Annotated in this window: 35 protein-coding genes and 1 pseudogene (1 of these 36 running past the window's edge); 23 read left to right on the forward strand and 13 right to left on the reverse strand. The window is 64.4% G+C overall.

Annotated elements, in window-relative coordinates; genetic code table 11:
* Window positions 1-1,681: the 5' portion of an SMP-30/gluconolactonase/LRE family protein gene (locus Q0Q36_RS10370; protein ID WP_293797919.1), read on the reverse strand. 56 nt of this gene lie to the left of the window's left edge; 1,681 of the gene's 1,737 nt are visible here — the first part of the coding sequence; the start codon lies at window positions 1,679-1,681; its stop codon lies off the left edge, out of view.
* A gap of 88 nt (window positions 1,682-1,769) precedes the next feature.
* Between Q0Q36_RS10370 and Q0Q36_RS10375 the strand changes: the two genes are divergently transcribed.
* From Q0Q36_RS10375 to Q0Q36_RS10435, 13 genes are all read left to right on the forward strand, one after another.
* Window positions 1,770-3,029, forward strand: coding sequence for an ABC transporter substrate-binding protein (locus Q0Q36_RS10375; RefSeq protein WP_293797920.1), 1,260 nt, complete (start codon window positions 1,770-1,772; stop codon window positions 3,027-3,029).
* 14 nt (window positions 3,030-3,043) lie between these two features.
* Complete coding sequence (locus Q0Q36_RS10380) at window positions 3,044-3,955, forward strand: carbohydrate ABC transporter permease (protein WP_293797921.1); 912 nt, start codon at window positions 3,044-3,046, stop codon at window positions 3,953-3,955.
* Window positions 3,952-4,791 (forward strand): carbohydrate ABC transporter permease, encoded by an 840-nt coding sequence (locus Q0Q36_RS10385; protein WP_293797922.1) that lies wholly within the window; start codon window positions 3,952-3,954, stop codon window positions 4,789-4,791. The genes Q0Q36_RS10380 and Q0Q36_RS10385 overlap by 4 nt, the downstream gene beginning before the upstream one ends.
* A 17-nt stretch (window positions 4,792-4,808) precedes the next feature.
* Complete coding sequence (locus tag Q0Q36_RS10390) at window positions 4,809-5,549, forward strand: SDR family NAD(P)-dependent oxidoreductase (protein WP_293797923.1); 741 nt, start codon at window positions 4,809-4,811, stop codon at window positions 5,547-5,549.
* 8 nt (window positions 5,550-5,557) lie between these two features.
* Window positions 5,558-6,730 (forward strand): mandelate racemase/muconate lactonizing enzyme family protein, encoded by a 1,173-nt coding sequence (locus tag Q0Q36_RS10395; protein WP_293797924.1) that lies wholly within the window; start codon window positions 5,558-5,560, stop codon window positions 6,728-6,730.
* Between the two features lie 11 nt (window positions 6,731-6,741).
* Window positions 6,742-7,467 (forward strand): SDR family oxidoreductase, encoded by a 726-nt coding sequence (locus Q0Q36_RS10400; protein ID WP_293797925.1) that lies wholly within the window; start codon window positions 6,742-6,744, stop codon window positions 7,465-7,467.
* 153 nt (window positions 7,468-7,620) lie between these two features.
* Window positions 7,621-8,064, forward strand: coding sequence for a helix-turn-helix transcriptional regulator (locus Q0Q36_RS10405; protein WP_293797926.1), 444 nt, complete (start codon window positions 7,621-7,623; stop codon window positions 8,062-8,064).
* Between the two features lie 388 nt (window positions 8,065-8,452).
* Window positions 8,453-9,928, forward strand: coding sequence for a HAMP domain-containing sensor histidine kinase (locus Q0Q36_RS10410; protein WP_293797927.1), 1,476 nt, complete (start codon window positions 8,453-8,455; stop codon window positions 9,926-9,928).
* Window positions 9,907-11,325: a sigma-54 dependent transcriptional regulator gene (locus Q0Q36_RS10415; protein WP_293797928.1), complete on the forward strand. Its 1,419-nt coding sequence runs from the start codon at window positions 9,907-9,909 to the stop codon at window positions 11,323-11,325. The genes Q0Q36_RS10410 and Q0Q36_RS10415 overlap by 22 nt, the downstream gene beginning before the upstream one ends.
* Before the next feature lie 99 nt (window positions 11,326-11,424).
* Window positions 11,425-12,123 carry a hypothetical protein gene (locus Q0Q36_RS10420; protein ID WP_293797929.1) on the forward strand — a complete coding sequence of 233 codons (699 nt, stop codon included), beginning with the start codon at window positions 11,425-11,427 and terminating at the stop codon, window positions 12,121-12,123.
* A gap of 63 nt (window positions 12,124-12,186) precedes the next feature.
* Window positions 12,187-12,633, forward strand: coding sequence for a hypothetical protein (locus tag Q0Q36_RS10425; protein ID WP_293797930.1), 447 nt, complete (start codon window positions 12,187-12,189; stop codon window positions 12,631-12,633).
* 256 nt (window positions 12,634-12,889) lie between these two features.
* Entirely contained in the window at window positions 12,890-14,203 is a 1,314-nt protein-coding gene (locus tag Q0Q36_RS10430; RefSeq protein ID WP_293797931.1) for an MFS transporter, read from the forward strand.
* 6 nt (window positions 14,204-14,209) lie between these two features.
* Window positions 14,210-15,451: an anion transporter gene (locus tag Q0Q36_RS10435; RefSeq protein ID WP_293797932.1), complete on the forward strand. Its 1,242-nt coding sequence runs from the start codon at window positions 14,210-14,212 to the stop codon at window positions 15,449-15,451.
* Window positions 15,452-16,002: 551 nt separating this feature from the next.
* Here Q0Q36_RS10435 and Q0Q36_RS10440 read toward each other — a convergent pair.
* The 6 genes from Q0Q36_RS10440 to Q0Q36_RS10465 all read right to left on the reverse strand — a co-directional run bounded on the left by Q0Q36_RS10440 (window position 16,003) and on the right by Q0Q36_RS10465 (window position 22,714).
* The gene (locus Q0Q36_RS10440; protein ID WP_293797934.1) at window positions 16,003-17,757 is read right to left on the reverse strand and encodes a thiamine pyrophosphate-binding protein; all 1,755 of its coding nucleotides are present in this window, start codon (window positions 17,755-17,757) and stop codon (window positions 16,003-16,005) included.
* A 103-nt stretch (window positions 17,758-17,860) separates the two neighbouring features.
* Window positions 17,861-19,141, reverse strand: coding sequence for an FAD-binding oxidoreductase (locus Q0Q36_RS10445; protein WP_293797935.1), 1,281 nt, complete (start codon window positions 19,139-19,141; stop codon window positions 17,861-17,863).
* A gap of 99 nt (window positions 19,142-19,240) precedes the next feature.
* Window positions 19,241-20,362 carry an enolase C-terminal domain-like protein gene (locus Q0Q36_RS10450; RefSeq protein ID WP_293797936.1) on the reverse strand — a complete coding sequence of 374 codons (1,122 nt, stop codon included), beginning with the start codon at window positions 20,360-20,362 and terminating at the stop codon, window positions 19,241-19,243.
* 22 nt (window positions 20,363-20,384) lie between these two features.
* Window positions 20,385-21,158, reverse strand: coding sequence for an amino acid ABC transporter ATP-binding protein (locus Q0Q36_RS10455; protein WP_293797937.1), 774 nt, complete (start codon window positions 21,156-21,158; stop codon window positions 20,385-20,387).
* Window positions 21,155-21,817, reverse strand: a complete 663-nt coding sequence (locus Q0Q36_RS10460) for an amino acid ABC transporter permease (RefSeq protein WP_293797968.1) — start codon at window positions 21,815-21,817, stop codon at window positions 21,155-21,157. The genes Q0Q36_RS10455 and Q0Q36_RS10460 overlap by 4 nt, the downstream gene beginning before the upstream one ends.
* Window positions 21,818-21,880: 63 nt before the next feature.
* Entirely contained in the window at window positions 21,881-22,714 is an 834-nt protein-coding gene (locus Q0Q36_RS10465; RefSeq protein WP_293797938.1) for a transporter substrate-binding domain-containing protein, read from the reverse strand.
* Window positions 22,715-22,907: 193 nt separating this feature from the next.
* On the opposite strand from Q0Q36_RS10465, the gene Q0Q36_RS10470 reads away from it, so the two are divergent.
* Both Q0Q36_RS10470 and Q0Q36_RS10475 read left to right on the forward strand, forming a co-directional pair.
* Complete coding sequence (locus tag Q0Q36_RS10470; RefSeq protein WP_293797940.1) at window positions 22,908-23,813, forward strand: LysR substrate-binding domain-containing protein; 906 nt, start codon at window positions 22,908-22,910, stop codon at window positions 23,811-23,813.
* A 140-nt stretch (window positions 23,814-23,953) separates the two neighbouring features.
* A pseudogene (locus Q0Q36_RS10475) lies at window positions 23,954-24,193 on the forward strand (transposase); the annotation flags it as partial.
* A gap of 362 nt (window positions 24,194-24,555) precedes the next feature.
* On the opposite strand, the gene Q0Q36_RS10480 reads toward Q0Q36_RS10475, so the two are convergent.
* The 6 genes from Q0Q36_RS10480 to dapA form a co-directional block, all read right to left on the reverse strand.
* Window positions 24,556-25,728 (reverse strand): alpha-hydroxy acid oxidase, encoded by a 1,173-nt coding sequence (locus Q0Q36_RS10480; protein WP_293797941.1) that lies wholly within the window; start codon window positions 25,726-25,728, stop codon window positions 24,556-24,558.
* Window positions 25,729-25,761: 33 nt separating this feature from the next.
* The gene (locus tag Q0Q36_RS10485) at window positions 25,762-26,523 is read right to left on the reverse strand and encodes an amino acid ABC transporter ATP-binding protein (protein ID WP_293797970.1); all 762 of its coding nucleotides are present in this window, start codon (window positions 26,521-26,523) and stop codon (window positions 25,762-25,764) included.
* A 10-nt stretch (window positions 26,524-26,533) separates the two neighbouring features.
* Window positions 26,534-27,199, reverse strand: coding sequence for an amino acid ABC transporter permease (locus Q0Q36_RS10490; protein WP_293797942.1), 666 nt, complete (start codon window positions 27,197-27,199; stop codon window positions 26,534-26,536).
* Between the two features lie 94 nt (window positions 27,200-27,293).
* A complete protein-coding gene (locus tag Q0Q36_RS10495) occupies window positions 27,294-28,142 on the reverse strand; it encodes a transporter substrate-binding domain-containing protein (protein WP_293797945.1) in 849 nt (282 codons plus the stop codon).
* 125 nt (window positions 28,143-28,267) lie between these two features.
* Entirely contained in the window at window positions 28,268-29,695 is a 1,428-nt protein-coding gene (locus Q0Q36_RS10500; protein ID WP_293797947.1) for an FAD-binding oxidoreductase, read from the reverse strand.
* 11 nt (window positions 29,696-29,706) lie between these two features.
* Window positions 29,707-30,606: a 4-hydroxy-tetrahydrodipicolinate synthase gene (gene dapA / locus Q0Q36_RS10505; protein WP_293797949.1), complete on the reverse strand. Its 900-nt coding sequence runs from the start codon at window positions 30,604-30,606 to the stop codon at window positions 29,707-29,709.
* A 234-nt stretch (window positions 30,607-30,840) separates the two neighbouring features.
* On the opposite strand from dapA, the gene Q0Q36_RS10510 reads away from it, so the two are divergent.
* The 8 genes from Q0Q36_RS10510 to Q0Q36_RS10545 all read left to right on the forward strand — a co-directional run bounded on the left by Q0Q36_RS10510 (window position 30,841) and on the right by Q0Q36_RS10545 (window position 41,621).
* On the forward strand, window positions 30,841-31,479 hold the full coding sequence (locus tag Q0Q36_RS10510; RefSeq protein WP_293797952.1) for an XRE family transcriptional regulator: 639 nt from the start codon (window positions 30,841-30,843) through the stop codon (window positions 31,477-31,479).
* Window positions 31,480-31,606: 127 nt separating this feature from the next.
* On the forward strand, window positions 31,607-32,767 hold the full coding sequence (locus Q0Q36_RS10515; protein ID WP_293797953.1) for an ABC transporter ATP-binding protein: 1,161 nt from the start codon (window positions 31,607-31,609) through the stop codon (window positions 32,765-32,767).
* Window positions 32,764-33,642 (forward strand): ABC transporter permease, encoded by an 879-nt coding sequence (locus tag Q0Q36_RS10520; RefSeq protein WP_293797954.1) that lies wholly within the window; start codon window positions 32,764-32,766, stop codon window positions 33,640-33,642. The genes Q0Q36_RS10515 and Q0Q36_RS10520 overlap by 4 nt, the downstream gene beginning before the upstream one ends.
* Window positions 33,639-34,463 (forward strand): ABC transporter permease, encoded by an 825-nt coding sequence (locus Q0Q36_RS10525; protein WP_293797955.1) that lies wholly within the window; start codon window positions 33,639-33,641, stop codon window positions 34,461-34,463. The genes Q0Q36_RS10520 and Q0Q36_RS10525 overlap by 4 nt, the downstream gene beginning before the upstream one ends.
* 43 nt (window positions 34,464-34,506) lie before the next feature.
* The gene (locus Q0Q36_RS10530; RefSeq protein ID WP_293797957.1) at window positions 34,507-35,544 is read left to right on the forward strand and encodes an extracellular solute-binding protein; all 1,038 of its coding nucleotides are present in this window, start codon (window positions 34,507-34,509) and stop codon (window positions 35,542-35,544) included.
* Window positions 35,545-35,638: 94 nt separating this feature from the next.
* Complete coding sequence (locus Q0Q36_RS10535) at window positions 35,639-37,687, forward strand: hydantoinase/oxoprolinase family protein (protein ID WP_293797959.1); 2,049 nt, start codon at window positions 35,639-35,641, stop codon at window positions 37,685-37,687.
* Window positions 37,684-39,669: a hydantoinase B/oxoprolinase family protein gene (locus Q0Q36_RS10540; RefSeq protein ID WP_293797960.1), complete on the forward strand. Its 1,986-nt coding sequence runs from the start codon at window positions 37,684-37,686 to the stop codon at window positions 39,667-39,669. Before Q0Q36_RS10535 ends, Q0Q36_RS10540 begins: the two co-directional genes overlap by 4 nt.
* An 866-nt stretch (window positions 39,670-40,535) precedes the next feature.
* Complete coding sequence (locus Q0Q36_RS10545) at window positions 40,536-41,621, forward strand: acyltransferase (RefSeq protein ID WP_293797961.1); 1,086 nt, start codon at window positions 40,536-40,538, stop codon at window positions 41,619-41,621.
* Window positions 41,622-41,672: the final 51 nt, after the last annotated feature.

The raw sequence follows: 41,672 nt of genomic DNA on the forward strand, positions 1-41,672 counted from the left end.
TCTCAGCCAATCCACGGCCGCAGCCGTCAATGGCAAAGACACTGCCCGAGCGCGGCGCTTCCGCCAGTTGCTGGGCCGACAGGCGGATGCGTGCCGAGGTCACGTAGAGCGTCTCGCGATTCGGGCCACCGAAGGTGCAACTGGTCGGGCGCGGTACCGGCAGGCTGATCGTCTGGTCGATCCGCCCGTCCGGATCGAAGCGGATGAGCTGCCAACCGTCCCATTGCGCACTCCAGACGTAGCCCTCGGCATCGACGGTCAGACCGTCGGGAACGCCCATATGGTCGAGGGTCTGAGCGAAGACACGGCGGTTCGCGATCGTCCCGCTCTCGACGTCGAAATCGTAGACGAAGATCGTCCGGGCCAGCGAGTCGGTGAAATACATGCGGCGGTCGTCGGGACTCCAGCCCAAGCCGTTGGAGATGCCGATGCCGCGCTCCAGGCAATGCACCGAGCCGTCGCGGTCGAGCCGGTAGAGGCTACCGGCACCGGGCGCGACGCCCATATCCATGGTGCCAGCCCAGAAACGGCCGCGCGAGTCGCATTTGCCATCGTTGAAGCGGTTGTTCGGCTTGTCGGCTTCGGGGGCGATCAGCGGCGTGGACACGCCCGTTTGCGGGTCGAAGAGGGCGAAGCCCGATTGCGCGGCGAGGACCAAGCCACCGGTCGAGCAAGGAGCGAAGGCGCCGACCAGCTCGCCAAGCCCGACGACATGGTCCGCCCCACTTGCCGGGTCCGAGCGGTGCAGGGCCGGAGCGAGGATATCGACCCAGTCGAGCCGCTTCTCCGCCTCGTTCCAGACCGGGCCCTCGCCAAGGAAAGCCTGAGTCTCGACCACGCAGCGCGCTCTCGTCGTCGTCATCGCAGAACGTCTCGTTTCCGGTTGTGAGAAGGCGGCCTGGCCGGTGATGCGCGCCGCGGCCTTGAGCAGATCGGCCCCGATTTCGTGCAGTCGGTCGGTGGTCAGGCGGAAGGCGGGCGCGACAACCGCCAGTGCCCCGATCGCGCGACCGCCATGGTCGAGGATCGGCGCGGCGACGGAGCGCTGACCCATGGCGAACTCTTCATCCTCGACGGCGTAGCGACGCGCCTTGGCGATATCGAGCTGGGCATCGAGCAACGGCAGCTCGGTCAGGCTACGCGCAGTATACGGAACGAGCTTGAGCCGGGCCAGCATGGCAGGCCGCAGCGCTCGTTCGGCGAAGGCGAGGATCGCCTTGCCGGCGGCGGTGCAGGATGCCGGCAGGATGCTCCCCTCCGCGACGGCGATGCCACCGATCGCGCGCGTCTCCAGCACCTTCGAGCAGACGATGTCGGGGCCATGCGGCAGCGCGACGAAGACCGTCTCGCCGGTCTGGACCTGCAGGCGGACGAGTTCCGGCTCGATCAGCGTCGGCAGGTCGAGATCGGCCTGGGCAAAGCGCCCGAACTCGATCAGCTTCCAGCCGAAGCGGTAGCGGTCGTCGCGGCGCTCGAAACGGACGAGCCCGCGCTCCAGCAGGGCTGCCAGGATACGATGTGCGGTCGCCTTCGGGAGGCCCGAGGCGCGCACGAGCTCGCTGAAGCTGGCCGCCCCACCGGCCTCCGACAATGCTTCGAGCAGGCCGATGCCCTTCTGCAGCGCAGCGGTGCCGCGCGCGGGGTCAGCGTCCCGCGATACCTCGTCTGCAACGTCGATCATCGCTTGCTTGACCTCCTAGGATCGGGCTTCTACGATGTTCTACATAATAAAACAAGTTCTACATTGTAGAACAATTAGGGAGAGCGAGATGACGATGTTCGATCGCCGCGTCGTTCTGGCAGGACTGGCTGCCACGGCAGCAATGCCCGCGGCCGCAGACGCGCAGGCGCCTACCAAGATCACCTATTGGGCCTGGACCGAGCATGTCGCCGCCGCCAATGCGGTGAAGGGCGAGTTCGAGAAGCAGAACCCCGGCATCACGGTCGAGGTCGTCAACCTCAATCCCTTCGACCTGCAGGACAAGTTCCTGGTCGCGCTCGCGGCCGGGACCGGCGGCCCGGATGTCGCCCTGATCCTGCAGCGTCGCTTCGACGGCTATCTGCCGACGGGCGGGCTGCTCGACACGACATCGGCCATGGCACCGCTCAAGGAGAGTTTTCCGGCCAGCGTCTATGCCTCGCTCGGCACCGGCGGCAAGACCTTCGCCGTTCCTTACGACCAGAATCCCGCCGTCTATTTCTACCGGGCGGACATCTTCGAGGCGAACGGCATCAAGGCGCCGCTCGAGACTTGGGATGACGTGGTCGCTGCCGGACGCATCCTGGCCGCCAAGGGCATCTTCATCGGCCATGTCTCGAGCCCGAGCGGTGTGCCGGGCGTCGCCAATCTCGTGCAGTACCTGCAATCGCGCAATGCGCAGATCTTCACGGCGGACGGCAAGCTGATCCGCGACAACAAGCTCGCGCAGGAGACGCTGCAGTTCTATTTCGACCTCGCCCGCAAGGAAAAGATCGTCTTCGAGTCGCGCAACAACGCCCCCGAATTCTTCCAGGCGATCAAGGACAGCAGGATTGCCGGCTATGCCGTGCCCGCCTGGGCGGTCTTCCGCCTGCAGAAGGAGGCGCCGGAGCACGCCGGCAAGTGGCGCGTCATGCCCTGGCCGAAATGGGGCAAGGACCAGCCCCCGACGACCGGGGCCTGGGGCGGCAACGTCCTCGCCATTCCGAAATCCTCCCGCAACAAGGAGGCGGCGCTGAAATGGGCGATGTTCATCGGCGCCAATGAGCTGACTCAGGTGAAAATCTGGCAAGAGGGCCATCTCGTCCCGGCCTTCGCACCGGCGCTGCGCTCGCCCGAACTGCTCAAGGGCGAGGCCTATCTCGGCGGCCAGTCGATCTATGAGGCCGGCCTCAAGGATCGGACGCTCAACGGCTTCAATTATTTCGACTGGGCCAAGGCCGAGGTGATCATCGGCAACCAGCTCGACCTGATGTTCGGTGGCAAGGCATCGCCGGCAGAGACCTGGGCCGAGATCGAGAAGCAGCTCGCCAGCCAGCTCGGCCGCTGACCGGTGAGCCGCCGATGAGCACGCCGACGGCGATAGGAACGGGAAGAGCGGGCTTCGGACCGCGGCTGCGCCGCGGGCTCACGCCCTATCTTTTCCTAGCGCCTTTCTTCCTGACCTTCATCGCCTTCTGGCTCGGACCGATCATCGCCTCGCTGATCTATTCCTTCACCGACTGGAGGGGCTTCGCCTCGCCGCGTTTCATCGGCCTCGGCAACTACAGCAAGCTGTTTTCCGACCCGCGCTTCTGGGTGGCGCTGAAGAACACGCTGTTCTACGGGTTCGCCTATGTGACGATCCTGAACGTCTCGGCCCTGGCGCTGGCGCTCTGCCTCGACAGCGCGTGGCTGCGCTTCAAGAATGCCGTCAAGGTCGGCTTCTTCCTGCCGGTGACGATCAGCCTCGTCGTCGCGGCCGTGATCTTCGAGATGATCTTCGCCAAGGGCGTCGGCCTCCTGAACATCGTGCAGAAGGGTCTCGGGCTGGGCGAGATCGACTGGCTCGGCGACCCACGTTTCTCCATTTGGGCGATCATCATCCTGCGTGTCTGGCGGGCGCTCGGCTATTACGCCGTGATCTATTTCGCCGGCCTCCAGGGCATTCCCGAGGATGTCAAGGAAGCGGCACGCCTCGATGGCTGCAGCCCCTGGCAGGTGACGCGCTACGTCACCTTGCCGCTGCTCAAGCCGGTCATCCTCTTCAGCGTGATCATGTCGACGATCTGGGCGCTCGAGCTCTTCGACGAACCCTGGGTGCTGACCAAGGGCGGACCGGCCGACAGCACGCTGACCATCGTGATCTACCTCTACCAGGCCGGCTTCCAATATGTCGAACTCGGCTATGCGGCTGCAGTCTCCTATGTGCTGACGCTGATGATCGTCGCGATCGCGATCGTCCAGAAGCTCCTTTCCGGGCGGGAGGTCGCATGAGCGAGCCATCCCGGGCGGACGCTCCCACGCCGGGGCTTGCCGCCTATCTCGGCACGCTGATCGTTCTGGCCCTGCTCGCGCTGGTGCTGACGCCAGTGCTGTGGGCGGTGCTCTCGGCCTTCAAGTCGCGCGCCGATATCTTCGCCGGCGATGTCTGGCCGCGCCGCTGGTCGCTGGAGAATTTCGACGAGCTCCTGGCGAAGACCTTCTACCTGCGCTGGATGGTGAACAGCCTCGTTGTGGCGCTCGCCAGCACGGTGCTCGGTTTGCTGTTCTGTTCGCTCGGCGGCTATGCCTTCGCCAAGTTCGACTTCCCCGGCAAGACGGTGATGTTCTGGGTGGTGATCGCCTCGGTCTCGATCCCCGCCTTCACCACGGTGATCCCGCTCTTCGGCTGGCTTGCGAAACTCGGCCTGCTCGACACCTATATCGTGCTGATCCTGCCCTTCGCCGCCAATGCCTTCGGCATCTTCCTGATGCGGCAATATGCGATGGCGGTCCCGAACGAACTGCTCGATGCCGGCCGCATGGACGGGGCCGGCGAGTTCCGCCTCTACTGGAGCGTCGTCTTGCCCTTGCTGCGCCCGGCGCTCGGCACGGTCGGCGTGCTGATCTTCATCGCTTCCTGGAACAGCTACATCTGGCCGCTGGTGATGATGCGCAGCGACGAGATGCTGACCCTGCCGGTCGGCGTCGCGACGCTGAAAGGCGACCAGCTGCCCGAATACGGGATGCTGATGGCTGCATCGGTCCTGTCGAGCGTGCCGATCATCATCGCCTTCCTGATCATGCAGCGCCAGTTCATCGCCGGCCTGACCCAGGGCGCGGTCAAGTAGCCAAGGAGCGCAAGCCGATGGATCTCGGATTGAGCGGCAAGGTCGTGCTGGTGACGGGAGCGGCACGCGGCATCGGGCTGACCAGCGCGCGCCGCTTCGCCGCCGAGGGCGCGCTGGTGATGCTTGCCGACCGCGACGCCGGCACGCTGGCCGAGGCGGCGGCTTCCGTGCCGGGCTCTCGAATGATCGCGGTTGATCTCACCGCGGACGGCACTGCCGATCTGGTACTGGACGCGACGCTCTCCGCCTTCGGTCGCCTCGACGCGCTCGTCAACAATGCCGGCATCAGCGAGCCCGCTCCGATCGCCACGACCACCCCGGAATCCTGGCGCCGGGTGCTCGCGGTCAATCTCGACGCCGTCTACCTGTTGTCTCGGGCAGCCATGCCGGCTCTCGCCGAGAGCAGGGGCGCGATCGTCTCGCTCGCTTCCTTCGCCGGCAAGCGCGGCACGCTGTTCGGCGACAACACCTCCTATTCGACCTCCAAGGCCGGCGTCATCGGCTTTACCCGGGCGCTGGCCATCGAGGCGGCCAAGGTCGGCGTGCGCGTCAATGCCGTCGCGCCCGGCCCCGTCGCGACAGAGCTGATCAAGGCGCTCACGCCCGATCAGCTCAAGCGCGTCACCGATTTCGTGCCGCTCGGCCGCATGGCCGAAACCGACGAGATCGCCGATCTCCTGCTTTTCCTGTCGTCATCGCGTTCGAGCTACATCACCGGCGAGGTGGTGAACGTGAACGGCGGGCTCTACATGGATTGAAGGCCACCATGGCGCTCCCCGACGATCCGCTCACCATCATCGCGACCCGCCACTGGCTGGTCTACATCCCCTTCGACAGCCCGATCGTCTGGGGCTCGGGTAAGCGCACCGGCTCGACCCGGCTGATCGTCGAGGTGACCACCGCCTCCGGCATCAAGGGCTATGGCGAGACGATCGCCTTGCTCGACTTCGTTCCGGTCGTGCTGGAGAAGGTCGTGCTGCCGCTGGCACTCGGTCGCAGCGTCGCCGATGTCGAGCGATTGCACCGCCATGTGCTCGGCGCCGGCTATTACCATCATGAGCGGGCCGTGGTGATGGCACTCGCCGCTGTCGAGATGGCGATGTGGGACGCGTTGGGCAAGCACGCCCGCCTGCCGCTGCATGCGCTGCTCGGCGGTGCCTATCGCCGGAAGATCGAGCTCGCCGCCTATCTCTTCGTCGCCGATCCCAAGCCCTGCGCCGAGACGGCAGCCCGCTTCCGCGACGAGGGTTACACCACCTTCAAGGTCAAGATCGGCCATGACGAAAAGAGCGACATCGCCCTGATGGAGGCTGTGCGCCAAGTCGTCGGCGCCGCGCCGCTGCGGGCCGACGTCAACGGCGCCTGGTCGCCCGGCACCGCACGGCGCCAGCTCGAGAAGCTGAAGGGACTCGATCTCGCTTATGTCGAACAGCCGCTCGTCCTGCACGATATCGCCGGCCATGCCGAATTGCGCCAGGTGCAGACGGTCCCGATCGCGATCGACGAAGGCGCCTACACGCTCGGCGATGTCGGCAATGTCGTGCGCGCCGCTGCCGCCGACGTGATCCTGCTCGATCCCCATGAGGAAGGCGGCATCTGGCAATGCGTCAAGGCCGCAGGCGTGGCCGAGGCTGTCGGCATCCCGGTGACGCTGCATTCGGGCGGCGAGCTCGGCCTGTCGCAGGCCGCCTATCTGCATCTGGCCGCCTCGATCCCGAATATGAACATCGCGATCGACACCGAATATTACTATCACAGCGTCGACATCGTCACCGAAGCCTTCGCGATCCGCGACGGGCGTCTCGACGTCCCGCAGGAGCCCGGCCTCGGTGTGCTGCCTGATCTCGACGCACTCGAACGCTTCCGCTCCAGCAAGGTGATCGGCGCCTATCTCGACCCCGACCGGCCCGGCTGGTTTGCCGAGAAGCCGAAATACTGAAAGAAGCCACCATGCGCTTCCGTGATCGCGAGGTCGTCGTCACCGGCGCCGGGCGTGGCATCGGGCAGGCCATCGTCGAGCGCTTCCTTGCAGAAGGCGCCCGCGTCGCCGCGATTGACCTGGAGCCGCCGGCCGGCCGCGTCGATAGCCGGCACCTCTCCTGGCACGCCTTCGACATCACCGACGAAGGCGCCATCGCAGCCTTCTTCACAGGACGCAACCGCTGCGACGTGCTGGTCAACAATGCCGGCATCCCCGGCGAAGGCGCACTCGCCGCATTGACCACGGACCATTGGAACCGCGTCTTCGCCGTGAACGTCACGGCGCAGATGCTGATGGCACAGGCGGCCATGCCGCTGATGCCGGCGGGATCCAGCATCGTCAATCTGTCGTCGGTCGCTGCCCATCTCGGCTTTGCCGAACGCGCGGCCTATTGCGCCTCGAAGGCGGCCGTGCTCGGCCTGACGCGCGCGTTGGCCATCGAGTTTGCGGGGACGGTGCGTGTCAATTGCCTCTGCCCCGGCACGGTCGACACGCCCTGGATCGCCCGCCTTGCCGGCGAAGGAGACGATCGCGACGAACGCCTGGCCGCGATGGCGGGGCGCCAGCCGATGGACCGCCTCGGCACGCCCAGCGAAATCGCCGCAACCGTTGCCTTCCTCGCTTCGCATGACGCCAGCTTCATCACGGGAGCGGTCATCATGGCGGATGGCGGCATGACGATCGCTGCGAGATGACGCGATGATATCGACACGTCATCTTCGCGAGCTTTGCGCGATCTGTGAGCGGCTAGCCTGGCCTTGCTGACGGTGCCACGCTCTGGACGATGCCCCCGCCCCGTTGCAGCATATTGGATCATATTCTTCCTTAGGGCGCAGCGGAAGTTTCCGATGGAACCGGAAATGGATGACATAAACCGGCACATCGGAGCTCGACTGCGGCTCCTGCGCGGCAAATTGCACCTCTCTCGGGAGAAGGTTGGCAAATGGCTCGATGTCAGCCATCAGCAGATCCGCAATTACGAGAAAGGCACGAACCGGCTGACTGCCGACGCCCTGTTCGTTCTATCGCGGGAAATGAAGGTCGATCCAGGCTTCTTTTTCGAAGGCCTGTTCTTTGGACCTCATTCGGAAAGCAGTCTCACCGACCAAGCCGCAGCGAGTTACATTGCCGAGTCCTCATCGTTCCCAGAAAGTTCGCGACTGGATGAGGCATTCGCCCGGATCCGTTCGCGACAGCAACGCCTGCTTGCCGTCCGGCTCGTCGAAGCGGTGGCTGAGACCGAAGCTGACGGCATGCGCCGGGGATATGGGAGTAGCGCCCCACCTGTTTGATACGGCACTCATTCGAGAAAGTTTCAAAGAGCAAGAAGCCCCGCGTCGTTACCGGCGCGGAGCCTTTTTCGATAGTGCGGTTTGATGGCGAGGGCCTGAAACCACCGACGGCAGCTCTTCATAATCCCGTACCTGGTTGCGCCACTTGCGGACGTTCTACGGCTGCCGACAAGCTGACATTCAGGACAGCTCATTCACATAATCTGCTCATGGCTCGTAGAGAACATTCTCTGCTGGCCATTATCTGCGTCGAGAGCGCACGCCGCTCTTGCGGCTCGCGCCATTGCGCAGCACTTATCGTCACGCGGCTGCCCGCTTCGGCCGGCTGCCGTCCAACAATGTCGAGGCTCGACCATGCTCACCACGGCGCTAACCGCAAGCCGATGAGATGCTGACGTCCCTGCGCTCCCTGTTGATCGGGCTTTGGCTCCTTATCGTCCTCTCCGCGGGCGCGACCGGCTTTCTTTTTGTCTCGTTCTATCGCGAGACGGCGAGCGTCCAAGCCGGACGAGCGCAGGATAGACTGGCCTTGGCGTGCCGTGGCATCGCCGATCGCTACGCGTTCTTTACGTCCGGCTGGCGCGGGCCGTGGCCTGGTCGGACCGACGAGGAACTGCGCCGACAGTTGACGGATCTCGTTCAGCTTGCGCTGGCCCGCTCCCCCGAGATCGAAGGCGGCATCTGGCGCGAAGCCGAGGGCTCGCTCGGCTATGCCTTTCCGACCTACGAAGGAACGGGTCCGAAGACCGACCTGCCGGCGGCGGAACTGCCGACGATCGGCGAGGTCAATGCCGCGGCCGCGAGCACCGGCAAGCCTGCGGCGGTGGAGCGACGGGGGCGTTCGCAAATCCTGCTGCTGCATGCGTGCCCGCTCGGAGGATCCGCCGACGCAGGCCTGACCGGCTGGACGATGACCCGGATCGCCGCCGGCGTGGGGCCCGCCTATGACCGGCTCATGACCGGGTTCGCGGTCCTCGCAGCGACCGTACTGGGCTCCGCGCTTTGGCTGGGCTGGCTCCTGGTCGCGTGGTCACGGCGGATCGCCCGGCTCGAGGCTGACTTGGCGGCCGGCCATGAAACCGATCTTCCTCACCTCTCGCCGACGGGCCTGCCAGAGCTCGACCGCCTCGTGCAGGCGCTTAACGCCAGTGGCGAGAGGTTGTCCGACGCGCGGCGGCGGGCCGCTGGAGCCGAGCGGCTAGCAGCGGTCGGCCGCCTCGTCGCCGGCGTCGCTCATGAGGTCAGGAACCCCGTGGCCGCCATGCGGCTCAAGGCGGAGAACGCTCTCGCCGCGGGAGACGAGCAGCGCCGGAGTGCCGCGCTCGTCTTCATCCTCGACCAGATCGCCAGGCTCGATCGACTGTTGCGCGATCTCCTGACGATGAGCCAGCCGCGCGAGCCCAAGGCGGAGGCTGTAGACCTCGCGCGCTTCCTCGCCGGCATTGTCGCCGCCTTCAGCGATCGTGCAGCCGCGTGCCAGGTGAGCTTGATCGACCGGCTGGATCCGGGTGCCCGCGCCGGATCGCCACCTACCTTCGATGCAGGCGAAATTGGCCGTATCGTCGAGAACCTCGTCGGCAATGCTCTGCGGCATACGCCGGCCGGCGGTAGCGTGGAGCTCGCGGCAGCGAGCCGGGGCGAGAATCTCGTGATCGCGGTGCGTGACGACGGTCCGGGTGTACCGGCCGAGATTCGTGAGCGCGTGTTCGAGCCGTTCGTGACCGGGCATCCGGAAGGCACCGGCCTCGGCCTCGCCATCGCGCGGGAGATCGCCGGTGCCCATGGCGCCGTCTTGCGTCTGCTACCCTCCGATCGGGGTGCCCATTTCGAGCTCGAGCTGCCATGGCATTATCGACCATCCTGATTATCGACGACGAGGCCGGCCTGAGGGAAAGTCTGGAAGAGACCGTGCGCGATCTCGGCTACGACGCTCCGACGGCTGCGTCAGGACGAGCCGGACTCGACCGCCTGCACGCCGAGCCGATCGATGCGGTCCTTCTCGACCTGCGCCTGGGCGGCGCCATGGACGGCCTTGCAGTCCTCAAGGCGATCCGCGCTCTGCCGGCTCCGCCGCCAGTCACGATCCTCACCGCCTATGCCACGGCCCAGAACACCATCGAGGCCATCAGACTCGGGGCCTTCGACCATCTCACCAAGCCGATCGGCCGCGCTGACCTCGCCGACAACCTGAAGCGGATGCTCTCATCGCGGGCCATGGAGCGGGCGGCGCCGGCGGTAGCGGACTCTGCAGAGACCGCTTCCCATTTCACGTTGATCGGACAGAGCGAGCCAATGCGGATGGTGCAGAAGGCCATTGGCATGGCCGCCGACAGCGACACAACCGTCCTCGTCGCTGGCGAGACCGGCACCGGCAAAGAGCTCGTCGCGCGTGCGCTGCACGAGCACAGCAGGCGCAAGCCCAGGCCGTTCATCGCCGTCAACTGCGCCGCCATTCCTTCCGATCTGCTCGAATCCGAGCTGTTCGGGCATGTGAAGGGAGCCTTTACCGGCGCGGCGGCCGATCGGAGCGGCGCGTTCCGCGATGCGGACGGCGGCACGCTCTTCCTCGACGAAATCGGCGACATGCCGCCTGCGATGCAGGCCAAAATCCTGAGAGTGCTTCAGGACAAGATCGTCACGCCGGTTGGGGGACGTTCGACGCAGGTCGATGTCCGCATCGTCGCAGCCACGCACCGCAAGCTGCCCGAACGCGTCGCTCAGGGCCTCTTCCGCGAGGACCTCTATTACCGGCTGAACGTGCTGACCATTCCGCTCGCTCCTCTGCGCGAACGGCTCGCCGATATCGTGCCGCTGGCCGAACATTTCCTGCGCCTGGCGGCGCGTCCCGGCGAGCGACCGAAACGGATGACGGGAACGCTGGCGGCACATCTGCTCTCCCGCCCCTGGCCCGGAAATATCCGGGAACTCAAGAACGCCATCGACCGAGCCGTCGTGATGGCACGGGGCGATACGCTCGATGTTGCGGATATGGGTGATGCGGGCATCGAGCCGGAAGCGGCCGTTCCGCCTGCCGGCTGGCTCGACGGAGACCTGCCCACAGCCGTAGGCAGGCTCGAGGCCGAGATGATCCGCCGCGCTCTTCTCAGTTGCGCCGGGAACCGGACCGAGGCCGCCAGGCGCCTCGGCATCAACCGACAGCTCCTCTACACCAAGATCGAGCGCTACGGCCTCGATGTCGGAGGGGCGTCAGGATCTATGACGGGCACCGTCAGGAATACGGACGGCCGCGAGATCGACTGATCAGGTAAGCCATTGAAAGATAACGACCTGCCTGTTGGCATGCCGGTTGCGGATGATGTGACATCCCGCCGGGCACCCGGCACGACAGCAGGTGAAATCATGACGAACAGAACTCGCTCGGCAGCCACCGCCCTCTTGTTGCTGGCCGGCACGGCGCTCGGGGCCGCCACCGTCTTCGCACAGGTTCGTGGCGGTCTGGCCTATGACACGTCCCAGCTCCCGCAGACCAAGGGCGTGGTCAAGCAATACACGCTGGGCCCGCGTGGCGAGATCGACGGCCTGCTGCTCGGCGACGGAACCGAGGTCAAGCTGCCGCCGCATCTCTCCACCCAGACGGCGTTCGCGCTGCGACCGGGCGATGCGGTCACTGTCCGCGGCCTCAAGGCGCGGGCGCTCCCGCTGATCGACGCCGTCTCGGTCACCAACGACGCGACCGGCGCGGTGGTGCTCGACCAGGGCGGCCCGGAGGAACGTTCGGCCGTAACCGAGGTCATCACAGGCAAGATCGTCGCCGTGCTGCACGGCAAGCGTGGCGAGGTCAACGGAGCGGTTCTCGACAACGGCGCCCAGTTGCGTCTGCCGCCGCATGAGGCGGAGCGGTTCGCGGACCTGCTCAAGCAGGATCAGACGATTTCGCTTCGCGGTGAAAGCACCAAGAGCGCGCTCGGCACCGTCATCGAGGCGACCGCGCTCGGCGCCACGCCTGATCGCCTGGCGCAATTGGACGCGCGTCGTCCCAAGCCGCCGCGTCCGGATGATCGCGCTCCGCCCCCGCCCCCTCCTGGACCGCGCGGCTGAGCTTCCAAAACGTGCCGGCCGCCGTGTTCCGACGCGGCCGGCATCCCCGAAAAGGATTTTCCAATGCCCCATCAGGATATTCACATCCGTGGCACGGTGCGTGATCTCTTCGGCCACCGTTTCACCCTCGAAACCGATCAAGGTCTGCTGTTGGCCGACCTCACGCCGGAAGGCCTCGATCTGATCAGCCTCTCTTCCGGAGACAGCATCGAGATCGCAGGCGAGCGCAAGCCTTCGGAGATCAAGGTTCGCCGCCTGACGCGCGGCGAAATCACGATCGGCATCGCCCCGAAGCCAAAGCCCGGCAAGCATCAAGGCGCCGAGGCGGAAGCCGATCCGGAGAAGGCGATCGCCGCGGTGCGCCAGGCCGGATTCGAACCGAACGGCGAGCCGCGCCGCAAACCGAAGCACTTCGAAATCGATGCGGCGAAGGACGGCAGGCTCTTTGAAATGCACGTCACCTTCGCAGGCGAAGTGAAGCATGCGCGGCCGCGCCCGGACGCCGATTGACGTTAGGGTAAGATTTCGCGGATAGGGCGGGAACCGCCGCACGCTTCGCAGGTTGGAAGCCGCGGTCAGATCGGGTTTCCGTGCTGGGGCTCCCGACAGAATCTCGAACCCTTCGCTGATCCACCGTTCTCGCGTCGATCGTCCGCGCGTTGCGGCACATCTGCCGACAAGGGCCTTGTGCCAGGTCCTCGCCATCCCCCCGGCGCATGCCGGGTGGTTTTCCACTTGTCCCTTCTCCCTGCCGCGAGACGCTCCCATGCCCACGCAAAGCCAATCAGGCGCCTCGGCGAAACCGGGCGAGCGCTCGCCTTCGCGGCGGGCGCTTCTCGGCCTGGACGCCCTGAATTTCTTCCTCGCCGATGTACGCGACGGGCTCGGGCCCTATCTCGCGATCTATCTGATCGCGGTGCGCGGCCCCGAGCACGGCTGGAACGAGGCGACAGTCGGTCTCGTCATGAGCATCGCCGGCATCGTCGGCCTGCTCGCCCAGACCCCGGCCGGAGCGTTGATCGATCGCGGCCGCCACAAGCCGGCAATCGTCATCGCCTCTGCGATCGCGGTAACGCTGTCCTGCCTGGCGCTGCCCTTCATCAGCGATTTCTATCTGGTCGTCGGCACGCAATCGGTCGCCGCCATTGCAGGAGCGATCTTCCCGCCGGCGCTGGCCGCGATCACGCTCGGCCTGGTCGGGCCGAAGATGTTTTCCAAGCGCATCGGCCGCAACGAGGCCTTCAACCATCTCGGCAATGCAGCATCAGCCGCCATCGCGGGTGCGACCGCCTATTTCTTTGGGCCGATCGTGGTGTTCTGGCTCATGGCCGTGCTCGCGGTCTTTAGCATCGGCGCCATGCTGATGGTGCCGGAGAAGGAGATCGATGACGATCTCGCCCGAGGCCTCGACGAGGCCGTCGATGACGAGAAGCCGTCCGGCCTGAAGGCCCTGCTGCAGAACCGCCATCTGATGCTGTTCGCGCTGATCTGCGCGATCTTCCACCTTTCCAACGCCGCGATGCTCACCTCCGTCGGCCAATTGCTGACCCGCGTCGCCGGCAAGGAGCAGGCGACCTCGCTGATCGCGGCCTGCATCGTCGCCGCGCAATGCGTCATGGTGCCCATGGCGATCATGGTCGGCGCCAAAGTCGATGCCTGGGGGCGCAAGCCGATCTTCCTCCTTGCCTTCGGCGTTCTGGCGCTGCGCGGCGCGCTCTATATCGTCTCGGACAACCCGTTCTGGCTGGTGGCCGTGCAGGCGCTCGATGGAGTCGGCGCCGGCATTTTCGGCGCGCTGTTCCCCATCGTGGTGGCGGACCTGACGAAGGGCACCGGTCGCTTCAATGTCTCGCAGGGCGCCGTCGCGACGGTCCAGGGCGTCGGAGCCTCGATCTCCGCCTCGCTGGCGGGTGTGATCATCGTCACCGCGGGCTATTCCGCCGCCTTCGTCACCCTCGCCGCAATCGCGGCCTGCGGACTCGTTCTGTATCTCGTTGTCATGCCGGAGACCCGCGGCTATGAGCCGCCGACCGACCACGACGCTCGCCCGGTGGCGGCGCCGAGCGAAAGAATGGCCTAATCCCGCATGACCGGCTGGACCCTCAACGCGACGCAGATCGCGGCAATCGCAATTTTCCTCGCGACCTATGTCGCCATTGCGGTCGGCCGGCTGCCGGGCTTGCGCGTCGACCGGGCGGGAGCGGCGCTGATTGGCGCGGCTCTCATGGTCGGCTGCGGTGTACTCTCGCTGGAAGATGCCTATCGGGCGATCGACCTGGATACCATCACGCTCCTGCTCGGCATGATGATCGTCGTCGCCAATCTCCGGCTCTCGGGCTTCTTCCGGATGGTAACCGGATGGGCCGCAGGCCGGGCGCGGCACCCGGCGCTGCTGCTATCGGTCGTGGTGATCACGACTGGCGTGCTCTCCGCCTTCCTCGTCAACGATGCGATCTGCCTGGTGATGGCGCCGATCGTCATCACGCTGACCCGCGCGCTCGACCGCAACCCTGTGCCCTATCTCATCGCGGTGGCGCTCGCGTCCAACGTCGGCTCGACGGCAACGATCACCGGCAATCCTCAGAACATGATCATCGGCAATCTCTCAGGCATCTCCTACGGTGCCTTCACCGGCGCGCTGCTGCCGATAGCGGCACTGGGCCTGCTGGTGACGATCCTGCTCGTGCTCGTGCTCAATCCGCGCGAGTACATGACGCGGCAGGCGCTGCGCAGCGTCACCGTCCCCGCCCATTATCACGGCTGGCTCGCAACGAAGGCGGCGCTGGCCTCGGTGGCGATGATCGCCCTGTTCTTTCTCGGCCAGCCGGTGGCGAAGGTCGCGATCTGCGCGGCAGCGCTCCTGCTGCTCACCCGCAGGATCGAGCCGCGCAAGGTCTATGCCGAGATCGATGGACCGCTCCTGCTGATGTTTGCAGGTCTCTTCGTCGTCGTCCGGGGTCTCGAACACGCTGTGTTGACGCCTGACCTGCTGACCCAGGCCGCCCGCCTCGATCTCGGCAATGTGGCTATCCTAACGGGCGTCACCGCTATCCTGTCCAACCTCGTCAGCAACGTGCCGGCGGTTCTGGTGCTGAAGCCTTTCGTCGAGCACCTGCACGATCCGCAGCGCGCCTGGCTCGTCGTGGCGATGGCCTCCACGCTCGCAGGCAATTTCACGCTGCTGGGTTCCGTCGCCAATCTCATCGTCGCCGAGCGCGCCGCCAAGGATGGCATCACCGTCGATTTCTGGACCTATTTCAAGGTCGGCGCGCCACTGACGATCGCCACGTTGGCAGTTGGTGTCCTCGTCCTCTCCCAATCTTCGTAAGCGGCCGATTTTCACATGAGTCATCGAGAGTTTCAGATTCAGCTGCGGCGAGACCTCGTCAGGGCGGCCAAACCAATTTGCGAAATCACGATAAGGTGTCCCGCCACAGGACTTCCCGTGGGGACAAGCGAGACAACAACAAGACTGCCAAACCAGCATGCGCGAGCCAAGCGAACTTTGCGGAGCTGCCCTGCATGCGGTGAATCACATGATTGGACTTCACGCGATGCGTGGCTGATCGAATTGGTTGCGGAAGTCGTAGCCGATAACAAGCGCGATCCGGTATTGATCTAATGAGACGGATTGTCGGACCCAGCCACAGTTCCCACCGCTCCGTTGTGATCTTTGAGGCAGCGCCACGAAGTCGAGCGCAATGCGCCAGGTGCGGGCATTGGGATTCCACCCGGCAGCGGGCGTCAACACATGCAGAGTGCTGACGCGTCGCCGTCGCGAGGCGATTTCATTTTCCAAAAGCGAGTTGAAGACGAACGGTACGATTCTGGCTGATGCTGGTCAGGCATATCAGCAGCCTCACCAGCGCCTCTGCTCCGCTAGAAATAGCGCACATCCTCCGCATCGATGCTGAGCGGATCGCGCCCGCGCTTGTTCAACCAGGAATAAACCGGCGGCACCCGGTCCGCGATCGATTCGATGTGTATGTCGATCAGGCACGGCCCTTCTGAATAGGCGAACGCGCTTGTCAGTGCGGCATCGAGTTCCTCGGAATTCGTCGCCGTCCAGGCCTTCACGTCGAAGGCCTCGGCGATCGCCTGGCCACGCGGCGGCGTGAAATCGACGCCGAAGCACTGGTTATGGCCCTTCAGCCGGTGGAGGCCCTTGATCCAGCCGAAAGTGCCGTTGTTGAACAGCAGCAGGATGGCGGGCACCTGCAGACGGACGAGCGTTTCCAATTCGCCGACCGACATGCCGAAGGAGCCATCCCCGAACATGCCGATGGGCCGCCGCTCCCTGTCCGCGAACCAGGCGCCGACGGTGGCGGGCAGCGCCGAACCGAGGCCGCCGAACGCGCGCGGGATCGCGAAGCGCGTCCTGCGATCCCTGAGCTTGAGAAACCGCGTCATATGGGGTGTCGGAGTGCCGGCATCCGAATAGATGAAAGCCGGCTTGCCATAGAGTTCCAGCGCCTCGTTGAAGCAGCGAACGGCGCGCTCCGGACGAAGCGGCGTGGCTTCCGAGCTCAACAGGGTTTCGGCATTCGCCCAGAAATTTGCGCGCAGATCGTTGAGTTCGTCGACCCATCCCTGCGTCCTGCCGGCATCGACCTCGGCAGGAACCAGATCGATCAGCCGCTCCAGGACGAGGCCGGCGTCGCCCTGGACCGAGACGACGTTCTCGTAGTTGTTCGCCATGACCTCCGGGTCGATATCGATCTGGGCGACGCGCTTGTTCAGCGTGATCTTCGGGAAGGTCCAGCCGATCGTCACGACCGAGCCCATGCGCGAGCCGATGAAGAGCACGAAATCGGCATGTTCCAGCGCCCAGTTGGCATGGGGGTGGAAGCCGTTATCGCCGATGACGCCGACCGCAAGGCGGTGGTCGTCCGGCATGGTGCCCTGCCCCGTCATCGTCGTGCAGACCGGTACGTTCAGCCGCTCCGCCAGCTCCGTCACCTGCGGGCCGGCGCAAGAGCGATTGACCCCGCCCCCCGAGACGATCAGCGGGCGCTTGCTCGCGGTCAGCAAGGACATGATCGTGTCGAGCTTCCCCGGGGGAGGCAGCGTCGGATATGCCGGAAATTCGAGGCACTCGCTCTCGACATGCAAGGAGATCCGGTCCGGATCGACCTCCGCCAGCAGCATGTCCTCGGGGATCTGCAGGTGGACCGCGCCCGGCTTGCCGGAGCAGGCGACGCGGAACGCACGGCGGATGATCTCCGGCAGCTTCTCGGCCGATTTCACCTGCACCGACATCTTGGTGACCGGCTCGAACAGGCGCGCGCAGTCAAGCTCAGTCAGGACGCCGCGCCCTTCGCCAGGCAAGGGGATGTCGATCGTCAGCAGGATGACGGGGACCGAGGAACCGTTGGATTCGGCGACGGGCGGCAGCGAATACATCGCGCCCGCGCCCGACGGGCATTCGAAGACGCCGGGCTTCCTGGTGAAGCGGCCATAGGCATCGGCCATATAGCCGGCAGAGCGCTCGTCGCGCGCCATGACATGGCGAATGCGGCCTTCCCGCAATTGCAGGGCCTCGTAGAACGGCACGTTCGTGTCGCCGGGAACGCCGAATACGACTTCGACGCCGTAGCCGATCAGCATCTCGACCAGGATATCTGCACCACGCATTGTCTCGTCTCCTGAAAAGCAAGGGGATTGGGCCGATCGGCGCGATGGCGGCATCGGCAATGCCGGAGCGACCGGCAGGGACCGAGCCGCTATTCGCAGGCGCTCACGCCTGAAGCCGGAAGCGACGCGGCGAAAACACCGCGATATCAGGCGCATCCGGCAGGCCGGCGACATGCTGGGCGACGATGCGCCCCGTCGCCGGCCCTGCGGCGAAGCCGACATGGCCGTGTCCGAACGCGTAGAAGATGTCGGGCGAGCAGGATGAGCGGCCAATGACCGGCAGGCCGTCAGGCGTCGATGGCCGATGGCCCATCCATCGGTCGACCGACTTCTCCTGAGTGCCGGCGAGCGCAGGATAGGTTCCGCGCGCATGTGCCATCAGAATATCGACGCGACTCCAGTTCGGCGGCGCATCCAGCGATGCCAGCTCGACCTGGCCGGAGAGCCGCAGCCCGGCGGCTGTCGGCGTGTTCGCCATCTTGCCGTCGCTTGGCATCACCGGATGGCGCGGGCCACCGGTGCCCAGGGCGATGACGCCATGATAGCCCCGCTCGCTTTCCAGCGGGATGCGATCGCCCCCCGAGTGCGCGAGGCGCTTCGACCAGGCCCCAGCCGCTATAACGACCCGGTCGCAGGCGATCACGCCGCTATCGGTGCGTACGCCGCGGACGCGTGTTCCGTCGCGGAGAATCTCGCGCGCCGTCGCCCTGACGACCTCGGCGCCATGGGCACGCGCCGCCGCCACGATCGCCGCGATATAGGCGGCCGGGTCGATGCAATGCGCGCCGTCCTCGGCCAGGACGCCGAAGGTGTAGCGCTTGTCGAGATCGGGCTCCCGTGCGGCCAAGGCCCCCGCGTCGAGCTCGCGCCATCGCAGCCCGGTCATACGTCGCAGATGCCAGGACAGGCCTTCCGCCTCGAAGGCCCGCCTGTCGGGATAGGCATAGAGCAGTCCTTCGCGCCGGATCAGGTCGGGCGTGCCGATCTCGCGGCTCAATGCTTGATGGCGTTCTGGACTGTCGTGGAGCAGCCGGCTCAGCGCTCTGGCCGTCGCCTCGACGCGCGGCACGGACGAGCCTGCCCGGAGGAAGCGCAGCAGCCACGGTACGAGCCGCGGGAAATGACGCCACCGGATGACGAGCGGGCCATGCGGATTGAGCAGATATCCCGGGACCTTCTTCCACAAGCCGGGCATCGACATCGGCACGACCGAAGCCGGGCTGATCCAGCAGCCATGGCCATAGCTGGCGGATTGCCGCCCCGCCGGCTCGCCACTGTCCATCAAGGTGACGGCATGGCCCGCGCGCGCCAGTTCCAGCGCGCAACAGGCACCGACGATGCCGCTGCCGATGATGACACAATGCGTTGGAGCGACGCCGGGCATGAGCCGCTTCCTCCCAGTCTTCAGGCAATAGCTCTCTTCTCCGCTCGCGACGAAGGCCGCGAGCGGTTGGGACGAGCCGTGATGGATTTCAGTCGAGCGTCAGCGTTCCGCGAGAACGCGTGCGTTCGATCTCAGCGATCTCTCGGACACGCGAATCCCCAGGCCAGGGCCGTCCGGAACGACGACCTCGCCATCGCGGTTCGCGATCTTCTCCTCCAGCACGTCCTCGGTGAGAACGTGATGCGGCATGTAGAATTCGCAGCCGAGCGAGATGCCCGGCGTGGCAGCGATGAACTGCGTGCCGGCGGCCAGCGCGATGCCGCCTTCGTAGAGCGTACCGCCATAGCCGGGCAGGCTCGCGAGATCGGCCAATGCCATCAGCGCCTGCGCGTTGAGCATTCCGCCCGCCTTCATGAGCTTGACCGAGATGGCATCCGCCGCCTGCAACCTGATCACCTCCTGCAGGTCGCGCATGTCGAAGCAGCTTTCGTCGGCGAGGATTGGCGTATCGAGATCCGCAGCGAAGGAGGCCATCGCCGTCAGGCAATCCCGCGGCACCGGCTGCTCGATGAAGGTCGGCTTGAACTGGTCGACGTCGCGCAGCTTCTTGATCGCGCCGAACGGCTGGAGCGCCTGATTGTAGTCGATGCGAAGGTCGATCGTGTCGCCGAAGGCATTTCGCATGGCTTCGAGATGTGCCACGTCCTCCTGATGGCTCTTCACGCCGGTCTTGACCTTGAAGATGCGGTTGCCCTTCGGGACCATCTCCTCCATCCGGCGCATGTCCGCGTCGAAATCCGGGTCCGCGATCGAGAAGGACAGCGGGATCGTGTCGCGAACGCGCCCGCCGAGCAGGGTGGCGATCGAGAGGCCCGACGCCTGGCCCAGGATGTCGAGCATCGCGGTTTCGACCGCGAGCTTGGCCTCGCCATGGCCGACGAGCGCCTTCTTCATCTGCAAGGTTAGCGCGCGGATGCGGTCGACCCGCGCGCCGATGACGAGCGGACGCAGATAGATGTCGAGGGCGGCGAGCGCGGCCTCCGCCGTGCCGGTGAACACCTCCCAGGGCGCGGCCTCGCCCCAGCCGACGATCCCCGAAGACGAGGTCAGCTCGAGCAGCACGCGCTTGACCGTGCCCTTGACGTCGCCGACGCCCTGTTGCCGCTGCATCTTGATCGGGCTTTCGATCAGGAAGATGCGCAGGTTTGTGATGGTTTCCATCGTCTCAAGCTCTTCTGCAGACCTAGTGCGTCACTTTGTGGAAATGGCTGAGGAAGGTGCGGGTCGCGTCCATGCGGGGGGTGTCGATCACCTCCCGCGCCGGCCCTTCCTCGACGACATAGCCGTCGCGCATGAAGACCACGCGGTCCGCGACATCGCGCGCGAAGGGGATCTCATGGGTGACGATGACCATCGTCATGCCGTCTGCGGCAAGCTTCTGGATCGCCTGCAGCACTTCGCCGACCAGCTCCGGATCGAGGGCCGAGGTCGCCTCGTCGAACAGCATGACCTCGGGCTCCATGGCCAGCGCGCGGGCGATCGCCACGCGCTGCTTCTGGCCGCCCGACAGGGTGTCGGGCATTTGAGCGGCACGGTCCGCAAGCCCGACCTTCTCGAGATGCGCCATGGCCTGGTCGATCGCGGTCTTCCGGTCCAGCCCCTTCACGTGGATCGGCGCCTCGATGACGTTGCCGAGGACCGACATGTGCGGAAACAGGTTGAAGCTCTGGAACACCATCCCGGTGCGGGAGCGGAACGCCGCGAGCGGCTTCGCCTTCGGCTGTTCCACGGACTGGCCGAACCGGAAGGTGGTCTCACCGACGCGGATGGTGCCGTCATCCGGCTGCACGAGCAGGTTCATGCACCGCAACAGCGTGGACTTGCCGGAGCCCGACGGCCCGAGCAAAGCGACGACGCCGCCTTGCTCGACCTGAAGATTGATGTCCTTGAGGACTTCGAGCTGGCCGAAGCGCTTCCGCAGCCGCGCGACCTCGATCATTGGTGCTTTCGGCGTCATCGGGCAGCTCCCAGGCGCCGTTCGCGGCTGCGCACATAGAGCGTCAGCGGGAAAAGGATTGCGAAATAGGCGACGGCCACGGCCGTATAGGTTTCCAGCGGGCGGAAGCTGTCATGCGCGGCGATCTGGCCCTGGTAGACCAGGTCGGGGACCGCCAGGACGGACACCAGCGAGGTGTTCTTGAACTGGAGGATCGACTGGTTCATCAGCGCCGGCAGCATGCGACGCAGCGCCTGGGGCAGGATGATGCGGCGCATCGCGAGCCCTGGCGTCATGCCCAGAGCGGAAGCCGCCTCGGACTGGCCGGCATCGATCGAGACGATGCCGCCGCGGATGATCTCGGCGTAGAACGAGCCGCCATAGCAGGATAAGGCGAGAAGAGAGGCCGAGATCGGAGTCATTTCGATGCCCGCGATCAACGGCAGCGCGTAGTAGCACCAGATGAGCTGCACCAGCACGGGCGTGCAGCGGAAGATCTCGATGAAGCCGAGCGCGAACCCGCGCAGGAACCTGAAACGCGACAGAAGGCAGATCGCCGCGGTCATGCCGATGGTCAGGCCGCCGGCGATGGTCGCCGCCGTGAAAGCCACGGTCACACCCAGACCCTGCAGGAACAACCAGCGGTAGCCCCACAGGATCGAAAAATCCCATTCATACATGGTCATGAATTCCCGTGACCGAAATCGGGCGTGGCGGGGCCGCAGCCCCGCCAAACCGGGCGATCAGATTTCGAAACCGGGAGGAAAGTCGCTTTCCTTGACGCCGACAAGTTCCATGTTCTTGACGATGGCCTTCTTGACGAAGCCGCTGTCGCGCTGCTTGCTGATCCAGCCATCGACGAATTCACGCCAGGACTGGTCCTCCTCGCGCCGGAAGCCGGCGTTCGACGTGGTGAAATCGGCGGGCGTCGGCATCACGATATCGCCGAGCGCGGCGTTCTTGGCGCGCAACGAGAGCGACAGGATCAGCACCAGGCACTGCGCATCGACACGCCCGGCCTGCAGGGCCGCGGTCGCGTCGCTGGCAGTCTTCAACCGGGAGATCTGCGCTTTCGGCGCCAGCCGGGTCACCGCCGCGTCATGCGACGAGCCGGCATCGACGGCGATCCGCATCTCCGGCTTGTCGAAATCGCTCCAGCTCTTCGCGCCGAGCCCCTTCTTCGTCACCATCGTGAAGGCGTTCTTGAAGACGGGACCGGAGAAATCGATGACCTTCTGCCGTTCCGGCGTCGGGTTCAGGCCGAAGAAGACGTCGATCTTGTTGGCCTGGAGATCGAGCACCGAGTTGCCCCAGGTCGTTTCCAGGATCGACATCTTGACCCCGAGATCGTCCGCCAGCTTCTGGCAGATATCGATGTAGAATCCACGCCAGCTGCCGTCCGTCACCATCTTCTGGTAGTAGGGAGCGCCATCGGCGACGGCAGCGATGCGTAAGGTGCCGGAGGATTTCACTCGCTCGAGCGAGCCGGCGGCGAGAGCGCCCTTGCCGGTATAAAGGCCCGCTGCGGCGGCTAGCCCGCCCATGCCCACGAGCCTGTTGAATTCGCGCCTGTCCATAGTCTTCCCCTCTGTCGTTCGCTTGCGGCTTCGATTTTGCACGCCTGAGCCGGTCACTGTCCCCCTCGGATCAGTCGCTCACGCTCGATTTTATGAGCCGCTGGAAGGGAGTTTGAATGAGCCCGGGACGAAACAAAAACGTTGAAAATTTCCTCTAGAATGACTTTTAATCATGATAACCGCCGGGGTTCTCATGAGACGCTATCTGCCGTCGCTGTCAGCTTTGCACGCTTTCGAGGCCGCCGCACGATTCATGAATTTCACGAAGGCGGCAGATGACCTCGGACTGACGCAGAGCGGCATCAGCCGGCAGATCCATAATCTCGAGAAATTTCTCGGCGTCCCTCTCTTCCACCGATCCGGCCCGCGCCTCGTTCTGACGGAGGTGGGCGCGAACTACTATCGCGAGCTCGCGCTGACGCTCGACAAACTCCAGGAGATCACCATCGATGCCGTGCGCGGGCGCTCCGTCGACAGCTCGCTGATGATCGGCACCCACCCGACCATGGGAGCCCGTTGGCTGCCTCGGCGCATCGAGACCTTCATCCACGCACACCCGGACATCCCGGTCGAGGTCACGCTGGCCCCCGCCGATCTCAATTTCGAGACGACGCGGCTGGACGTCGCCATCCTGCGAGGCGTGGGGACATGGCTCAATGCCCGGTCGGTCGAATTGTTCGCGGAAGAGATCGCCGTCGTGACCTCACCCAAGCTGATCCCGCTCCGGACGAGGCTCGAGAACAAGGACTTTGCCGGCTTCCCCCTACTTCAGAACGCAAGCCGCCCCAGCATATGGCTGCATTGGCTGCGCCTGTCGGGGCTCACTTATCAGGGGCGTATCCAGGGAACGCGCTTTGCGCATACCGAGATGCTGATCAATGCCGCGCTTCAGGGCATAGGCATCGCCATCGTCCCGACCTGCTATATCGAAACGGAGCTCGCCCGTAACGAACTCCACATGCCGTTTGGCCCGCCGATCCTGTCCGGAGACTCGTATTTCGCGGTTTATCCCGAGCGGAAGGCGCAGTTGCACAGCGTCATGGCCTTCCGCGAATGGGTGACGCGGGAAACGCGCAACTATCGCAAGCCGAAGCCTTAATATTCTGCAGCGGCCTTTCGCCCAGCGCCGCTGCCAAGCGCCTGACGCAACAGAGACTTTGCGCCGATACCGTTGAAAAAGTCGGCATTGCTGCGGGGATGAAGTCCTGATTCAGTCGCCCTTGTGCGGAGGGCGGCACGATGATGGGCGGGCGGATGGTGGCGCAGGAGGCGCTGTTCTACGAGTTCAGCCTGGACCGCCACGTCCCGGCCGATCACGGGGTCCGCGCCATAGATCGCTTCGTCGATCTCTCGGAGATCCGCGCGCATCTTCGTCCGTTCTACAGCGAGACAGGCCGCCCCTCGATCGACCCGGAGCTGATGATCCGGATGCTGCTCATCGGCTATTGCTTCGGCATCCGCTCCGAGCGCCGCCTGTGCCGCCTCGCGGCGGGCGAGCATATCGTCGCCATGATGACGCAGTCGCGCGCTGGATCGAACGCCAAGGCCAAGGGCGAGCTTGGCTTGTCGCCGCGCCATACCTCGTGGCGGCAGGGCTTTGCCGAGATCATTCGGAATGAACCGCGGCCGATCGCACGCTAGCGCTGTCATTTGACCAACTCGGGCGCGATGTTGCGACGAGCGCACCCCGTTCAAGGCCCGGAGGCGCCGTTGCCGGAAGTTGGCGGCTTGCCAGGAGGCTGACATTAAGCCTGACGAATAGGCCGGCATCCCGCAATCCTCAACAGGACCGTATGGGATGGGTTCCGGCCGATACGGAAAGCGGCGTGAATGCTCGGCTATCAGCCATGCAAATGCGACGGCTCAACTCGCCGAATATCAGCCAGTTTTTGCGCGCCCAACATTCCCATCGTCGTCCGCAATTCCGCCGACAGCACATCGAGCACCCGGCCGGCTCCGCCAGTTCCTCCCATCGCAACGCCGTAAAGCGTGGCGCGACCAATCATGACGCCGCGAGCTCCCAGCGCCAGAAAACGGGCTATATCCGCGCCACGCCGCACTCCACTATCTGCGAATACCTCCATCCGGCCCCCGACCGCTTCGGCGATCTGTGGCAGCACTTCGGTCGGGCCCGGCGCGCAATCGAGATTGCGGGCGCCATGGTTCGAGACCACGATGGCGTCGACGCCGTGGGAGCGGGCCGTCAGCGCGTCCTCGACGCGCAGCACCCCTTTGACAACGAGCTTGCCTCGCCAGCGTTGCCGCAGCAGGCGAACGTCTTCCCAGGTTACGTCCTTCGCCAGGCTGACTTCGTCGGAGAGAGCTTCGCGGCCGAGCCGCGTGCGGAATTCCGCCGGGTAATGTGCATAGGTCGGAACGCCGGAGGTCGCCAGCGCGCGCAGCATCACTGCAACCGCCCAGCGCGGATGCCGAGCCACATCTAGCGCCGCCCGCCACGACGCCTTGAGCGGGATTCCGAAGCCGTTCCGCAGGTTGTATTCACGGTTTGGGCCGACCGCAGTGTCTGCCGTCAGCACCAGTGTTTCCGCTCCGGCCGCCCAGGCCCGATCGAGCAGATTCAGCATGCGCTGGCGATCCTTCCAAATATAGAGCTGAAACCACAGCTCAGCGCCGGATTCCGCCGCGATCCGTTCGATCGAGGTAATCGACTGTGTCGAAACGCAGAATGGAATGCCTGCGCGCGCCGCCGCACGCGCGAGTGCGATCTCGCCGTCATGCCAGACCAATCCTGCCACCGCTGTCGGTGCTATGACGAGCGGCAAAGGCTGCGGCTTCCCGAGGAGCTCCGCTTCCGTCGATACCCGGGCGACATCGACGAGAACCGCCGGGGAAAGTGCAATCGCATCAAGCCTGCGCCGATTGGCGAGAATCGAGACCTCGTCCTCGCAGCCGCGGTCGATATATTCGAACAAGCCACGTGGGAGGCGGCGTCGCGCAGCATGGCGGGCATCCTCGACGTTCAGGATGCGGGCGAAAGCGGAGGGTGCAATCATCGCTCCATACGGCCAGACACGTAATGACGCGGCTCAGCCGCGATTGTGGAAGTGGCTGAGGAAGACTTTCGTCGCCTCCTGTTGAGGTTGGCCAATCACATCGCGGGCGGGCCCCTCCTCGACGATGACACCATCGCGCATGAAGACGACACGATCCGCGACCTCGCGGGCGAAACCGATCTCATGAGTGACGATGATCATCGTCATGCCCTCGGCGGCGAGATCGCGCATTACACCCAGCACTTCGCCGACGAGTTCGGGATCGAGAGCCGATGTCGCCTCGTCGAAGAGCATCACCTCGGGCTCCATGGCCAGCGCGCGCGCGATGGCGACGCGCTGCTTCTGGCCGCCGGAGAGCTTGTTCGGGAAGACGTCGACCTTGTCGCTCAGGCCGACCTTGGCGAGCAGCTTGCGGGCGAGCGCCTCGGCCTGCGGCTTGGACATAGCCTTCACCGAGACCGGGCCCTCCATCACGTTCTGGACGACGGTCATGTGCGGAAACAGGTTGAAATGCTGGAAGACCATGCCGGTATTCGAGCGGAAACGCGCCTGCTCGCGGGTGGCCGGCAGCTTCGAGCCGTCGCCGAAGGAGAAGCTGTCCTCGTCGATGCGGATGCGCCCTCCCTCGGGCATGACGAGCAGGTTGAGACAGCGCAGCAGCGTCGATTTGCCGGAACCGGAGGGGCCGATCAGCGCCACGACCTGACCGGTCTCGACCCGCAGATTGATGTCGCGCAGCACGGTCAGGGAACCGAAACTCTTGCGCAGGCCGGAGACCTCGATCTTGTAGCTCATCGCCGCGCCCTCAGTTGCTGTGCGCAAGCCGTTTCTCGGCTTGCTTCGCGACCACGGTCAGCGGCAGCAGCACGACCACATAGATCGTGGCGACCACCGTGTAGACCTCAAGCGCGCGGTAAGTGTCCATCGCCGCCACCTGGCCCTGATAGAGCAGGTCCGGCACGGCGAGGACCGAGACGAGCGACGTGTTCTTGAACTGGATGATCGACTGGTTCATCAGCGGCGGGATCATCCGCTTGATCGCCTGCGGGAGTACGATCCGGCGCATGACGCGCGCAGGAGTCATGCCCAGCGCAAGCCCCGCCTCGCTTTGCCCCGGCTCGATCGAGACGATGCCGCCGCGGATGACCTCTGCATAAAAGGAGCCGCCATAGAGCGTCAGCGTCACGATCGAGGCGGTGATCGCATCCAGCTTGATCCCTGTCAGGATCGGCAGCGCGTAGTAGAACCAGAGCAGCAGCACGAGCAGCGGCGTCAGCCGGAACATCTCGATATAGGCCCAGGACAGCCAGCGCAGCGCCGGCGAACGCGAGAGCTGCGCAATGCCGGCGATCAAGCCGACGATCAGTCCGAGCAACACGACCGCGATCGTGATGCCGATCGTCACGCCGGTTCCGGTCAGGAAGATCCAGCGATAGCCCCAGACGATGTCGAAATTCCAAGTGTAGGACATGCTGAACCCTGCCTGCGCATGGCGCGGCCTTGCAGACGAAAGCCGATCGAACGTCGCGCGCCGGCTTCCCGCCATGCGGGAAGCCGGCCGGTCCTCAGAGCGTGATGCCCGCCGGGATGTCCTCGGAGGTGACGCCAACCTGTTCCAGGCTTTCGACGACGGCGCTGCGGACCAGACCGAGGCCGCGTGCGTAGACGATCCAGGTATTGACGAAATCCCGCCACGTCTTGTCCGATTCACGGCGGAAGGCCGCGTTCGAGGTCGAGCCGAAGAAGGGCTGAGGCACGACGACCTTGCCGAGGCCGGGATCGGCCTTGACCGCGCGCACGCCGCCCATCCAGAAGATGCATTGGGCGTCGACACGACCGGTGCGCAACGCTAGCATGGCTTCGTTGATGGTCTTGAAGCGGCTGATCTGCGCCTTCGGGCACAGAAGCGTCGCAATCTGGTCATGGGCCGAGCCGACGTCGACCGAGATCTTCACCTCCGGCTTGTTCATGTCGGCCCAGTTCTTCGGCTCGAAGCCGGGCTTGGCGATGACGACCAGCGCGCTGTCATAGGCGCCGACCGAGAAATCGACGGCCATGGCGCGCTTCGGCGTCGGATTGAGGCCGAACATGATGTCGATCTTGTCGGCCTGAAGGTCGAGCACCGCGTTGCCCCAGGTGGTTTCCACCAGCTCGAGCTCGACTTCCATGTCCTTCGCGAGCGCAGAGCCGATCGTGTAGAAATGGCCGCTCCACTTGCCCGAGGCGGGGTCCTTGACGAACCAGGGCGCACTCGAGGTCACGGCGCCGAGCCGGAGCTTCTTGTTGGCGATGATGCGGTCGAAAGTGTTCTTTCCCGCGGTCTGTGCGCTTGCTCCGTTGGAGGCCAGCGTGAGTGCGCCGGCGGCCACCGCGCCAGCACCGATAAGCCCTGCCAGATCCCTGCGTGTCGTCATTATTCTTCTCCCGGCGTTATGAGGCGAACCCCGTTATGGTTGGTGAGCCAAGCTCCCGCTTCCCCTGCAGGCATCCGAGGCCTTCCGCCCCTCACCGAAGGCGGCAGCGGATTTTCTCGTCGTTCTCAGCCCTGTTTCGGCGCCAGCAGCACACCCGGATTCATCAGGCCTTGCGGGTCGAACAGCGCCTTGACCTTGGTCATCAGCTCGTAGCGAAGCGGATCGGCAAGACGTTCGAGCTCTTCGGTGAGCTTGCGGCCGACGCCATGCTCGGCGCTGAAGGTGCCGCCAAAGCGAGCCGCGACATCGTGGATCGCCCGCTCGACCTCCAGCGCGAAGGCTTCCGCATCGGGCAGCGCCGCCCAGTAGGCGTGGGTGAACATCAGGATGTAGTGCACGTTGCCGTCGCCGAGATGGCAGACGACCTCGCTATACGCCTCCGGAAACAGCTTCGCCGCCACCTCGTCCGCAGCCTTGATGAAGGGCGCGACATGAGAGGAGCGCACCGCGACGTCATGCGTGATGCTCATCCCCTCCTTCTTGTTCGCCTCGGAGACCGAGTGGCGGATGTGCCAGAAATCCGCAGCTTGCTGCTCTGAGGTGGCGATCACTGCGTCAAGCAGCTCGCCCTGCTCCAGCGCAGCGCCCAGAACCTCCTCGAGGATGTCGCGCAGCGCGGTCGTCGCATCCTCACTGCCGAGCTCGATCAGGACCGACCAGGCGGGAATCTCGGCGAAGGGGAAGCGCACGCGCTCGGCATGCTTGCGCACCAGCTCGAACTGCGAGGCCGAGACAAGCTCGAAAGCCTGGATATAGGAACCCGCTCGATCCTGCAGCGCGGCCAGCAGCGCGACCGCATCGGCCGGATCGGCGGCAGCGACCCAGGCATGGGCCGTATTCGGTGTCTGCGGGTGCAGCCGAAGCGCCGCGCCCGTGACGATGCCGAGCGAGCCCTCTGCGCCGATGAACAGATGGCGCAGCATGTAGCCGGTATTATCCTTACGCAACGCAGCCAGATCGCTGAGCACACGGCCATCGGCCAGAACCACTTCGAGGCCGGCGACGAGATCCCGCATCGGACCGTAGCGGACGACGCCGGTGCCACCGGCATTGGTCGAGATCAGCCCGCCGATCTGGGCGCTGCCCTCGCTGCCGAGATGCAGCGGGAACTGCCGGCCTGCCTCTGCCGCGGCATTGTGGAGATCGCCGAGCACGACGCCGGCATCGACCGTAGCGATACCGGATGCGCGGTCGAGGCCGCGGATGCGGTTCATGCGCCGCAGCGAGAGCATGATGCCAGGCTTATCGGGGCGGTTGCTCTCCGGTACCGCACCGAAGCACAGGCCGGTATTGCCACCGACCGGAAAGATCGGCTGCCCCTGCGCTGCGCATAGCGCAACGACGGCGGAAACCTCGGCTGTCGAACTCGGCTGGACCACGGCCAGCGCAGCCCCTCGCCTCCGCTGGCGCCAATCGACCAGATACGGCTCCATCTCAGCCGGATCAGTGACCAGGCCCTTGTCGCCGACGATGGCGCGAAGTGCTTCGAGCACGGTCGCCCTCCTCAGGCGAGGCTGATGGCTTTGGCCTGCGCCGCCGCGACCTTGAGCTTGGCCATCGTCTGGTCGCTGGGGCCGGTCAGGGGCAGGCGCACCCCGCCGACCGGCATGCCCGCCAAGGCCATGTATTCCTTCAGGGGGCCGGGATTGGTCTCCACGTAAATGGAGTCGATGACCGGGTCGACCTTGTCCTGCAGTTTCAGTGCTTCCTTGAGCTTGCCCTGGCTGGCGAGCTCGAAAATCTCGATCCAGATCTTCGGATAGATCGTGGCGGAAGCCAGCACGCCGCCGCGTGCGCCAAGCGCGACATGGGTGGCGAAGAGCGGCTCCTCGCCGGACAGGATCGCGATCTTGTCGCCGGCATATTTCACCGTGCGAATGAAATCTGGCATGTCGTAGGAGGAATATTTCATGCCGATGATCGAGCCGTCCTCGGCCATCGCCTGGACGGTATCGGCGAAGGCCGCGACCGTCGTCCGGCGCGGGATCTGATAGAGCATGACCGGCAGGTCGAGCGCATCGCGGTAGCGCCGAAAATAGGCACGCATCCCGTCCTGTGTTCCGGGAGCGTAATAGGGCGTTACGGTCATGACCGCGGCCGCGCCGGCGGCGGCGAAGTCGCGTCCGGCCTCCAGAGCATCCTCGAAGCCGGTCGAGAGCACACCCGGAATGACCGGCTTGCCATCGGCCGCCTCGACGCAGGCTGCGACGATCCTACGACGCTCGTCGCGCGAAAAGGCGGGATACTCGCCGGTGCCTCCGATCGGTACGATTCCAGCCGCTCCGGCATCGAGCTGGAAGCGGACGAGCTGGTGCAGCGCCTTCACATCGACAGCGCCGTCGCCCGTCAACGGCGTGACGATCGCGGTGTAAAGGCCGTTCAGCTGGTCATGGGTAAGCGTCATGTGAACCATCCCTGCCGCGTTCGACCGCCACGCCCGACCCCTCGCCGAGCACGCGCGGTTCATTGCCGGCGTATCGTTGGGATTGAAACTTCTTTCACATCAGAGACACTGTCAACATCAAATTACATAAATGTCGTATCCGATAATTTTGGCTAAGCGACGACAATCGATCCCTTTTCATGCCCCCGTCGGACGCTTATGACAGGTACCTGATCGACGCGGCGGAGAAACGACATGCCGGAACTATCATGGGCAGAGCAGGCGGAAGCCAGTGAGCCGCCGGAGGCGCAACGCAGCGCGGAGGACCAGGGTGTCGACGTCGGCGCTCGGCTCTTGAAGCTGCGCAAGGGGCGGCGCCTGACGCTTCAGGACATGAGCGCACTCACCGGTGTTTCCGCCTCGGCTTTCTCGAAAATCGAGAGAAATGAACTTTCTCCGACGATTTCGACGATGCAGCGCATCGCGCAGGGCCTCGATGTCGAGCTGGTGACGCTGCTTTCAAGCGACGAGGCCGGGAGCGCCGCTGGCTTTCCTGGGCGGAGGAGCATCAGCCGTGCGGGGAGCGGCAGCAAGCATGCGACAGGCACCTGCAACAACGTGCTGCTCTGCGCTGACCTCAAGAACAAGCGCGCGACGCCGATACTGACCACGGTGACGGCGCGATCGCCGGATGAATACGCAGCCTGGGCAAAATCCGAGGCGGAAATCTTCGTGATGGTGCTGGAAGGCACGCTGGTCGTCCACAGCCGCCTCTATGAGCCACTCGAACTGAATAAAGGCGACTCGGTCTATTACGATGCGACCACCGAGCACACCTGGACCTCCAAGGGCGAAACCAACGCCGTCGTCCTGTGGGTGCTTGTGGATTTGTGACCTCGACTTGAGTGTCGCCGGCAATTTGAGCCGGCGCTCGATGTCGTTTCCGAAAAAAAATGTCTTTTCGGAATTTTTTTGTTGCCAGCGAAAAAACTTGGGCTAGCCTCTCGGTCAGAGAGGGACCATGACGCAAACGACGCCAAAGGCGCAGCCAGCCGTCACATCCGACGTACCGGGCTTGCGTCTGCGCGAGGTCCGTAAATCATTTGGCAGCGTCGCCGCGCTGCAGCCGACCTCCTTCGACGTTCCGGCCGGGACGCTCTGCTCGCTTCTCGGGCCTTCCGGCTGCGGCAAGACGACGACCCTGCGTATCGTCGCAGGCTTCGAGCTTCCGGATGCCGGGCAGGTTCTGATCCGCGGCGAGGACCGGACCTACGATCCGCCGCAGCGGCGCAAGCTCGGCATGGTCTTCCAGAATTACAGCCTGTTCCCACATATGACCGTTGCGCAGAACGTCGCTTTCGGGTTGCGGATGGCACGGGTGAACCGAGCCGAGACCGAAGCGCGGACGCGCCGCATGCTCGACATCGTGCACCTGCCCCAGCATGCCGATCGCTATCCGCATCAGCTGTCGGGCGGCCAGCAGCAACGCGTGGCACTCGCTCGCTCGCTGGTGACCGAGCCTTCGATGCTGCTGCTCGACGAGCCGCTCGGCGCGCTCGACAAGAACCTGCGCGAGCAGATGCAATTCGAGATCCGCCAGCTCCAGCGGGAAATCGGCATCACCACGCTCCTGGTCACGCATGATCAGGAGGAGGCGCTCACCATGAGCGATATGATCGTGGTGATGGACCGCGGCAGGATCCTGCAAGCCGGCTCGCCGGCGGAGGTTTACGAGCATCCACGCAACCGCTTTGTTTCCGAATTCCTCGGCACCTCCAACATCATCGACTGCACTGTGATGGGAGCGGAAAGAGGCGGCCTTCGGCTGCGGCTTCCCGGTGACGAGGGAAGCTCCGGGTTCTTCGTTGCGGATGCCCCGGCCCGCCCGGTCGGCAGCACTGCCCTAGTGGCGATCCGGCCGGAGCACTTACGCATTGTGCCGGCAATGGAAGCGGGCCCCAGCGAGCCGCGCGCGACCGTCTCGGGCCACGTCTTCCGCGGGGCGACACACGTGTTCCAATTGAAACGCCCTGGGCTCGATCGGCCGTTGATGGCCTATCGGCAGATCACCGGGCCGGTCGGCGAGACGGCATTGGCGATAGGGGCCGAAATCGGCCTGTCCTGGCTGCCGGGCACGGCTCGTCTGCTTGAGGATGAACCGATGCGGGAGGACGCCGCGTGACCGCCGCGGCGGCGACATCAGGACGACGTAGCCGCCGGGCTCTCGGCGCCGGCCTATGGCCCGTCCTGCCGGCCGTGATCTTCCTCCTGCTGTTTTTCCTGCTTCCGCTGGCCGAGAACGGCCTCCAGAGCCTTTATGTGCCCGATGCTGCCGGCAAACCGGTCTTCTCGCTCGATTATTACATGCGCCTGTTCACCGACAGCTACTATCTCGGTGTGCTCGGGCGAACGATCTGGGTCAGCCTGCTCGCCACGATCATCTGCATCCTGATCGGCTATCCCGTCGCTTTTTTCATGGTCCGGCACGCCGGGCGCTGGAACGGGGTGATGATCTTCCTCCTGGTCGCGCCGCTGCTGACCTCGATCATCATGCGCACCTTCGGATGGAACGTGATCCTCGCCCGCAACGGCGTGCTCAACAGTACCCTGCTGTCGCTGGGCCTGATCGAGCGCCCGCTGCGGCTGCTCCAGGACCCTTCGGCCGTCATCATCGGCCTGGTCCATGTGCTGGTGCCGTTCATGGTGATCTCGATCGCGGCGGTGCTGAAGGGGATCGACACCCGGCTGGAGGAGGCTGCCGAACTGCTCGGCGCCAGCCGCTGGCGCACCTTCCGCGAGATCACCCTGCCGCTGAGCCTCGACGGCATCGCTACGGGGGCGATCGTCGTCTTCATGCTGGCCAATGGCAGCTTCCTGACGATGCTTCTGCTCGGCGGAGGCAGCGTCGTCACCTTGCCGCTGCTGATCTACCAGCAGTTCCTGCTCGTCCAGAATCTCGGCTTCGCCGCCGCCATGGGCAATGTCCTGCTGGTGCTGGCCGTGATCTCGCTCTTCCTCCAGTTGCGCCTGATCCGGCGGGATGGAGGTGCCTCATGAGCGCGACCGCGTCCTGGCGCAGGCTCGAGCGACGCCTGCCTGTTCTGCTGCTGCTCGCCTTCGTACTGATCTTCTTCGCCTTTCTGCTGGCGCCGATCGTCTTCGTGGTCCTCGTCTCCTTCGGAGATTCCGAGATCATCGCCTTTCCGGTGACGGCCTATTCCCTGCGCTGGTACCATCGGCTGCTGGAATATCGGCCTCTGCTCGACTCGCTCTGGTTCAGCCTGAAGCTGGCTGGAGCATCGGCGGTGCTGGCCGCACTCTTCGGGGTTCCGGCGGCACTGGCGTTGGCGCGCAGCCGCTCGGGCCTTGCGGACCTGCTCTCGACCTTCCTGCTGGCGCCGCTCTCGATCCCGATGATCCTGCTGGGCATCGCGCTACTCTACAAGCTGTCGGCGATCGGGCTGGGCATCTCCTTCACCTCGTTGCTCATCGCCCACACCGTCGTCTCGATCCCCTATGTCGTGCGCACGGTGGTCGCGGTCTATCGCGGCATCGGCCGCAATTACGAGGAGGCGGCCGCGATCCTCGGCGCCTCGCGCCGGCAGATCTTCACCTATGTGACGCTTCCGCTGATCGGCTCCGGCATCTTCAGCGGCATGCTGTTCGCGGTGCTGATCTCGCTCGACAACCTGTCGCTCTCGCTCTTCTTCGGCAGCGCCCAGACCAACACCTTGCCCGTGGTGATGCTGAGCTACCTGCAGAACCAGTTCGACCCCGCCATCGCGGCCATCGGCACCGTGCAGATGGTCATCGCGCTGGTCGCACTGCTGCTGATCGAGCGCACCGTCGGCCTGAAATTCATGAGTTCGCCGTCCTAACGAAGCGGCGCGCCGCACAACATCCAAAAAGGGGAGAACCACCATGAAGACGCTGAAGCCTTATCGACCCTTGCTTGCGCTTGCAGGGCTTGCTTTCTCGGTTGCCATGCCCGCCCACGCCGCCGACCTGACCGTCACCGCTTTCGGTGGCGTCTGGGAGAAGTCGCTGCGGACCTGCTATGTCGAGCCCTTCCAGAAGAAGACCGGCAAGACCGTCGATGTCGTGCTCGGCACGCCGGCGCAGTGGGTCAACCAGGTCGCGGCCAACCCGGCCAAGCCGCCGATCGACGTCTTCCTGACGCTCATCGACGGTGCCGAGGATGCCAAGGCCCGTGGCCTCGTCGAAAAGATCGATCCGGCCAAGGTTCCCAACCTCGCCGACGTTCCGGAGCCGCTCAAGCAGGTCGTCGGCGGCGATGCCGTGGTGCTGCATTTCGGCGCGGCCGGGCTCGCCTATAACGAGGCGAAGATCAAGAATCCGCCGAAGAGCTGGGCCGAGTTCATCGAGCGCACGCTCAAGGGCGAATGGCAGGCGGCCCTTCCGGGCATCAACGTCGCCAGCACGACCCCGACCGCCCTGATCTGGAACTTCAATGACGTGCTCGGCGGCAAGGTCGGCGACATCTCGCCCGTCATCGCCAAGATGAAGGCGCTGCGCGACAGCGGCAACGTGATCTTCTGGAACGACGTCAACCAGTTCCTCACGCAGATGCAGTCAGGCGAAGCCGATATCGGCATCTACTGGGACGGGCGAGCCTGGGCCGCCCGCGATGGCGGCTTCAAGTCGCTGAACTTCTACTATCCGGCGCCGGGCGGCGTCGTCAGCCCGACGGTCGTCCAGAAGGTCAAGAACGGCTCGCCGGCCGCCTGGGAGTTCATCGACTTCCTGTTCTCGCCCGAGCCGCAATCCTGCTGGGCCGCCGCGATCCAATACCCGGTTGCCAGCGCCAAAGCGCAGTACAAGCCCGAGCAGAAGGCGCGCATGCCCAAGCTCGAAGACGTGCGCTGGCCGCCCTTCGCCGAGATACTCGCGGCGATGCCGAAATGGGTCGAGACCTGGAACAAGGACATCGGCCGCTGAGCGTGGCGGGGCTGCCGGCTTCCGCAGCCCGTTCTGATCCGCGAGCGCGACGCCGGAAGCGCGCGCTCGCGCCCGAGACCATCCGGAGGTTTCCATGGGTTACCGTGTGGGCGTCGATATCGGCGGCTCGTTCACCGATTTCGCGCTGTTCGACGAAGAGACGCAGAGTCTGAAGACGCTGAAGACCTTCTCCCGTCCCGACCAGCCGGGTGCGGAGGTCATGGAAGGCCTCAGGCTGATCGGCGAGCGCTACGGCATCACCCCTGCCGAGGTCTCCTATTTCACGCATGGCACCACGGTCGGCATCAACACGGTGATTCAGCGCAAGGGGCTGAAGCTCGCGCTGTTCACGACCGAGGGCTTCCGTGACGTGCTCGAGGTGGCGCGTCTCAAGATTCCCGACATGTACAACCTGCTCTCCAGGCGTCCGGATCCGCTGATCCCGCGCGACCTCGTCTTCGGCATCGGCGGGCGCCTGCGGGCTGACGGCACAGAGGAGCACCCGCTGGACGAGGCGAGCGTGAGCCGTGCGGTCGAAGGGGCCAAGGCCGCGGGCTGCGAGGGCATCGTCGTCTCGCTTCTGCATGCCTATCGCAACCCCGCCCACGAGGAGGCGGTCAAGGCGATCGCCGAGCGGCTCGCCCCCGAGCTTCCGGTCTTCGCCTCGAGCGAGACCTGGCCGATCATCCGCGAATACGAGCGCACCATCACCGCCACCATCGGCGCTTATGTGCAGCCGCGCGTCTCCCATTATCTGGGCTCTCTGCAGTCGGCACTGAAGAAGGCAGGCGTCACGCCAGAGCCGCGGCTCACCAAGTCCAACGGCGGCGTCATGACCGCCGAGCAGGGCAAGAGCGAATGCGTGCAAATGATCCTGTCCGGCACCGCTTCGGGCGTCATCGGTGCCGCCTACGTTGCCGAGGTTTCCGGCATCAGGAACTGCATGAGCCTGGACATCGGCGGCACCTCGGCCGACGTCGCGGTCATCGTCGACGGCCAGCCGCAATACGGCGTCGGCGAACTGATCGGCGAGTTCCAGATCTACATCCCCTCGGTGTCGGTCTCCTCGATCGGCGAAGGCGGGGGGTCGATCGCCTGGGTCGACGCTCAGGGCGTGCTCAAGGTCGGGCCTGAAAGCGCCGGCTCCCGTCCCGGCCCCGCCTGTTACGGTCGCGGTGGCGAGCGCGCCACCATCACGGACGCCTTTGCGGCGCTGGGCCTCGTCGGTTTGTCCGAGATCGGCTATTCGGCCGTCACCATCGACCGGGAGAAGGCACGCTCGGTCGTCGGCGAACTTGCGACCAAGCTCGGCCGCACGATCGAGGAAACCGCCGAGGCGATCATCCGCATCGCCGTCTCCGGCATGTATACCGACGTCAGCGCGCTGGTGTCTCGCTTCGGCATCGATCCGCGCGACTTCTCCTGTCTCGCCTTCGGCGGCGCCGGTCCGATGATGGCCTGCTTCCTGGCACGCGAGCTCAACATGCGCGAGACCGTGGTGCCGCCGACACCGGGCGTCCTTTCCGCGCTGGGCGGGCTGATCGCCGACATCAAGAACGACTTCATCAAGACGCTCTACAGCGATCTCCTTCCCGACATGGGGGCGACGATCCGCGGCGAGTTCGCTCGGCTGGAGACCAAGGCTAAAGCCTGGCTGCACGAGGATCAGAGCTATTCCGGCGAAAGCCACCTGATCTACTCGGCGGAGATGCGCTATCGTGGCCAGTCCTTCGAGCTCGACACTCCGCTGGATCCGGCCACGATCGTTGCCGGTGACACCGCGGCCATGGCGCAGGCCTTCCATGCCGAGCATGAGCGTGTCTACGGCCACAGCGATCCCACCGCGGCGGTGCAGATCATCTCGCTGCGCCTCGTCATCAGCGGACGCACCGCCCGCCCTGAGTTCAAGCGTCACGCGTTGGTTTCGGAAGCCGCTAAGCCGCTCCGCCATGCCGAGGTCTGGCTCGACGGGGCGCTCCGCAGCGTCGCGGTCTTTGCCCGCAGCGATCTGAAACCCGGCCAGAACTTCGCCGGTCCCGCCGTGGTCACACAGGACGATTGCACCACCGTCGTGCTGCCGAACATGGCCGTCAGCGTCGACGAATATGCCAACCTTCGCATCGTTCCGGAGACCCGGCCGTGAAGCTCGACAACACCACATTGCAGGTCCTGGCGAACTACTGCGCCGCCGCGGCCGAGAGCATGGGCTGGACCTTGATGCGCACAGCCTACTCCACCTTCGTCAAGGAGACCGAGGACTTCTCCTGCCAGGTGCTGACTCGTGACGGTCTCACCGTGGCCTCGCCGAAGACCTTCGGCGCGACCTGGTACACCGGTCTCGACTATGGCGACGTCATCAAGCTCTTCGACTACGAAGAGGGCGACATCTGCATCACCAGCGATCCCTATTCCGGCTATGTCGCGACCCATACGCCGGACATCCATATGTGGAAGCCGGTGTTCCGCGACGGCGAGATCGTCTGCTTCGTCGGCAATCACATCCACAACACGGATGTCGGCGGCGCCGTGCCGGCTACGCTCTCACGCACCCTGACGGAGATTCAGCAGGAAGGTCTGCGTATTCCGCCGATGCGGCTGATGCGCGGCGGTGTGCTCAACCAGGACCTTCTCGATATCATCGCCCATAATGTTCGGCTGCCGGAGCAGAACTGGGGCGACCTCAACGCACAGATCGCCTGCGCCAATGTCGGCGAGCGCAAGATCCACGAAATCCTCGATCGGTTCGGCAAGGACAATTTCGTGGCGGGTCTCGATCAGTTGCTCGATTACGCCGAGAATCAGGCGCGTGCCGTCATCAGCACGATTCCTGACGGCGAGTACTTCTTCGCCGACTATGCCGACGAAGACGAAACGGGCGGCTATCCCGTCCGCGTCGCGGTGAACCTGAAGGTGCATGGCGACACGCTGACGCTGGACTTCACCGGCTCCGACCCGCAGCTCGCGACCTCGCACAACATGCCGACCGGAGGCAAGGAACGCCATGCCCTGGTGACGGTGGGCACGGTCTACGCACTCTACTGCCTCGACCCGACGATGATGCTGAACGCGGGTCTCATGCGGCCCACACGCGCGATCCTGCCGGAAGGGACCATCATGAATGCCGTGTCGCCTGTCGCGGTCGGCATGCGCACCCTCGCCTGCACCCTGGCCCAGACGGTCACCCTCGGTGCCTTCTGCCGTGCCCTGCCTGATCGAATGCCGGCATCTCCGGCGAGTTCCGTCACGCTGATGAACATCAAGACCAGCACGCGGGCGGGCCGGCCCATCATGGCCTCTGTCGGCCCGGTCGGTGGCGGTGCCGGCGGCAGCGCCTTCGGCGACGGAGCGGATGGCAGCGGCGCCAATCTCTCCTTCCTGAAGAATACGCCGGTCGAGATCAGCGAAGCCGAAATCCCGGTTCGCATCAAGCGCTATGGTCTCGTGCCGGATTCAGGTGGCCCAGGCGAATATCGCGGAGGCACCGCGCTCGAAATGGAGCTGCAGCTCGACCAGCCCCAGTCCATGGTGACCGCCCGCAACCGGGACCGCTCCGTCATTTCGGCCTGGGGGCTGCGTGGTGGCCGCTCGGGCGCCGTTTCGCGCTTCGTCAAGAATCCCGGCACTGCGGGCGCTATCGAGCTCGGGTCGCAGGATCTGGTGAAATGCGATCCTGGCGACGTCATCCTGATCCAGGGGCCGGGTGCCGGCGGCTATGGCTCTCCGCTGGACCGGCCTGTCGAGAAGGTTCTTGCCGACGTTCGGCGAGGATTGGTTTCGGTGGATCGGGCTAAGGGCGACTACGGTGTCGTCATCGCGGCCGATGGCGGGGTTGATCAGGCCGCGACCACGCAGTTGCGCGGACAACTGCGCAGCGACGCCGATTGGGCCGAGTTTGGACACGGCCCGGGCAGGTTGGCCTTCGAGGCAGTGTGGACCGAAGCGCGCTACGATGTGTTGACCGGTATTCTCGCCAAACTTCCGGTGACATGGCGCTATTTCGTCAAGCACGAAATCTTCCGGCAGATTCAGGATCCGCCCATCGACGGCTCGGATGGCTTGGATGAGGTCTATCGAGCCTATACCCAGGTCACGGACCGCTTCGCCGATCTCCCGAAAGCTCCGTAGGGATGGAACACCGCATATGCCGGTCGCACCGGATCATCGGCTCTTACTTGAGGCGATGATCCGTATGGCGATGATGGGGTCGGCGATATGACGACTATAAATTCGAGTTCAAACTCGTAGCTGTGCGCCACGCGAACGGCGCTATGTCGCGTTGGCCAAATTGCCTTATGGTAAGCTTTCCAAGTCTCGAATGAGGGCTGATACACGCGAAATGCGCCAGGTGCGGGCATTGGGAGATTGCCCGGATGCGGACACCAGTGACTTGGCGCAAGAGGTCCTGTCCCATTACCGACCGCGCAGAATTTTCGGCGGCAGCCTGATATCTCTCCTCATTGGTAGAGAAGGCGAGGATGAGCCTCTTCGTGCGCACCACCGGCATTGCCAGGGCGAAGGCCAAAATCGGCATGGCCAATCTCGTCTACAAAATGCGTCAGCCTGCCTGGGCTCACGCGGAGCGCGGCGGCATAGTACGCATCCTCAGGACAAGAGGCCGGGCTACGCCCTCCGCAACGCGCCAACAAGCACGGTCTCAGCCCACAGAATGCAGCCGGCCGCTTCGCTCGCCCAGAAATCAGGGTTTTTCGAACCGTCCACCTGGAGGTGCCTTCCATAAGATCCAGCGAGGGATCTCGCGAAGGCATTCCAGGGCTCGTGCTGCGTGGTGCTAAGATTGGCTCTCGGCGGAGCCAGTAGGTGACCAAAGCGCACGTTGCGACGTGGCCAAATCCTCCAGAATTTGGTCCAGTTCAGACCGAAATCACTAAATAGAATGATAAATTTTTCACTTTTCAATTTTGCAATTAAAAGAGACAATCCGACGAAACCGACCCTCAATACTGGAAACCGCATATTAGGCAGGAAGGCGCGTGACCCCCAAAGCAGCTGAAGCAATTGAGCGCCAAAATTTCACGGTCGTTCAAGCCCTGCGGGGCTTCGCTGCGATGTGGGTTGTGCTCTTTCACGCAAGGGAAGGCGGCCATCTACCGACCCTTTATGCTTCGCTGCCTTCTTGGTTCAGAACCACGGTTTTCGATCAGGGCCATAACGGGGTTCCCATATTTTTTGCCCTGAGCGGCTTCGTGATTGCCCATAGCGTTCGCGAATTGAGTCCATCCGTCCGTAATTTCGGGCGGTTTGCATTAAAGCGCATTATTAGATTGGACCCGCCATACTGGGCCTCCATCGTTTTTGTCCTCGCCATGGGCTTGTTATCCTCCATTGTAAAACATGAGAGGATGACCTGGCCTACTTTTGGCGCTATTTCTTCGCATCTCTTCTATCTTCAGGCGTTTCTGAATTACCCCCAGATCAATACTGTTTACTGGACTCTAGCCTATGAAGTACAATTTTATTTATTTTTCGTAGGCCTGATCACGGCAGCCGGTCTTCTTTACGGAGAAAAAACATGGGCGAAAGAGGCTGCATGGTGGATCATGTACGGCCTCGCAATTACCGCTCTTTTTGTCCCTCATGACAAAATGATGCCAGGACTTTTTGTGAATCTTTGGCCGGCTTTTTTCATTGGCGCCCTTGCCTATCGAGCTGTGGAAGCAAAAACGCGACAGATCGCTTTGCTCACGCTCGCCGGCCTTATGCTTGCGTTCGGCCATGAAAGTATCGAATTCTGGATTTACAGCACCATTACAGCATTGCTTCTCTTATTTTTTTTGCGAACAGGAGCAATTTATACATCCCTAAACTGGAAATGGCTACAATTCCTGGGTGCCATTTCGTACAGCCTATACCTGATTCACAATCCGATCACGGGCGCAGCGGGGTTTGTTGGCCACAAATTCTTGGGAACGGGCGTCATCGCAGATATCGGCGTCCTGATAGGTATCGCCATCGCAAGTGTGGTTGGCTCAACCGGCTTCTGGTGGCTTATTGAGAGAAAGGCACAGGCTTGGTCCAAGCATGTTCGATTGAAAACAGCGAGCAATCCATCGATCTAGGCTTCGTGGACAAAGGGTAGCCAGAGTTTGACTGCGGCAATGGCGACGAAT

The organism is uncultured Allobosea sp. (assembly GCF_945957345.1).
GTDB lineage: Bacteria > Pseudomonadota > Alphaproteobacteria > Rhizobiales > Beijerinckiaceae > Allobosea.

Bases quoted from the DNA above. Each gene is read 5' to 3' on its own strand.
- Q0Q36_RS10390 (WP_293797923.1), top strand. From the start codon at position 4,809: ATGGATCTCGGATTGAGCGGCAAGGTCGTGCTGGTGACGGGAGCGGCA.
- Q0Q36_RS10415 (WP_293797928.1), top strand. From the start codon at position 9,907: ATGGCATTATCGACCATCCTGATTATCGACGACGAGGCCGGCCTGAGG.
- Q0Q36_RS10465 (WP_293797938.1), bottom strand. From the start codon at position 22,714: ATGGACAGGCGCGAATTCAACAGGCTCGTGGGCATGGGCGGGCTAGCC.
- Q0Q36_RS10510 (WP_293797952.1), top strand. From the start codon at position 30,841: ATGCCGGAACTATCATGGGCAGAGCAGGCGGAAGCCAGTGAGCCGCCG.
- Q0Q36_RS10395 (WP_293797924.1), top strand. From the start codon at position 5,558: ATGGCGCTCCCCGACGATCCGCTCACCATCATCGCGACCCGCCACTGG.
- Q0Q36_RS10525 (WP_293797955.1), top strand. From the start codon at position 33,639: ATGAGCGCGACCGCGTCCTGGCGCAGGCTCGAGCGACGCCTGCCTGTT.
- Q0Q36_RS10495 (WP_293797945.1), bottom strand. From the start codon at position 28,142: ATGACGACACGCAGGGATCTGGCAGGGCTTATCGGTGCTGGCGCGGTG.
- Q0Q36_RS10530 (WP_293797957.1), top strand. From the start codon at position 34,507: ATGAAGACGCTGAAGCCTTATCGACCCTTGCTTGCGCTTGCAGGGCTT.
- Q0Q36_RS10535 (WP_293797959.1), top strand. From the start codon at position 35,639: ATGGGTTACCGTGTGGGCGTCGATATCGGCGGCTCGTTCACCGATTTC.
- Q0Q36_RS10460 (WP_293797968.1), bottom strand. From the start codon at position 21,817: ATGTATGAATGGGATTTTTCGATCCTGTGGGGCTACCGCTGGTTGTTC.
- Q0Q36_RS10470 (WP_293797940.1), top strand. From the start codon at position 22,908: ATGAGACGCTATCTGCCGTCGCTGTCAGCTTTGCACGCTTTCGAGGCC.
- Q0Q36_RS10430 (WP_293797931.1), top strand. From the start codon at position 12,890: ATGCCCACGCAAAGCCAATCAGGCGCCTCGGCGAAACCGGGCGAGCGC.
- Q0Q36_RS10455 (WP_293797937.1), bottom strand. From the start codon at position 21,158: ATGACGCCGAAAGCACCAATGATCGAGGTCGCGCGGCTGCGGAAGCGC.
- Q0Q36_RS10425 (WP_293797930.1), top strand. From the start codon at position 12,187: ATGCCCCATCAGGATATTCACATCCGTGGCACGGTGCGTGATCTCTTC.
- Q0Q36_RS10375 (WP_293797920.1), top strand. From the start codon at position 1,770: ATGACGATGTTCGATCGCCGCGTCGTTCTGGCAGGACTGGCTGCCACG.
- Q0Q36_RS10405 (WP_293797926.1), top strand. From the start codon at position 7,621: ATGGAACCGGAAATGGATGACATAAACCGGCACATCGGAGCTCGACTG.
- Q0Q36_RS10380 (WP_293797921.1), top strand. From the start codon at position 3,044: ATGAGCACGCCGACGGCGATAGGAACGGGAAGAGCGGGCTTCGGACCG.
- Q0Q36_RS10490 (WP_293797942.1), bottom strand. From the start codon at position 27,199: ATGTCCTACACTTGGAATTTCGACATCGTCTGGGGCTATCGCTGGATC.
- Q0Q36_RS10410 (WP_293797927.1), top strand. From the start codon at position 8,453: ATGCTGACGTCCCTGCGCTCCCTGTTGATCGGGCTTTGGCTCCTTATC.
- Q0Q36_RS10515 (WP_293797953.1), top strand. From the start codon at position 31,607: ATGACGCAAACGACGCCAAAGGCGCAGCCAGCCGTCACATCCGACGTA.
- Q0Q36_RS10385 (WP_293797922.1), top strand. From the start codon at position 3,952: ATGAGCGAGCCATCCCGGGCGGACGCTCCCACGCCGGGGCTTGCCGCC.
- Q0Q36_RS10485 (WP_293797970.1), bottom strand. From the start codon at position 26,523: ATGAGCTACAAGATCGAGGTCTCCGGCCTGCGCAAGAGTTTCGGTTCC.
- Q0Q36_RS10435 (WP_293797932.1), top strand. From the start codon at position 14,210: ATGACCGGCTGGACCCTCAACGCGACGCAGATCGCGGCAATCGCAATT.
- Q0Q36_RS10445 (WP_293797935.1), bottom strand. From the start codon at position 19,141: ATGCCCGGCGTCGCTCCAACGCATTGTGTCATCATCGGCAGCGGCATC.
- Q0Q36_RS10450 (WP_293797936.1), bottom strand. From the start codon at position 20,362: ATGGAAACCATCACAAACCTGCGCATCTTCCTGATCGAAAGCCCGATC.
- Q0Q36_RS10420 (WP_293797929.1), top strand. From the start codon at position 11,425: ATGACGAACAGAACTCGCTCGGCAGCCACCGCCCTCTTGTTGCTGGCC.
- dapA (WP_293797949.1), bottom strand. From the start codon at position 30,606: ATGACGCTTACCCATGACCAGCTGAACGGCCTTTACACCGCGATCGTC.
- Q0Q36_RS10440 (WP_293797934.1), bottom strand. From the start codon at position 17,757: ATGCGTGGTGCAGATATCCTGGTCGAGATGCTGATCGGCTACGGCGTC.
- Q0Q36_RS10480 (WP_293797941.1), bottom strand. From the start codon at position 25,728: ATGATTGCACCCTCCGCTTTCGCCCGCATCCTGAACGTCGAGGATGCC.
- Q0Q36_RS10400 (WP_293797925.1), top strand. From the start codon at position 6,742: ATGCGCTTCCGTGATCGCGAGGTCGTCGTCACCGGCGCCGGGCGTGGC.